The organism is Azospirillum sp. B510 (genome assembly GCF_000010725.1).
Classification (GTDB): domain Bacteria; phylum Pseudomonadota; class Alphaproteobacteria; order Azospirillales; family Azospirillaceae; genus Azospirillum; species Azospirillum lipoferum_B.
In genome coordinates, this window is record NC_013858.1 from 111502 (window position 1) to 167931 (window position 56430).

Here is a 56430-nt window from a genome sequence, read left to right on the forward strand (position 1 = left end):
GACATAGGCCAGTGTGCCCGATTTGGCATGGACGCCCGGCGGCAGCGCCTTGCCGTCCTCCTCCCCCGGCAGCAGATCCCACAGGGCGGGGCCGCCGGCGCGCAGCAGCGCCGCCATCTGCCGCGGCGTGGCGCGCGAGCCGGTGCCCAGCCCCGAATGGTTGACCAGCCTGAGACCGCTCCAGCCCCCCCCGGCCAACTGCGAATCGACCGGCTGGCGGGTCAGCCAGTGTTGCAGCAGCGCCGCCGAGCGTTCCAGCGTCGCGGCGCCAGGCTCCAGCCGTCGTGACGCCGCCAGCCCGATCATCTCCGCCGACAGGTTGTTGGAATGGCGCAGCAGTCCGCGCGCCAGCTCGGTCAGAGGCGGGCTGTCCAGCGCCGCCAGCGGCACCGCCCCGGCCGGCGCGCGTCCGGGCTGCGGCGGCGGCAGGGCGATGCCGGCCTCGGCGGCCAGCCGGCGGACCAGCGTGGCGGCGGCCAGTCCGGGCCGCGCCACCGGCACCCAGGCGGTCCCGGCTTCCCCCGTGGCCGGCGGCGCCATCCGCCAGCGGTCCACCCCGTCGGGCAGCAGCGGGAAGCCGCCGCCGTCGGCCATCGCGCGGACGGCGACACTGTCCAGTGGCAGCCGCCCGGCGTCGGCGACGGTCAGCGCCTCCGGCCCGGCCCCGGCGGGTCCGGCACCGCCGCGCCGCCAGTTCAGCAGGGCGCGGTTGTAGTTCAGCGCCAGCGCCCCGACCCCGGTGTTGTAGGGCGCCGCCCAGGGCTGGCCGGCGTCGATCTCCGCCAGTTCGGGCAACAGCGAGGTGTCGTGGAGGAAGCGGCCGTCGACCCGCCGCAACCCTGCCGTGGCCAGCCCGTCCAGCAGCCGGAGCAGCCCTTCCGTCGCCAGCGCCGGGTCGCCGCCGCCCTGGAGGATCAGGTCGCCGCGCAGCACCCCGTCGGCCAGCCTCCCGCTCGCCAGCAGGCGGGTGGTGAAGCGGTGGTCCGGCCCCAGCAGCGCCAGCGCCGCCGCCACCGTCGGCAGCTTCGCCACCGAGGCCGGGATGACGGGGGTGTCGGCCGCCAGCGCGTCCAGCACCCGGCCATCGTCCGGATCGAACAGGATATGGCCGATCGCGGCCGAGTCCGGCTCGCGCGCGGCGGCGGCGGCCGGCAGGGCGCCGAGCAGGGCGAGGAAGGAGCGGCGGCCCAGCCGCAACCGGCGCGTGCCGCAATCGTTTCGGGAGCTATTCGCGGTCAAGGGTAGGGTCTTTCCGCTTCTGATCGCCGATTTCATAAAGTATTTTGGAGAAAAATCGCCGGAAATCGCGAACGGGGACGTAACCGGCGGCTGGCCAAGGGGGGCGGGCCGCCGGGGTCGGGTGCCTATTGGGGCAAGGGGGTGCGGAATGGCGATGTCCAAGCGGCGCGAAGCGCGCTTCGAGGTGGTGGTCGAACAGGGCGGCAAGCCCAACATCGATGGCGTCTTCGACGAGGAGAAGGCGGCGACGGAGCGCGCCAACTTCCTGCTGCGCCTCGCCAAGTTCCCGGTGGTGCGGGTGGTGAAGGTCACCGGCACCGGCCGGGAGGAGACGATCTTCCAGAAATCCTCCTCCGGCGGCGCCAAGCTCACCACCATCTCGCCGATCGAGACCGCCAATCTCTGCACCGATGTGTTGCAGGTCTTTTCGTTCGAAAGCCGGATGACCCTGCTGCGGTTGCTGCGCGGCTATTGGGACGATCAGGGCGTGGTTCCGTCGGAACAGCTCCACCGCTATTACCCGTTGCGTTATTTCGAACGCGAGGCCCTGCTGTTCAACCCGGCGATCAGCCGTCTCGCCACCCTCCAGGCGCCGATGCTGGGGCTGAAGCCGCATGAGCGCTACGACCAGATCACCCGCCTGTTCACCGCGTTGAAGGAGCTGGCCCAGAAATCCGACGCGCTGGCGCCCTTCGACCAGGCGCTGATGCGGGGCGGAATCGCCGGCCTGCTGCTGGCCGCCGTCGACCGGCCGGTGGAGGAGCGCGACCGCATCGTCACCCACGCCTTCGGCACGTTGCTGGAGCCGCATCGCGAATGGGGCGCCAAGCTGACCGCCGTCCTGCGCCTGCATCAGGAGGAGGATGGCGAGAACACCCGGCTGGTCGACGAGTTCGCGGCGGAGATCGTCGATGGACGCGAGCCGATCCGCGCCCTGATCGGCTATTCGCCCGACCTCGCCTCCGCCATCCTGGCGTTGCTGGCGGCCCTGCGCGGCGATCTGGACGACCGGCTGCCCCACACCGAGCCGCTGCTGGCCCTGTCCAACGCGCTGGCGTCGGACGGGACGGGATTCGGCTTCGCCCGGACGCGCGAGGCGCTGCTGCACCGGATTCGCGGCGGACTGGACGGGCTGACCCCGCTGACCCGCACCGGGGCGGCCAGCGACGCCCGCGCCTTTTCCGTCATCGCCGACGGCATGATCGCCTTCGACGGCTTCATGGGCGGTCCGGCCATGGCGGAATCGCTGACCCGCCGGGGCAAGACGGTGTGGGCGACCGGCGGCATCGACCTGTCCTTCGAGGAGACGATGACGCGGCTCGCCGGCCGCTTCAACACGGCGGCGGGTCGGCTGGGCTATCTGCTCGACCTCGGCGCCAGCCCCTATGGCCACAAGAAGATCAGCGTCGTCATCCAGCGCGTCGCCGACGAGTTCAACCGGGTGAAGTCGGCGGCGGAGCTGGCGGCCCCCGGCGCCTCCATCAAGGAGGTGCGCGAGGGGCTGGGCCGCCGCCTGCGCGCCGCCGGCATCCCGCGCGCGCTGGCCGACGGGCTGATCGCCAAGATCGCCGCCATCCCCGACGACCAGCGGGTTTCGGTGACCGGCACCGGCGTGCTGGCCGGGCGGCGCGGTGGCGCCTTGTCCGTGGCCGGTACGCTGGATGTGACGGTCGACATCCAGGCGGTGCTCGCCCCGGCCCCCCGGCTGACGCTGAGCTACCAGGGGCGGATCGTGGCGCTGCCCGACGCCGGGGAGGATGTGGTGATCGGCCGCGCCGCCGAATGCGGCATCGTGCTCGACCATGCCTCCGCCTCGCGCCGGCATGCGCTGGTGCGGCTGCGCGACGGCGTCTTCACGCTGGAGGATCTCAGCCGCAACGGCACCCGTCTGGTGCCGCAGGGCGGTGAACAGCGCCTGCTGAAGATGGGCGACGTCGCACCGCTGTCCGGCCGGGGGGAGATCATCATCGGATCCCTCGACCTCGGCGAACATCCGGCGCGCATCGCCTGGGACCTGTCGGGACGCTGAGCCCGCCCGCCGCTCGGGGGCAGGCCCGCAGGATCAATCCCGCATGATCAATCCCCGGCGCAGGCCTCGGCCAGCCGTGCCTGGGCCAGCCGGGCCTGGGCGGCGGCGGTCGCGCGGTCGTCGAGCAGCGCCACCGCCCACACCGCCAGACCGGCCAGCGCCAGCGCGGCGCCGACCCAGCCGGTGGAGGTCCAGCCCCAGCCGGCCGCGATCGCCATGCCGCCCAGCCAGGGGCCAAGCGCGTTGGCGGCGTTGAAGGCGCTGTGGTTCAGCGCGGCGGCCAGTGTCTGCGCATCCTCCGCCACATCCATCAGCCGGGCCTGGAGCGGCGTGCCCAGCCCGCCGCCGCAACCGATCATGAAGACGACGGCCGAGACCAGCCAGACATCGCCGGCGGCGAAGGGGTAGAGCGCCAGCGAGCCGGCGCTCCACAGCAGCACGAAGGCGACGGTCGGCATCAGGGCGCGGTCTGCGGCCCAGGCGCTGACCAGCGTGCCGACGGTCATGCCCGCGCCGAACACCGCCAGCACGACCGGCACCATCGCCGGCGACACCCGCGTCACCTCCATCAGGGTCGAAGCGACATAGGTGTAGACGGCGAACATGCCGCCGAAGCCGATGGCGCCGATGCCCAGGGTCAGCCAGACCTGCCGCCGCTTCAGCGCGCCAAGCTCGCGCAGCGGGCTGGACTCCGGATGCGGACGGTCCTTGGGCGCGAAGATCCAGACCAGGACCACGGTCAGCAGCGCCAGCAGCCCGACGACGCCGAAGCCCCAGCGCCAGCCCAGCGCCTGGCCGATCCAGTTCGCCATCGGCACGCCGATGATGGTCGCCACCGTCAGCCCCAGCATGGTGCGCGCCACCGCCTGCGCCCGGCGCCGCGGCGGCACCAGCGAGGCGGCGACCAGGGCGGCCACGCCGAAATAGGCGCCGTGCGGCAGCCCGCTCATGAAGCGGAAGGCCAGCATCCAGCCGTAGGAAGGGGAAAAGGCGCTGGCGACATTGGCGAGGGCGAAGACCGCCATCAGCCCGATCAGCAGGGTCCGCCGCGCCAGCCGCGCCGCCAGCACCGCGATCACCGGCGCGCCGACCACCACGCCCAGCGCATAGGCGCTGATGACATGGCCGGCGGTCGGCTCGTCGATGCCCAGCCCGCGGGCGAAATAGGGCAGCAGGCTCATCGTCGCGAACTCGGTCGTTCCGATGGCGAAACCGCCCATGGCGAGCGCCAGCAGCACCAGCCCGGGATGGGCAGAGGCCAGCGGGGTCTCCGCAGGCATGTCGCCGTGATGGCCGGCCGAAGCCATGGTCGTTTCTCCGCTGTCGCCGCTGGGTGAGGACTGCAACCCGGCGGCAAGGGGACGGAAAGCGACCGGGAGGGGGTCAGGATATTTGTCCCGCCCCCGCTGAGGCAATCCGCCGCAGCCCGTCAATCGCGCAGGTGCGAAATGAGCGGCGGGCATGGCTCGGCCTGGCCGGCGTGGTTGGCTGGCGCGTCAATGGAAATGGGGACCGCATCCCCCCGGAATTTCCAGTCCGGGGGATGCGGTCCGAGTCGGGGATGGAACCGTCCGCCGGCACCTCAATCCATCGGCAGGCCGACGTAATTCTCGGCGAGCGCCGTCATGGCGGCGCGGGAATTGACGACATAGTCCAGCTCGGCCAGATGCACGCGCTGCTCGAAGGGCGATTCCCGCTCGTTCCGGTGCAGCATGGTGGTCATGTACCAGGAGAAGCGCTCCGCCTTCCAGATGCGGCGCAGGCAGGTGGCGCTGTAGCGTTCCAGCCCGTCGGTGCTGCCGGATTTGTAATAGGCGGTCATGGCGCGCGACAGCACCAGCACGTCGGCCACCGCCAGATTCAGCCCCTTGGCGCCGGTCGGCGGCACGATGTGGGCGGCGTCGCCGGCGATGAACAGGCGGCCATGCTGCATCGGATCGCAGACGAAGCTGCGCATGGCGATGATGCCCTTCTGGAAGATCGGCCCCTCCTTCAGGGTCCAGCCGCTCTCGTCCTCCAGCCGGCGGTGCAGTTCCGACCAGATGCGGTCGTCGGACCAGTTGGCGATGTCGTCCTTGGGATCGACCTGGATGTAGAGCCGCTGCACCTCCGGCGAGCGGGTGCTGAGCAGGGCGAAGCCGCGCTCGTGGTTGGCGTAGATCAGTTCGGGGTGCGAGGGCGGCGCCTCGGTCAGGATGCCGAGCCAGCCGAAGGGATAGACGATCTGGTATTCGCTGCGCCCGGCGGCGGGGATCGCCTGCCGGCTCGGCCCGTGGAAGCCGTCGCAGCCGGCGACAAAGTCGCAGCGCAGCTCCTCCACCGGCTCCTCCGGGCCGCGGTGGAACCGCACGCGCGGCGCCTTGCCGTCGAGGTCGTGGAACTGCACGTCGGACACGCCGAACAGGATGGTGCCGCCATCCTCCAGCCGGGCGGAGACGAGGTCGCGGATGACCTCATGCTGGGCATAGACGGTGACGCGCTTGCCGCCGGTCAGCTCGGCCATGTCGATGTGGTGGCTCCGGCGGTCGAAGCGCAGGGTGATGCCGGAATGGAAATGGCCCTCGCGCATCATGCGCTCGCCCAGCCCCATCCCGTTCATCAGGTCGACCACCCACTGTTCCAGCACGCCGGCGCGGATGGTGCCCTCGATCTCCTCGCGGCTGCGGCTTTCCAGGATCACCGACTCGATGCCCTGGCGGTGCAGCAGATGGGACAGGAACAGGCCGGCCGGGCCGGCGCCGACGATGGCGACCTGGGTGCGGGTCGATTTGGTGGTCTGCATGTCTCTCTCGCCCTGTTGGGATAAGCCGCGGCGCCGCTCCAGTCGGATTTCTTCGTGCGCCAAATGTTATGAAAGATGCTAGTTCACCAAGCGGATTGATGGACATAGACGAACCGGTGAAAGGCTTGTACTTTTCATCGCCATCCCGCCGGAGCCCGTGCGATGTCCGCCCATTCCATCCATCCCGGCCATAATGCCGAACCCATTCCCCGCTATTGGCTATATGGCGAGCCACCGGCGGTTCCGGAATTGCGCTTCGTCCATATCGAGACGATCCCGGAGCGGATGCGCTTGTACAATTGGGAGGTCCAGCCCCACCGCCACGACGGGCTGATCCACGCGCTGCTGGTCACCGGCGGCGGCGGGCGGCTGACCGCGGACGGGGCGGAGGTGGCGTTCCGCGCGCCGGCCCTGATCATCGTGCCGGCGCAGGTGGTGCATGGCTTCCGTTTCGAGCCCGCCACCGACGGGCATGTGCTGACCATGTCGGAAGGCTTCCTGGCCGGTGTGCTGGCGGCGGCGCCGGAGGCGGAGCTGCGCGAGGCCCCGGCCCTGCCGCTGGCCTGGGATCTGGAGGCGGGGTCGGATGCGGCGGCGGCGCTGGACCGCGGCTTCGCCGACATCCGGCGGGAGTTCCGCGCCCACCATATCGGCCGGGCCAGCGCCATCTCGGCGCAGGTGATGCTGCTGCTGGTCGCCACCGCGCGGTTGGCGGCGGAACGGCGGCGCGCTGGGGCGGGGCCGGACGGGCAGGGGGTGTCGCCGGATGTGCGGCTGCTCGCCCGGCTGCGGCCGATGATCGACGAGCGGTTCGGCCAGCATTGGCCGGTCGAGCGTTATGCCGCCGCGCTGGGCGTCACCCCCGGCCGGCTGAACGCCGCCTGCCGCCGGGTGACCGGCCTGTCGACCCTGCAACTGGTCCATGCCCGGCTGATGCTGGAGGCCCGGCGGTCGCTGATCTACACCAGCCATGGCATGGCGGAGATCGGCTATGCCCTGGGCTTCGAGGATCCGGCCTATTTCTCCCGTTTCTTCACCAAGCGCGAAGGGCGGTCGCCGCAGGCCTTCCGCCGGGCGCATGCCCTGGGGGGTGGCGGGGAGCGGTCCGACGGGAGGCAGCCTTGATGGGAACGGTCTTGACCGGAGCGGGCAAGGCTCACCACAGTAGCAGCCTCGCGTCCGGCGGTGCCGCCGTGGCGCGAAACGGTTTCCGGGAAAGGGTGATGGCGATGGACAGCCTGGACGTCACGATGCGGGAGGCGGCCGAGACGGTCGAACAGTCGCTGTGGCGCCGCCTGCGCGCCGACGCCGCCCGCGTGGCGGAGGAGGAAAGCGGCCTCGCCCCCTTCCTGTATGACGCGGTGCTGGCGCGCGCCGGTTTCGGCCCGGCGCTGGCGGCGCTGCTGGTGCGCAAGCTGGCCGACCGCGCCATGCCGGAGGACCGGCTGGCCGCCGTGGTGCGCGACGCCATGGAGTCCGATCCGGCGATCGTCGACTCCGCCGCCGCCGACCTCGCCGCCATCCTGGCGCGTGACCCGGCGGCCGATGGCTGCCTGACGCCCTTCCTCTATTTCAAGGGCTTCCACGCCCTGCAATGGCACCGCGTCGCCAACTGGCTGTGGAAGCGGCAGCGCCACGACCTCGCCCATTTCCTGCAAAGCCGGGTGTCGGAAGCCTTCGCCGTCGACATCCATCCGGCGGTGCCGGTCGGGCGCGGCGTCTTCATCGACCATGGCACCGGCGTGGTGATCGGCGAGACGGCCGTGATCGGCAACGACGTGTCGATCCTGCAGAACGTCACGCTGGGCGGCACCGGCAAGGAGCATGGCGACCGCCACCCGAAGGTGCGCGACGGCGTGCTGCTGTCGGCCGGGGCCAAGGTGCTGGGCAACATCACCATCGGCGCCCGTGCCAAGGTCGGCGCCGGCAGCGTCGTGCTGAAGGACGTCCCCGGCTGCGCCACCGTCGCCGGCGTGCCGGCCAAGGTGGTCGGCTGGTGCCGCGACGAGCCGGCCCCGGCGCTCACCATGGACCAGAGCCTGCAACAGGGCGATTACAGCATCTGAGCGGGCCCCGGCCCAGGCCGGTCCATGGGGCAAGCCGCAAGTCCCATGCGGCAATGGCGGAACCGGCGAAATTGCGAAGGTCAAGGTAAAAGAGCGCATTTTTCTTTATTTATAGGCCTATAGTCCTTTCGATTGGGGTGCGCCGGGTCGGTGGCATTGACGTGTCGTACGACCTCCATCCGGCCGCATCCATGGCGAAGGTCCCCTTGTCGGGTGGCTTTCTCATTCCCGGAAGGAGGCGTTCCATGGCCGTAGCACTCCCCCTGATCACCGCTCTCACTCCCGTCATCGCCGAGCTGCTCGACAGGATTCCCGACCCCGACGACAAGGCGAAGGCCGCCGCGAGCGCCAACGCGCGGATCGTCGCCATGCTCCAGGCCGGCGACACGGCACAGCTTGGTGTGAATGCGGCCGAGGCGGCGAATCCGTCGCTGTTCGTCAGCGGCTGGCGTCCGGCCGTCGGTTGGGTCTGCGTGTTGGGGCTGCTGGTTCAGACCGTAGGCTATCCGCTGATGGGATGGGGCCTGTCGATCTGGTCGCCCGGCACGGCGATGCCGCGGATCGATACCGACACGCTGATGGGGCTGCTGGTGCCGATGCTGGGGCTGGGCGCCTATCGGACCTTCGAGAAGGTGAAGGGGGTGGCGCGGTGACGCGGGCCAGAAGGCGCGGGGCATGCCCCGTCAGCCGAACAGATCCAGTTCCGGATCCGGCGCGGTTTCCGGATGGGTCAGGTCGGTGCAGCCGATGCCGATCAGGCGGAAGGCGCGGCCGTCCACCTCGCGCTCCAACAGCGCGATGCCGGCCGCCAGGATCGCCTCGGCCGCGCGGGTCGGCTCCACCCGGCGCGAGCGGGTCAGCTGCTGGAAATCCTTGGTCTTCAGCTTCAGAACCACGCTGCGGCCCAGCAGCCCCTCGCGCTCCAGCCGGCGGGCCACCTTGTCGGCCAGCGGGCGCAGCTCCTGCGCCAGGGCGGGCAGGGTGGTGACGTCCCAGTCGAAGGTCTCCTCCGACGAGATGCTCTTGCTCGGCGACTCGGGATGGACCCGGCGCGAATCCTCGCCGCGGGCATAGTTGAACAGCACGCGGCCCATGGCGCCATAGCGCTTGACCAGCCAATGCTCGTCCTTGTCCTGGAGATCGCCGACGCGGGTGATGCCGTCGGCGAACAGCTTGCGCTCCAGCGCCGGGCCGACGCCCCACAGGATGGTGACCCGCTTGGGCGCCAGGAAGCCCGCCGCCTCCGCCCGGCCGAGCGCGGAGAAGCCGCGCGGCTTGTCGAGGTCCGATGCGATCTTCGCCAACAGCTTGTTGTAACTGAGGCCGATCGAGGCGGTGATGCGCAGCTCCCGCTCGAAGCGGCGGACGATCTCCACCAGCGCCTGGGCCGGGCTGATGCTGAGCCGCTCCTCGACCCCGGTCAGGTCGAGATAGGCCTCGTCGATGCTGATCGGCTCGACCAGGGGGGTGAAGGCCTCCATGATCGCGCGGGCCTGATGGCCGACCTCTTTGTATTTGGCGATGTTGGGGCGGATGATGGTGGCGTCGGGGCAGCGGTCCAGCGCCTCGCGGATCGTCATGGCGGAACGCACGCCCGACATCCGCGCGACATAGCAGCAGGCGGCGACCACCCCGCGATGGTCGTCGCCGCCGACGATCACCGGGCGGCTGACCAGCTCCGGCCGGTCGCGCTTCTCCACGGTGGCATAGAAACTGTCGCAGTCGATGTGGCCGATGGGCAGGCTGTGCAGCTCGGCATGGCGGAACAGCCGTCGGCTGCCGCATTTCGGGCAACGCGTCCTCTCCCCCGGTCCCGGACCGGACAGGGCGGCGGCGCAGTCGCGGCAGACGCCGGGCGGCGCGCTGTCTTGGGAGCCGGTCATGATCGCGTCAGTCTAGCAAATGGGCGGGCGAACCGCCAGCTTGTGCGTACAAACAAAGAACATCGACGGCGTCGACTGGTGGGGGCAAATGGCGAGCCCGTCGGTTTACTGTGGGGCGAGCGCTGGGAAAGCGTCGCGCACGGCCCAATCTGTGGCAAGATGGGTCATCGCAGGAGAGACCGGCCCCCGTCGCCGGCCCCGCTGCGCGGCCTGAAACGGAAGACGGACGCCCAAGAGAATGCTGATCGACGCCTATTTGGGGTTCCGGGTCGGGGACGTGGTCCTGGACCGTGCGGAGCTTGCGGCCGGCACCGCCACCATCAAGGAAATCCATGTCGTTCCCTGCGACTGGGCGCATGGCCTGACCGGCATCGCCGTCATGGAGAACGGCGCCGAACGCTTCATCGTGCAGTTGAAGAAGGTGCGCCCGACCGACGAGGCCGAGACCAAGACCGAAAGCAACGTCCGGCCGCTGCGGCACCGCGCGCGCTGAACGTCGCGCCCCCGCCCCGCTTGCGGGAGATGGCGCTGGAAACGGCAAGGCCCGCCGCCCCGGATCGGGGGCGGCGGGCCTTTGTCTTTCAGCCTTATAGCGTTGTGCGTTTAATATGAAACGCACAACGCTATAGCTTTATGTCTGACGATCGGATTCACGCTTCAAATCGATTCCGATTTTACGCGATCCGATCTAATAAGGCGGCGGGGGCCCCCGCCGTCCCGTCAGTGACGAAGCTGGACGCGCCCGCCGCCGAGCCGCGCGTCGTCGACGCGGGTGATGACGGGGAGGCCGCGCAGGAAGGCCGCACCGGTGTCGGTCGCCTCGAACAGGACATGACCCTGGCGGTCCTGGCCGCGGAAGCGGGCCTCGGTCGCCATGCCGGCATTGCGGACGGCGGCCGACAGCTCGGACACGGCCTTCCAGATGCGGGCGCGATGTTCGGCGGCGCTGGCGCAGCCGGTCGCGTCGGCGGCGGCCAGGGTGACGGTGAAGGAATGAAGCTCGATCGCCATGGTGGCACCACGGAACTTGGAGTGCGGGATTGGAGAAACCCGGAACGCTCCGGCCATCAGCCGGATACGGCGCCGGCCTTTGGGATCGAGAAACTCAGTCGTAACGGGGAAGTTTCGACAGGACGATGTCGCTGATGAGACCGCGGAGCTGGCTGACCGGGAGCTCGCCAACCGGAATGTTGACGGCGCGCGCGTAGGTCTCGCAAACATGCCAGGCATGGTCGGGTTCGACCAGGATGTGCCGGGCGAGATCATGGTCATCGGCGTTCGCCCGACCGGGGAGCGCCTTTTCACAGGCCAGAGCGGTTTGCACCATGTCGCTGGCCAGACTGTGCAGATTCATGGATGGCACCTTCCCATGTTCGGGAATTGATTGGGGACACGAACAAACTAGACCTTCGGGCCGGATTCGACAACGGTGACTATGACGTTCGTCCGTGACATTTCGACGAGGCTCCTCGTCGATCGCGTGCCACGGCGAAGGTTCCGGCATGTTGCCGCGACCGGCCCTTGGCGAAGAGAACATAAGTCCGGGCGTTTTATTCCGGCTGTGACCGTTTCGCGGGTCTGCTGCGGCATTTTCCGGCCCGGTCCCACCGCACTCTCCACTTGCGCCGGGCATGCCTTCGCATAAGGGGGGTGAAGGCAGCCGTTCAGGTGCGGATCAGCCCGTCCGGCTTCGCCGGAGCGGGCGGAGCCGGCGGTGCCGGGTTCGGCGCCAGCGAGGGCGGCGTCAGTTGCCAGCCGTCCAGCGCCCGCTTCAAGGCGTCCAGCCCGGCCCCGGCCGAGGATTTCGCCTCGTCGGCGGCGCGGGTGATGGCGGCGCACAGCGCGGCGCGGCGCCTGGGATCGTCGCGGCTTGCCTCCAGCGCGCGGCCGACATCGTCGGTGGTGGCGCCGCCCTTGGCGTCGGGCTGCACCGTCTTCGGGTCGATGCCCAGCAGCGGCAGCAGGTAATCCCGGCCCTTCTCGCGCGCCAGCGCCACCGCCTTGTCACCGAAGCGTTCCGCCGCCGCCAGACCGGTGTCCCAGGCGCTGAGCGCCGCCGAGACGGTCGGGCTGCACCGCCCGGCCGGATCCTCCGGCGCCATGGAGGGCGGCGCCATGGTCGGCGGGGCCGTCTGGGCGTGCAGGGGGGCCGCGCTCAGGAGCAGGGCGGCCAGGGCGGGTGGTGCCAGGCGGCGGAGGAGGGCGGGCGGGCACGTCATGCGGGAAACCCCGTGGTCGTCGGTTGGCCTTCCGGTCATTTGGGGAGGCGGCCGGAGTCTTTCCATGCCGGCCATTAAGCCGGCCAAGCCATGCCGGCCATGATGCCCGCCAAAACGGCCGCGGTCCAACCGGTTCGACGGGGAGATGGCGGCATCCCGCCGCGACCTGTGGCGATTTTGCTACCAGATGACTGTTTCATGACTTTTCCATGACATGCCGGCGCTGCACCGCACCGCGAAGCGTGCTAAGAGCAGCGCCAAACCATACCGGCCTTTCATCCTAATCCAGGCGAGTTACCGTCCCATGCTGCTGCGCGCTTTCCGTTCGCTGATGCCGAAGGAGGAACGCTTCGTCGACCAGTTCGTCGAGCAGGCCCGCCACATCGCCGCCGCGGCGGCGGCCCTGGAGGCGGTGATGGACTCGGGACCGGACGACCGCGCACGGAAGATCGCCGCGCTGAAGCGGGTGGAAAAGGACGCCGACCGCATCGCCCAGGACGCCGGGCGCGACCTGCACCGCGCCTTCATCACCCCGTTCGACCGGTCGGACATCCTGTCGCTGATCAACGCGCTGGACGACGCCATCGACCTGATGGACGAAGTGCCGCGCCATGCCGGGCTCTATGGCATCGAGACCTTCGACGAGTCGATGCGCCGGTCCGTCGCCCTGATCCGCCAGCAGGCCGACGTCCTGCTGGAGCTGATGCCGCTGCTGGGCGCCATCGCCCGCAACGCCGAGCGGATCGACCATCTCTGCGGCCGGCTGTCCGACCTGGAGGATGAGGCCGACGACGTGCTGCGCGATGCGCTGAAGGGGCTGATCGGGGAAAAGCCGGACATGATCGCCTTCCTCGGCCGGCGCGAACTCTACGAGATGCTGGAGGCGGTGACAGACCGCTGCGACGATGTCGGCGACCTCGTCGCCGGCATCACCCTCGACCAGGTCTGAGGCGGCCGCGGTCATGGAGGCCCTGCAACTCGGCCTGCCGGCGATCGTCGTCATCATCCTGGTGGCGCTCGCCTTCGACTTCATCAACGGCCTGCACGACGCGGCGAACTCCATCGCCACCGTCGTGTCCACCCGCGTGCTGTCGCCCAAGCTGGCCGTCCTCTGGGCGGCCTTTTTCAATTTCATCGCCTTCCTGTTCTTCGGCCTGCATGTCGCCACCACCGTCGGCACCGGACTGGTCGATCCGCTGGTGATGGACCCGGCGGTGATCCTGGCGGCGCTGATCGGCGCCATCGGCTGGAACCTGATCACCTGGTGGCTCGGGCTGCCCTCCTCCTCCTCGCACGCGCTGGTCGGCGGCATCGCCGGGGCCGGCATCGCCAAGGCGGGGTTCGGCGCCATCATCGCCAGCGGATTCACCAAGACGGCGGTCGCCATCGTGCTGTCGCCGGGCATCGGCCTGCTGCTGGCGCTTCTGCTGATGCTGGTGGCGTCCTGGGCGCTGCGCCGGACCACCCCCTTCGTGGTCGACCGCCAGTTCCGCCATCTCCAACTGGTCTCGGCGGCGCTCTACAGCCTGGGCCATGGCGGCAACGACGCCCAGAAGACGATGGGCATCATCGCCGTCCTGCTGTTCAGCCAGGGCATGCTGGGCGACAGCTTCCATGTTCCCTTCTGGGTGATCATCGCCTGTCAGGCGGCGATGGGGCTGGGCACCATGATGGGTGGCTGGCGCATCGTCCGCACCATGGGGTCGCGCATCACCGACCTGAAGCCCTATCAGGGCTTCTGCGCCGAGACGGCGGGCGCCATCACGCTGTTCGGCGCGACCTGGCTCGGCATCCCCGTCTCGACCACCCACACCATCACCGGCGCCATCGTCGGCGTCGGGTCGGCCCGCCGCACCTCGGCGGTGCGCTGGGGGCTGGCGGGGCGGATCGTCTGGGCCTGGGTGCTGACGATTCCCGCCTCCGGCATCGTCGCCTGGCTGTCCTACCTGCTGGTCGCCGGGCTGCTGCGCCCCTAAGGGGATCGCCGCCCGCCGGAGTGTGCGGGCGGAGGAGGAACGCCGGGCGAACGGATAAGCCCCTCTGGATGCAGCACGGCCTTGACCGGCAAGGGCGGGAACGGCAGGATCGCTTCTGTGGAGACAGGAAACCGGTCATGCCGCATATCGAACGCACCGACCAAGGCGAGCAGTATGTGTTTCCCGGCACCGAACGCCGGACGGTCCCCGGCTTGCCCTATGCGGCGGAAGCCGACGGCCAGCTGACGCTGCATTTCTACGCTCCCCCCGAGAAGTCCGAGCGCCGCCCCCGGCCGACCTCGGCGCGCGCGCTCGCCTCCACGCCCCTGCCCGCCGCTCCGCTGAACAGCGCGGCTCTGAACGCCGCGTCCCTGAACGCCGCGCCGCTCAACACGGCACCGCTGAACGCCGTGCCGTTGCCGGCCAATCCGGTGATGGACGCGGCGCAGGCGGTTCCGGCGATGTCGGCTCCGGCGGTGACCGACTCCACGCCGCAGGGCCTGTTCGGCCGCCGCCTCGCCCATTTCCCGCGGGTGTTCGAGCAGCCTTGACGGAAGGGGCCCCGACAAGGGGGGGCCTGGCAAGGGGGCACCGACGGGCGGTCAGTCGGTGCCGGTCCGGTCGCGTCCGATGGCGGCCAGCAGGTCGGCGATCTGGCCCAGCAGGATGTCCCGCTGATAGGGTTTGCCGATATGCCCGGTCATCCCGGCGTCGCGGCATTCCCGCCGTTCCGCTTCGCTCGCTGCGGCGGTGAGCGCCATGATCGGCAGGTCGCCACGCGGCGGCGGCATCGCGCGGATGGCGCGGCAGGCCGCCAGCCCATCCATCCCCGGCATCTGGACATCCATCAGGACAAGGTCGTAATCGCCGGCCTCCACAGCCTTCACCGCCGCCGCGCCGTCGGCCACCAGATCGATGCTGTAGCCGCTGTCGCGGAACAGGGCGGTCAGCAGCTCGCGGTTGACCGCCAGATCCTCGGCGATCAGCAGGCGTGGCGGTCCGGGAGGACGGACGGAGGAAGACGGGAGGGCGGCTGTCTGACTGGCCGGTGCCGCCTTCTCCCCCCGCCGTCCGGCGATCCGGGCGAGCTGCCGGCGCAACTCGTCGATCGAGAAGGGCTTGGCGATCATCGCCACGTCGAATCCGGGGCCGAGGGCGGCCGGGGTGCCGGCGGCATGGGCGGCGAAGCCGGAGGCCAGCAGCACCGGCAGGCCGGGGCGCATGCGGGCGGCGTGCCGCGCCAGTTCCATGCCGTCCATCCCCGGCGGCATGACGACGTCGCTCAGCAGCAGGTCCAGCCTTTCCGGCCCGTCCAGCACCACCAGCGCCTCGTTGGCGTTGGCCGCGGCGATCACGCGATGGCCCCAGCCGCGCAGCAGACCGGCCAGCATGTCGCGCACCGTCGGATCATCGTCCACCAGCAGGATCGACAGCGGGCTGGTGGGCGCGGGCGGCGGCGGCGGTGCCGGGGCGGGCTCGGCCGGCAGCAGGCGGCCGGCGGGCAGCCGCACCGTCACCGTGGTGCCGACGCCCAGCGTGCTGCGCAGGGTCAGGACGCCGCCATGCAGCTCGACCAGCCTCCTGGTCAGCGGCAGGCCCAGCCCCGCGCCCTCCACTGCGCGGTTGGCGGCGCTTTCGACCCGGGCGAAGGGCTCCAGCACGCGGTCGACATCCCCGGCCGGGATGCCCAGCCCGGTGTCGGTGACGCGGATCACCGGCACGCCCTCCTCCAGCAGGACCGAGAGGGTGACCGAGCCGCCCGACGGCGTGTATTTCACCCCGTTGCCGATCAGATTCAGCAGGATCTGCCGGATGCGGCGGTCGTCGCCGCGCAGCATCCGCGCCGCCGGCATCACCGCCGCCGTCAGCAGGACGCCGGCGCGCTCGGCCCGCGGGGTCAGCATGCGGACGGCGAAATCGGCGGCCGCCTCCAGGTCGCAGCGCCCCTCCTCGATGGTCAGCGCTCCGGCCTCCGCCCGCGCATGGTCGAGAATCTCGTTGATCAGCTCCAGGACATGCTGGCCGCTGTCGCGGACATTGGCGGCATACTGCCGGTAGGATGGCGTGCCGACCGGCCCCTCCGCCTCGCGGGCGATCAGGTCGGCGAAGCCGATCACGGCGTTGAGCGGGGTGCGCAGCTCATGGCTCAGCCCGGCCAGGAACTCGCCCTTGGCGTGGTTGGCGGCCTCGGCGGCTTGCCGCGCCGTCTCCGCCATGTCGCGGGCATGGTCGAGGGCGGTGGCGAGCCTGGCGCTCTCGTCGCGTTCGGCGCTGGTCCGTTCCACGGTGTTGCGCGCCTCGGCCAGCGCCAGCTGGGCCCGGCGTTCGCGGTCGATATAGCGCAGGCCCCAGGCCAGCGCCGCCAGGATCGCCAGCAGCCCGACCAGGCTTTCCAGCACCGTGTGCAGGGTGCGGGTCCGCCATTGCGCCATCGCCTCGTCCCAGCCGATGCCGGTGGTCACCACCAGCCCATAATCCTGGACCGTCCGGTAGGCGGAGATGCGCTCCACCCCGTCCAGCACCGAGGTCGACAGATATTGTCCCTCCGGCGCCTCGCGCAGCTTGGCCTGGAACAGGGGGCCGGCGGCGAGCGAACGGCCGGCCGACGCTTCGGTCGCCGGCCTGCGGGCGACGACCTCGCCGGTCGAGCGGAAGACGCCGATCAGCGGATCGAACTCGAACCCCAGAAGGTTGTAGAAGTCCGTAAGATGATCCACCCGAATCGACACCGAGGCCACCCCGACGAAGCGCCCCTCGTCGTCATGCAGGGGGCGGGAGACCGGGAAGACCAGCGACTGGCTGGCGCCGCGGACCGGCGAGGCCGCGCCGACATGGAGGCGCGTCCCGCCCCGCAACGCCTCCAGCCCGGCCGGATCGGCGAAGCTGGCGATGCGGTTGGGGAAGCTGGCGGAGTCCAGCACGGCCCGCCCGTCGGCGTCGTATATCCAGATCGCCTCCGCGCCCTCGATCTGGGCGGCATATTCACGCAGCCTGGACCAGTGCTTCAGATCGCGCGCCTTCTGGGGGCCGCCGCCGTCCACCACCATGGCCGCGGTCTGGTCGAGCGCGATTTCGGCCGTGTGCACGGTGCGGTGGACGTGATCATCGACCAGCCGGGCCATATCGCGCACCAGGGCGAAGCGGCGCTGCCGGGTGTCCTGGTAATCGTGATGGATCCTGTGGCCCGCGTTGCCCGCCAACGCGGCCAGCACGACGACGACGACCAGCGCGCCCCGTACGAAGCGTCCCACAAATCCCCCCGACCCGTGCCGATGCGCGATGCCGCCCCATCAACGCTTCGGGGCCAAATTATCATGAATCATCGGGAGCCGGTGCGGCAATCGGCGGGGCTGACCCCAGGGGCATGGTGATTCACCTCATCATATGGCGAGAGCGCTTGGAGTGGGCTTGGGGGGTGAAGCAGGGGCGAGCCGGTGGTCCGGCGGAGTCCGGCGCGGGCGCGGGTCAGGTTTTGGACCTGTTCCGTACCTGGGTCGATCACGCCGTCTTGGCCGCCGCCCCGGTCGCCGTCTTGACCGGCTTTCTTCCGGCCGGCCCTGGCGGGGGCATCAGACCCTGTCGTCGAGCAGCGATCCCTGTTTGGACGAGGCGCGATGGGCCTGGTCGATCTGCGCTTCGAGCCCTTTCGCCCAGGGCTGGCTCTTGAGGCTTTCCAGACTGTCGACACGGCCTTCGCTTCGCGCGCGGGCGGGGTCGCCCTTTGCCGCACTGAGCGCGGCCTTGATGACCTTCACCAGCGGATTGTCGCTGTCCAGGTTTTCGGCCGGCTGCCCGTCCCGTGCCGAGAGCATTTCATGGCTGTGCTGCATCGAGGCGCGGGACATGGCCCATGACACCGATTGCTTTTCCTCGTCGCTGACCGTGTCGAGGAATTTGGCTCCGGCCTTCATCGCGTTCGCCATGTTTCCCTGAAAGGCGGCGATGCTGGCGGGATTGGCGGAATCGATGCCCTGGGCCCGCTCCACCTGCTGTCCCATCAGGAAGTCGGCCGCGCCCTGCTCGTCCTTGCTGAACTGGCCGCCGGCGTTGCTGGCGACGGCATAGAGCGCGCGACGATCCATGCCTTGGAAGGCGGCCTCCCAGTCCTTGCCGGAGCTGTGCATGTCCATCGCCTTGCCGCGTTGCTGGTAAACGGCATCGAGCGCGGCGCGGGCGTCCTTGGCGACCGTGGCGAAGTTCGTCCCGGCCGCACCTCCCCCGGCGGATGTGGCGGCGGATGTGGCGGCGCCGGTTCCGCCGGCCGACGGTCCGGTCGCGCGTGCGTCCGAGGTGGGTTTCGCAGTCTTGACCGCAACGGTGGTGCTTGCCGCGCTCTGGCCGGAGATCATCATCGCAACATCCCTCCTTGGAAAAGAGGGGCGTTCGGGCGCCCCGTTTGTCGGCCTCTTCGGTCCGGAGCGTCCGGCCGCCACGCGATGCTTGCGGCCGGACGCTCGGGCTGTGATCAGTTCACGTTGAGCGTCACGGCCCAATCACCGTTCGAGCTGATGCTGGTGATGGTGTAGGTGCAGGTGATGCCGGTGCCGCTGGACGTCGTGTTGACCGTCGGATAATTCCACGGGCCGGTCAGCGAGCTGCGGATCCGCGTGGCGACGAAGCGACAGGACCGGCCGTTGTCGGTCCGCTTATAGGTGACGTTGCACCCGTTCGACGTCAACGCGCTGGTGGCCGTCCGAGTCGCGGCCGAACCCGTCGGGATCGTGGACGGCCACGACTGATCGAGGCTGCCGATACAGCTGCTGGTCTGATAGGTCAGCGACACGCTGGTGTTATCCTTCAGCGTGATCGTCGCCGCGGACCGAGCCGAGGCCCGCGCCGGCCCCCAGCGATACCAACGACGCGACGGCGACTCCGATGGCACCCTTGAGAACGGCGTTCATTATCCTCAGTTCCTTTCGTCGTTATCGCGGCCTGTCCGACAGATCATTCCTTCGGCAGGCATGTCTCATGATTGTATTGAGGCGGTCATCGCACCGATGACCGCCCACGGGTCGGCTCAAGCGGTGAAATGCTTCGTCATCCAGGCAGATCCTCATCACCAGCGTGTCCGCGGAGCGTCGTTTCACCTGGGAAGGCGTCATGACCATCATCCCCAGGACCGCCAAACCACGTTGTCATTGGGCGCCTCATGGGGTGCGCTTCTTGTCATCGCAAGACGCATCATGAAGCCGCGATGGTGGTGACGTTTATAATTTATCCCTATAAAATTGCATATCTCATTTTTTATTAAACCTACTTCGGTTCCAAAGCTTTTTGCGCTCTTTCATGCGGAAGAATGAAGTATTTAGAGAGATATGCATGATTTTCTTAGATGGATAATGGTATGATTTCTAATTTATTTTGAGTATGCATCGAGTCATAAATCGATTCTATCCGGACCATAAGATTTTGAAGTTCTGATAACGAGCGGACCGAAAGGAATGTGACCGAACGGCATGTCAACCTGGGAGCGGGAAATGGCCTGATCATCGATCATATCGGGCGTCCCCCCTTGTCGGTGTCTTCGGCAGGTGGAAGGCGGCTGGCCGCTGACGCCCGGCGGGAAAATGGCCCTTCTCCCCATCTTGCACGCCCCTCCCCATGGGCCCAAATGGGCTGGTGTCTGAACCATTGGGGAGATCGAACGATGGGTCTGTTCGATATGTTCAAGGGCAACGCGCCGCTGGAACTGAACCCGCGTCGCGCGCTGGTGGTGTCGCTGATCTATTGCATGGGGGCGGATGGCGAGATCGATCCCGAGGAGATCGGCCACCTCGTCTCGGTCCTCGGGCGTGGCTCCTCGCGCGAGGAGTTGGATGGCTGTCTGAAATACGCCCGCGGCACCACCCCGGACCGCTTCCTGGGCGAGGTCACGCCCAGGCTGAACCAGCAGCAGCGGCTGTGCATCCTGCTGAACATGATCGACAGCGCCATGGCCGATGGCGAGGCGGAGCAGGGCGAGCGCGACCTGATCATCCGCTTCCAGCAGACCTTCGGCTTCGACGACGCCACGCTGCGGCCCTATTTCGAGGCGCTGACGGCGAAGAACGGCCGTTTCGTCCTGGATGCCTGACGACCCGCCCCCCTCCCATCTTTGCGATGGGAGGGGGCGATGGGACGGGGCGTCGGCCGTTTCAGGCGCCGCCGGTCACAGCCAGTCGGGCACGCGCTCGGCCGCCAGCATCTCCTCCACCGTCGGGCGCGGTCGGATGACGGCGAAGCGGTCGCCGTTGACCAGAACCTCCGGCACCAGCGGCCGGCTGTTGTAGGTCGAGGCCATCACCGCGCCATAGGCGCCGGCCGACAGGAAGGCGACCAGCTCGTCGTCGGCCAGCGGCGGCAGCGGGCGCTGCACGGCGAAGGTGTCGCCGCTCTCGCACACCGGGCCGACGACGTCATAGGGTTCCTGCACGGCGTCGGCCGCCGGCTCCGCCACCGGGACGATGCCGTGATAGGCGTCGTAGAGCGATGGGCGGATCAGGTCGTTCATCGCCGCGTCGACGATGGCGAAGCGGCGGTGCAGCCCCTGCTTCACATAGATGACGCGGCTGACCAGGATGCCGGCGTTGCCGACCAGCGAGCGGCCCGGCTCCAGCGTGATGGAACAGCCGAGATTGCCGGTGATCGACCGCACCATCGCGGCGTAATCGGCCAGATCGGGCGGCGCCTCGTTCTTGTAGGTGATGCCGAGACCGCCGCCGAGATCGAGGCGGTTGATGTCGAGCCCGTCCTCGCGCAGCTGGTGCAGCAGGGCCGCCACCCGCTCGTAGGCGGCGCGGAAGGGGGCGAGGTCGGTCAGCTGCGAGCCGATATGGACGGCGATGGCGACCGGCTTGACGCCCGGCATGGCCGCGGCGCGGCGGTAGATCTCGCGCGCGTGGTCATAGTCGATGCCGAACTTGTTCTCCTTCTTGCCGGTGGCGATCTTCGCATGCGTCTTGGCGTCGACGTCCGGGTTGACGCGCAACGCGATGGGGGCTTCCACCCTCATGGACGAGGCCACCTCGCTCAGCGCCTCCAGCTCCGGCACCGATTCGACGTTGATCTGGTGGATGCCGGCCTCAAGGGCGATGCGCAGATCCTCCCGCGTCTTGCCGACGCCGGAGAAGACGATGCGCCCGGCCGGGATGCCGCCGGCCAGCGCCCGCTTCATCTCGCCCACCGACACCACGTCGCCGCCGGCCCCCAGATTGGCCAGGGTGCGGATGACGGCGAGGTTGGAATTGGCCTTCAGCGCATAGCACACACCGGCGTCCTGGCCGGCGAAGGCGCCGGCATAGGCGTTGTAGTGGGTTTCCAGCGCCGCGGTGGAATAGAGGTAGAAGGGGGTTCCCACCTCGCGCGCCACATCCTCCAGCGAGACGGATTCGGCATGCAGCACGCCGTTGCGGTAGGCGAAGACGCTCATTGGAGAACCATTGGGGGGGGCAGCATCGCGGCCGGTCATGGGAACTGGACTCCGGAACCGGCCGGCTTGCCGGGCTTCGGGTCCAGCGAGGGGTTGGGATAGGGGCGGGGGAAGGGATCGGCCTGCCCCTCCGGAACCGGGCTGTCGACGAATTTCGGCTTCTTGCCGCAGCCGGCCAGTGCCAGCGCGCCGGCCAGGGCGATGACGGTCATCGTGACGCTACGGTTCACAGGAAACGCTCCCGGGCGGCCTTGACCGCCTCCTGCACGCGGATGGGGGCCGGGCCGCCGAAGCTGGTGCGGCTGTTCAGCGACGCCTCGATGCTCAGCGCCGGATAGACGGCCTGGGTGATGCGCGGCTCGATGGCCTGGAGTTCCTCCAGCGTCAGGTCGGTCAGGCCAACGCGGCGGTCCTCCGCCGCCTTCACGGCGCGGCCGGTGACGTGGTGCGCCTCGCGGAACGGCATGTTCAGCTCGCGCACCAGCCAGTCGGCGAGGTCGGTGGCGTTCAGGAAGCCGCGGTCGGCCGCCTCGCGCATCGCCGGGACATTGGGCTGCATGTCGCGCACCATGCCCTCCATGGCGGCGATGCACAGCGCCAGCGTGTCGTCGGCCTCGAACACCGGCTCCTTGTCCTCCTGCATGTCCTTGGAATAGGCCAGCGGCAGCCCCTTCATGGCGATCAGCAGGCTGTTCAGGCTGCCGATCACCCGGCCGGCCTTGGCGCGCACCAGTTCCGCCGCGTCGGGGTTCTTCTTCTGCGGCATGATCGAGGAGCCGGTGGTGAAGGCGTCCGACAGCCTGATGAAGCGGAACTGCGCCGAGCACCAGATCACGATCTCCTCGGCGAAGCGCGACAGGTGCATGGCGCAGATCGACGCCGCCGACAGATATTCCAGCGCGAAGTCGCGGTCGGACACCGCGTCCAGCGAATTGGCGGTCGGCCGGTTGAAGCCCAGCGCCTCCGCCGTCATGAAGCGGTCGATGGGGTAGGGGGTGCCGGCCAGCGCCGCCGAGCCGAGCGGGCATTCGTTCAGCCGGCAACGGGCATCGCGGAAGCGGCCGCGGTCGCGCCCGAACATCTCGACATAGGCCAGCAGATGATGGGCGAAGCTGATCGGCTGCGCCGCCTGGAGATGGGTGAAGCCGGGCATCACCGTGCCGGTGTGCTGCTCCGCCAGATCGATCAGCGCGGTCTGCAACGCGGTCAGGCCGGCGATGCTCCGGTCGATGGCGTCGCGCACCCACAGCTTGAAGTCGGTCGCCACCTGGTCGTTGCGCGAGCGGCCGGTGTGCAGCCGCTTGGCCGGCTCACCGATCAGCTCGGCCAGCCGGGCCTCCACATTCATGTGGATGTCCTCCAGCTCCACCTTGAAGGTGAAGCCGCCGGCGTCAATCTCTGCCTTGACGCGGTCGAGTCCGGCGATGATGGCGTCGGCGTCGGCCTGGGTTATGATGCCCTGCTTGGCCAGCATCGCGGCATGGGCCTTCGACCCGGCGATGTCCTGGTCGGCGAGCCGCTTGTCGAAGCCGATGGAGGCGTTGATCTTCTCCATGATGGCGGCGGGACCGCGCGCGAAGCGCCCGCCCCACATCTGGCTGGCGGCGGGGGCTGCTGCGGTGGTGGCGGCGCCGGCGGTGGCGGCGTTCGGCGGGGTCTGATCGGCGCTCATGGGGGCGGTTTTCGCGGCATTCGTGTGAAGGGAGCGAGGAAGCGTGAGTATGCGGACTTTGGCGGCTGTCGCAACGGTTTGTGTGTGCATGGCCGGGGCCGGCCTGTGGTGGAGCGCCGGTGCGGCGCCCAACCCCGGCGCCGCGGCGCCGGAGCTGGTGCGGCTGGGTACGCCGGACGCGCCGTCGGGAGCCGTTCCCGTCGCCTCAACCGGCATCGACAAGCTGGAGAGGTTCAGGGGGGCGGAGCCCAAGCCGATGCCGCCGCTGTCCTTCGTCGATGCCGAGGGGCGGCGGGTCGATCTGGCCGATTTCAAGGACCGGGTGATCCTGCTGAACCTGTGGGCGACCTGGTGCGGGCCTTGCGTGAAGGAGATGCCGTCGCTCGACCGGTTGCAGGCCCAGCTGGGCGGCGACGCCTTCCAGGTGGTGGCGCTGTCGCTCGACCGTGGCGGGCGTGCGGCGGTGGAGCCCTTCTATAGGAAGACGGGGGTCGAGCATCTGACGGTCTTCCTCGACCCCGCGTCGGAGTCGATGAAGGCGCTGTCGCTGCGCGGCCTGCCCACCACGGTGCTGGTCGATCCCGAGGGCCGCGAGCTTGGCCGCGTCGAGGGGGCGGTGGAGTGGGACGCGCCGGAGGCCGTCGCCTTCCTGCGCCAGTATCTTGGGCGTGGCGGCGGGCCGGCGCGCGACCGGGGCGTGATGAAGACGGGCGGCTGACGCTGCCGCCGCCATGGGGTAGAGTGGTGCTATGACCTTCCGCCTGACCCGAGCCGCCCAATGACGCAAGCCGCCGCCTCCGGTCCCAAGCGCTACACCATCGGTCCCGGCATCGTGATGATGCGGCAGGGCGAACGCGCCGACCGGGCGTGGCTGATCGAATCGGGGGAGCTGGAGGTGCTGCTGACCGGCGCCGACGGCGGCACCCGGCGGCTGAGCGTGGTCGGCAAGGGGGCGGTGGTCGGCGAGATGGCGCTGATCGACGATGGCGAGCGCAGCGCCACCGTGCGCTCGCTGACCGAGGTCTCGTGCGTCGAGGTGACGCGCGACGCCTTCCGCGCCCTGCTGAAGCGCAGCCCGCCGCTGGCCTCCTATCTGTTGCAGAGCCTGATCGCCGCCATCCGCCGCGACTATGGCCTGCCGCCGACCGAGCGGATCGGCAACCCGGTGGATTTCCGCTCCACCAACTCGTTCCAGAAGGTGGTCGACCGCCGGATGATCCGCGAGGGGCATGTCTTCTTCAGCCCCAACGAGCCGGTCAACGCCGCCTACCTGATCCAGTCCGGCCGCGTGGCGCTCCGCCCCGGCCGCGGCACGTTGGGCGAGGAGATCGCGACGCTTGGTCCCGGCAGCCTGTTCGGCGAGATCTACCTGCTGACCGGCCGCCTGCCCGACGTCACCGCGATGGCGGTCGCCGGCGGCGTCTGCGAGGTGATCGACAAGCGCAGCTTCGACGATGCGGTGATGGCGATGCCGGCGATTTTGAAGTCGCTGGCGCGGATCTACATCACGCAGCTGATGAGGAAGGCGGCGGATCCCCTCTCCCCCGCCTCTGGCGGGAGAGGAGGCTGAGGGGAGGCCCACGGCCGCGTTCCGGTCAAAATGGCGGTGACGGCGTTATATGCGGTCTTCGGTCCCTGACCTATTGGTTGTGGCGATCCGTCCAGTGATCGACAGAGTCATGACCGGAAGTGGAGTATAATAAGCGCTCTGGACGCTTTTGGAGCGAGGCTCGCGCTCAGATCCATATCATGGGTCGATTTCTGGTAATGAGCACTTCCAAATACTGTGTGCTGGTCAAGGGTATGCGCGGTAAAGATCAAGGAAAATTCAATTTCATTTGAAATTAACCAATGTAGTTCTTGATGTTACGTCGAATTTATGAAAATTGTCGATATTTTATTGGAGATTTCAGAACATCATATTCATTAAAATCGCGAGAATGATATAAATTCTGAAATATGGTTGTTGATGAAACATCTTTTGGTTACAAAAAACTTCTTGAAAGTGCCTTTGTTGATTGCATGATCAATTGACCGGGGGCGGCGATACGTCAGAGGGGGTGGCAATGAAAATTCTCGATAATTTTTCGATCTCGACGAAGATCATGGGTCTGCTGCTGTTTTTATCGGCATTGACGGTTGGAACGAACTTGTTCTCGGCCTCACGCCTGATGCGGGTCGATACCCTCTATTCCAACATGATCGACAATGAGGTGAAGGGGGCGGTTGCCGCGCTCCGTGCCAGCCGTGCCATAAACGCCATCGGGGGGTTGGCCTATGCGCTTATCGTCGACCGCGATCCACAGCATCTGAAAAACACGACGAAGGAACTCGACATCCGGCTGCCGCGCGTTCGGCAGTTCCTGGCCGACGCCAGGGAGGCGATGCCCGGCACCGCTTCCAAAGTCGATGAGTTTCTCAAGGATTTCAGCGTCTTGGAGGGGAAACTCCAGGATGTCAAGGCGGCGGTTCTGGCCAATGAGCATGACAAGGCGCTTGTCATCATGAAGCGGGATCTGGATCCCGGCCTGGTCAAACTGCGCGACGCCATGAACAAATACAGCGAAGCGGCGACCGCGATCGTCGACGAGGCCTCCCGCAACGCCACCGAGAGCAGCATCCATTCCTTCATCGTGGCCTTGTCGATCGCTGGAGGCGGTTGCGCGTTCTGTCTCCTCATCGCCTACGGCATGTCGCGGCACGGCATCAGCCTGCCGATCCGCCGCATCGTCGCGGTGCTGGAGCGCTTGGCGGCCGGCGAGACCGCGGTCGAGGTGACGGGGGACGGGAGGCGGGACGAGGTCGGCATCATCGCCCGCACGGCGAAGATCTTCAAAGAGAACGCCATCGCCAAGCAGGCGTTGGAGGCCGAGCAGGCCGCGCGGAAGGTGCTGGCCGAAACGGAGCGGCGGGCGGTGATGAACCATATGGCCGAACGGTTCGAGAGCTCGGTCAAGAACGTCGTGAGCCGGGTTTCCGGAGCGGTGGCGCAGATGCAAGGCAACGCGGAGCAGCTTTCCGCGATGGCCGGACAGAGCAAGGCCCAGGCGTCGGCCGTCTCGGGAGCGACCCGCGAGGCGTCGGCCAATGTTCAGACCGTCGCGGCCGCCACCGAGGAGATCTCCGGCTCCATCGCCGAGATCGGCCGTCAGGTCGCGCGGTCGTCCGAGGTCGCCCAGCTTGCCGTCGGCACGGCCGAGGGGGCCAGCGCCTCGATCCAGACGCTGGCCAACCAAGCCAGCAGCGTGGGGGAGGTGGTCAAGCTCATCACCAACATCGCCAGCCAGACCAACCTCCTGGCGCTCAACGCGACCATCGAGGCCGCTCGTGCGGGAGAAGCCGGCAAGGGCTTCGCCGTCGTCGCCAACGAGGTGAAGAATCTCGCGACCCAGACGGCGAAGGCGACGGAAGAGATCGCCGGACAGATCGGCGGCATGCAGCAGGCCACCGGCCAAGCGGTGACCGCGATCCGCGAGGTCGCCGGCATCATCGGCGAATTGAGCGAGATCGCGACCAGCGTGGCGGCGGCCATGGAAGAGCAGGATGCCGCCACCAAGGAGATCGCCCGCAACGTGCAGGCGGCGGCGCAGGGGACCCAGAATGTGTCGACCAACATCGCCGGGGTCGAGCAGGCGGCCGGCGTGACGGGGCAGGCGGCGGCGGATTTGCTCGGTGCCGCCCGGGCCTTGACCGGGCAGGCGGACGCCCTGTCGCACGAGGTCGAACGCTTCCTTTCCGAGGTGCGGGCGGCCTGACCTTGGATCGCGGAACCGGGCGCCGTCGGTGGACGGCGCCCCAGCCCCTCACTTCGCCCCGACCTCGTGACCGGCCAGCAGTTCCAGCGCGCGGAGCATGCCGGAATGGTCCCAGGCGGCCCCGCCCTGGGCGGCGCAGGCGTTGAACAGCTGCTGGCAACTGGCGGTGTGCGGCAGCGACAGGTTCAGCGCCTTCGCCCCGCTCAGCGCCAGGTTGAGATCCTTCTGGTGCAGCTCGATGCGGAAGCCGGGGGTGAAGTTGCGGTTGATCATCCGCTCGCCATGGACCTCCAGGATGCGCGAGGAGGCGAAGCCGCCCATCAGCGCCTGACGGACCTTGGCCGGATCGGCGCCGGCCTTGGAGGCGAACAGCAGGGCCTCGGCCACCGCCTCGATCGTCAAAGCGACGATGATCTGGTTGGCGACCTTGGTGGTCTGGCCGTCGCCGTTGCCGCCGACCAGCGTGACGTTCTTGCCCATCTTCTCGAACAGCGGCTTGACCGTGTCGAAGGCTTCCTGCGGGCCGCCGACCATGATGGTCAGCGAGGCGGCCTTGGCTCCGACCTCGCCGCCCGAGACGGGGGCGTCGAGATAGGCGCAGCCGAGATCGTTGATGCGCTTGGCGTAGTCCTTGGTCTCGATCGGCGAGATCGAGGACATGTCGACGACGATCTTGCCCGCCGACAGGCCGGCGGCGACCCCCTTGTCGCCGAACAGGGCGGCGCCGACATGGGGGGTGTCCGGCACCATGGTGATGATGACCTCGGCCGCCGCCGCGACCTCCTGGCCCGACGGGCAGGGAATGGCGCCCTTGGACGTCAGCTCGGCCGGGACCGGCTTGAGGTCGTGGACGTAGAGGGTGTGACCGGCGTCCAGCAGGTGCCCCGCCATCGGGGTGCCCATGATGCCGAGACCGATGAAACCGACCTTCATGACTATGGTCCTTCTCTTTGAATTTGGGGGGCGTCTCAGGCCTGCGCCGGTTCGGTCCTGTAGGGGGCGAGCCAGCCGAGCCCCTCGGTCGTCGTCGTCTTCGGCTTGTATTCGCAGCCGACCCAGCCGCCGTAGCCGATGGCGTCCAGATGCTTGAACAGGAAGGGATAATTGATCTCGCCGGTGCCGGGCTCGAAACGGCCGGGATTGTCGGCCAGCTGGACATGGGCGATGCGGGCGAGGTTGGCCTCGATGGTGCGGGCCAGATCGCCTTCCATGATCTGCATGTGGTAGATGTCGTATTGCAGGAACAGGTTGCCGGAGCCGACCTGATCGATCAGGTCGAGCGCCTGTTTCGTCCGGTTCAGGTGGAAGCCGGGGATGTCGCGGGTGTTGATCGGCTCGACCAGCAGCTTGATCCCGGCCCCGGCCAGCGCGTCGGCGGCATAGGCGAGGTTGCCGACCAGCGTGCTCTGCGCCGTGGCGGCGTCGGCGCCTTGCGGCAGGATGCCGACCAGGCAGTTGACCTGTTTGCATCCCAGCGTGCCGGCATAGTCGATGGCGCGGGCGACGCCGTCGCGGAATTCCTGCACACGGTCGGGCAGGATGGCGATGCCGCGTTCGCCGCCGCCCCAATTGCCGGCGGGCAGATTGTGCAGGACCTGGGTCAGGCCATGCCGGCGCAGCTTCTCGGCCAGCGCATCGGCGGCGAAATCATAGGGGAACAGGTACTCGACCCCACGGAAGCCGGCATCGGCCGCCGCGGCGAATCGGTCGAGGAAGGGATGCTCGTTGTAGAGCATCGTCAGGTTGGCGGCGAATTGCACCATGACCGAACTCCGGGTTACGCGACTTGGCCGCCGGGAATGGCGGGGCGGCCCTTGGGGTGGGAGCTTGACCGCCGCGCAGGCCCTTGAGCCAGTTCGCCGAACGGCTTTTCCACCCAGCGGAAAGCGGGAAGCGCGAACGGTTTGGCGCCGCCGGGCGGTCGCGGAATGGAGTTGACGCATACGTCACCCTGGACTAGGCTTCGCGGCACGGATCATCCGTATCCCCAGCGCCGCCAGAAGCGCAGCCGTCACGCCCGGAGGAGACTTCCGTTGAGCCTGCCCGCCTCCCAGCCCTATCCGCATCTGCTGGCCCCCCTCGACCTCGGCTTCACGGTGCTGAGGAACCGGGTGCTGATGGGATCGATGCACACCGGGCTGGAGGACCGGCGGCGCCACTTCCCGCGGCTGGCCGCCTATTTCGCCGAGCGGGCGCGCGGCGGGGTCGGGCTGATGGTGACCGGCGGATTCTCGCCGAATGTCGAGGGGTGGCTGTCGCCCTTCGGCTCCACCCTGGCGCGGCATGGCGCGGCGCGGGCGCACCGGGTCGTCACCGACGCGGTGCATGCCGAGGACGGCAAGATCGCGCTGCAAATCCTGCATGCCGGCCGCTATGCCTACAGCCCGCTGTCGGTGGCGCCGTCGCGCATCAAGTCGCCGATCACCCCCTTCACCCCGCGCGCCCTGACCGCGCGGGGGGTGGAGCGCCAGATCCGCGCCTATGTCCGCTGCGCCGAGCTGGCGCGCGAGGCCGGCTATGACGGGGTGGAGGTGATGGGGTCGGAAGGCTACCTGATCAACCAGTTCCTGGTGACCCACACCAACCAGCGCACCGATCAATGGGGCGGATCCTATGAGAACCGCATGCGTTTCCCGGTGGAGATCGTGTCGCGCATGCGCGAGGCGGTCGGGCGCGACTTCATCATCATCTACCGCCTGTCGATGCTGGACCTGATTCCCGATGGCAGTACATGGGAAGAGGTCGTGCAACTGGCCCAGGCGATCGAGAAGGCCGGGGCCACCATCATCAACACCGGCATCGGCTGGCACGAGGCGCGGGTGCCGACCATCGCCACCAGCGTGCCGCGCGCCAATTTCGCCTGGGTGACGGGGAAGCTGAAGGGGGCGGTGTCGATCCCGCTCTGCACCACCAACCGCATCAACACGCCCGAAGTCGGTGACGCGGTGATCGGTGGCGGGCTGGCCGACATGGTGTCGATGGCGCGGCCCCTCCTGGCCGACCCGGACTTCGTCGCCAAGGCGGCGGCGGGCAGGCCGGAGGCGATCAACAGCTGCATCGCCTGCAACCAGGCCTGCCTGGACCATATCTTCTCCGGCAAGACGGCGAGCTGTCTGGTCAACCCGCGCGCCTGCCACGAGACGGAGCTGGTGATCGCCCCCGCCACGCGGCGCAAGCGGGTCGCCGTGGTCGGCGCCGGCCCGGCCGGGCTCGCCTGCGCCACCACCGCGGCGGAGCGCGGCCACGAGGTGCATCTGTTCGACGCGGCCGACGAGATCGGCGGCCAGTTCAACATGGCCAAGCTGATCCCCGGCAAGGAGGAGTTCCACGAGACCTTGCGTTATTTCCGCCACCGTCTGGCCGAGACCGGGGTGGCGCTGCATCTCGGGCGGCGGGTGACGGCGGATGAGCTGACGGGGGCCGGATACGATGCGGTGGTGCTGGCGACCGGGGTGGTGCCGCGCGACCCGCGGATTCCCGGCCAGGACCACCCGAAGGTGCTGACCTACATCGACCTGCTGCGCGGCGCCAAGCCGGTCGGCCGCCGCGTCGCCGTGGTCGGGGCGGGCGGCATCGGTTTCGACGTCAGCGAGTTCCTGGTGCATGAGGGGACGTCGCCCAGCCTGGATCCGGCGCTGTGGCGGGCCGAATGGGGTGTCGCCGATCCGGCCGAGGCGCGTGGCGGCGTCGCCGGCGTCCGCCCGCACCTGACCCCGCCGGCCCGCGAGGTCGTGCTGCTCCAGCGCAAGGCGAGCAAGCCGGGTGCCGGGCTGGGGAAGACCACCGGCTGGATCCACCGGGCGCAGCTGAAGATGAAGAACATCGAGGCGCTGTCCGGGGTGAATTACGAGCGCATCGACGATGAGGGGCTGACCATCAGCTTCGGCGAGAAGCGCGAGCGGGTGCGGACGCTGGCGGTCGACAGCATCGTGCTGTGCACCGGACAGGAGCCGCTGCGCGTGTTGCAGGCCCCGCTGGAGGCCGCCGGCATCGCCGTCCACCTGATCGGCGGCGCCGATGTCGCGGCCGAACTGGACGCCAAGCGCGCCATCGCCCAGGGCACCCGGCTGGCGGCGGGGCTGTAGGGACTTTCCGAGTCAGGCGGACTGTCCGGCCTCTGTTTCGGCCCGCTCCGGTAGACTCACCGGCCGAACAGCGGGACACGGGCGAGATGGCGCTCGATGGTCTCGCGCGCCTGCGCGTCATAGCCGAAATCGCCCTTGTTCACCCGCCAAGCGTCAAGAATGGTGGTCCGGGCTTGGTCCACCCACGAGGCCATCAGGCTTTCCTCGACCCCGACCTTCCGGGCCATGCTCCGGAAGGTGGCGTCGGTCACATCCTCCCACCGCTTCGATCCGCCGAGATTCAGGGCCAGCTTGTCTTCAGGGTGATACTGGATGGTGGAGACCAGATCATAGGCAGGGGAAAGAGTGGCGTTGATGCCATCTGGATAGATCAGGGTCCAATTCTTATGGTGCATGTCGCCATTGCCGGAGGCGATCATGAACATGACGCGGCGGACATATTGTGGAAGGTCTTTGTTTTTTCCTAGGGCATTGATCAGTCTTGCCAAGGTCTCGTAATTGTATTTCGAGTATTTCTGATCCGGGTACAAATCCAGAATTTGGGCGAAATCCTCCATATGGACCCGCGAGCCTGGGGCCGGGCGGTCGAAACGGCGGATCGCCAGGGCGAAGGGTTCGGCGAAATCGCGATAGGACGACGGCAGACCCGTTATGTCGGCAATCGGAACGAGGTCGATTTCGGGGATGGCGATTCCGCTGGCCTCGGCCCATCGCATGGTCGCGTATTCGGTCTGCGGAACAGTGCGGAAGCGGCTGTCCGGCAGCTTGACGATCCAATCGCCGCCGCGACCGGTAACCGGGATCGTCAATCCGCGTTCGGAACGGCGGGCGGAAAACTTCAATTGCACTCCGGCCAGAGAGAAATGCCAAGTCTCGCCGCTTTCCGTCCCTTCCTGCTCCATCGGATTCCCATCGTCCGACCATGCGCCTTCGCTGCCGTCAGGGACGATGCGCACCGCACCTGGCAAATCCTCACCGAGATGACGCAGCAGCGGAAACTGCCGTGTGGCGGGCACACCCGCCTGTTTCGCGATCAAATCGCGCAGAACGCCTTCGGGAAGCAGGTTGGAGAACCAGGGAGGTACCCGGGCGCGGGTGCTCCAGACCTTGTCGGGGTCGTCCAGGAAGATCTGGCCCAGCACCGGCCGGGGATAGGCCTGCTTGTAGGTCTCCAGCAGGCGGAACTCGCTGCCGTCGGTGGCGCCGAGTGTGAGCCGGCCGACCGGCAGGTCGCCGAGCAGAACACTGAGAGACCTGACCATCACGCGTCCTCGTCTTCCGCCACCAGCGCCGCGATGGATGGCCGGTCGCTCTCTTCCCAGCGGGCGTGCCGGGCGAAGAACAGGTCGCAATGGCGTTGCAGGAAGGCGGTCCTCGTCCTCAGGAAGCCGTCGCTGTCGCCGTCGCGCAATGCCCGAGCGGCAGCTTCCGGGACGCCATGGGAAGCCAGCACGTCCGGATCCCGCATCTCGGTCAACCGTTGACGCAGCCTGGGGCGATGGGGATGAATCAGGCGATTGGCGAGGGATTGGAAGGCTTGGTTTGCCGCACCATTCCGCAAGAAAATCGGAGGCATGGAGAAGTCCACTTCCTCCGCCCCGGCCTCCTGATCAATACTGATGAGTTGGCCGTTGTCCAAATCCCGTGGCCTCAAGTCCAGCATGGCGAGCGCCAGCAGCTTGCCGGCGGCGAAGCGGAAATTGAAAGAGCCATCGACATTCGGTAAAGCGTCGGGGCGGCCCGTCATCAACTCCAGCAGCCTCTGCACGGAGGCCTCTTCGTTCCCTTCCATGATCAGGTCCAAGGTCGCTCTGGTGGACACGGTGTCCCCGCGGTGGGTGCCGGTCAGGGCTCCGCGCCATACCCAGCGTTCAAGCAGCTGCCTGGATCGGGTTCCGGGATCCGGGTAGAGATGGAAGAACTTGCCCAGCAATACGAAGGGCTGCTTGTAAGGCATGAGGTCGTAGCGTGGAATTCCAACATCATTCTTCAGGAACTGGATGACCCGTCGCGCAACGTCAGCCGTGGTCCGGTAGGCCCGTTCCGCATCGGCATCGTCCAAGCGGATCGGTCCCTCGCCCTTGCCCTCGATCACGTCCCTGCCTTGCAGCACGCGCAACAAGCGGTACAGCAACTTTTCCTCGACCAACCCGAACCCCATGGGAGCCAATTCCAAAACGATCTGCCGGAGAGAGGCGGGACGACCTTGGCTGCGCGCTCCATTCAGGGCGTCGAACACCTGTTCCTGTCCGAGCGGATGGCCGCTGGAGTTGGTACGGCCGAAGATTTCCCGCAGGGTTTGCTCTTGGTTGGTGCGCACCAGATAGGCTGGGATTTCATAGTCGCGAATCCGCCTGCCCACGGTAATGGCTCTCTCGCGCCGTTCGGGCTGATCGGATGTGTGTTGGAACAGCCACTGCATCAACCGTTCCGGGTCGAGCACCTCGGTCATCGGAAGGTAGCGGGAGGGATCCGCCGCACGATCCTTAGGGGGGGCTAAAAACGTCCGCTCATCCAGATCGAAATACAGAGCGAAATCATCCCGGTCCGGTTCCGGAGCCAGCAGCACCCGGGCCAGGGACATCAATCGCTGTTGTCCGTCCACGACCCACAGGGCGTCGCTGCGCGCCCCTCCCCCGACGCGAACCGTCCCGAAGGTCACCTCGCCCGCTTCGGCACTGGTCTCCCAGAACAGCAGGTTGCCGATGGGGTAGCCACGCCAAAGGCTGTCCAACAGTTTGGCCGCGTCGCTCCGGTCCCAGCGGAGGCCGCGCTGAAACGAGGGAATGCGCATCCGGCCCCGCCGCAACTCCCCTAGAAGATCCTCCACCTTGAATGCCCGCGCCTCGGGGCGGCGATCAAGGGATTCGATGTCATCTCCGGCCATGGAGTTGCGATTGTCGACCATGCGGACCTCGATCTTCAAACCGGTGCGCCTGTCGATGTCCGCGGCTGTCCCGCATGATGGTGGCTGCGGAGCCGACAGGCGCAGAGTTTACCTTTTTCCGATGTCGGGCGGAGCACCCGGAGCGCGGGGAGTCTATATCATCCAAATGGAAGACGGAATTTCCCTGCTATTGGGGCTTCCTCTTTCCCTTCCTCTCCCGTCGGGCGTCCCACAGCCCCCACGGGAGTGCGGGCGCCTTTGTCACACCCGCGCCGGAGGGGCAGGGAGCGAAACCGCTTGCCGCTTAAGCTGATATATTAGTATTCTAAGGCATTCGCTTCTGAGGAGGCTGGACGCCATGCCATCGGGCACCCCGCCGGCCAAAACCGGTTCCATCGCCGTCCCCTCGACACCGACCTCCCCCCAGGTGTCGGCCAGGACCGCTCCGCTCCAGGTCCGTCCGCCGGCACGGCGGGACATGCGACGCGGCCCGACCGCCGCCGATGCCATCCATCGCGATCTTCGGGCGGAGATCGTGTCGCTGAAACGCAAGCCGGGCGAGCCCATCGTCGAAAAGCAGATCGCCGAGGCCTATGGCGTCAGCCGCACCCCGGTGCGCGAGGCGGTGCTGCGGCTGGCCGACGAGGGGTTGATCGAGATCTTCCCGCAATCCGGCACCTTCGTCTCGCGCATTCCGCTGGAGGCGCTGCCGGAGGCCGGGGTGATCCGCAAGGTGCTGGAGCGGGCGACGGTGCGCTTCGCCGCCGAGCGCGCCACCCGCAGCCAGATCGCGGCGTTGCGCGCCTGCCTGGAACGCCAGCGCGAGGTCGATGGCGCCGGCGACGCCGACGGCTTCCATCAGGCCGACGAGGCCTTTCATGCCCAGATCACCGAGATGGCGGGCTATCCCGGCTTCTGGACGGTCATCCAGCAGGCCAAGGTTCAGCTCGACCGCTGCCGCCGGCTGACTCTGCCGGTGCCCGGCCGCATGCGCACCGTCATCGCCGAGCATGAGGCGATCGTCGACGCCATCGCCAGCCATGATCCGGATCGGGCCGAACAAAGCCTGGTCAGCCATCTCGACAATCTTCAGATCACGGTGGACGACGTGCGCAACGCCGCCCCGCTCTATTTCTCCGGCAGCTTGGCCGACGATAGGGCTGTCGGGGCCGGCCCCCTGTGACGGAAAGGCTTCATCCGCGGCCATCCCCGCTCACCGTTCCGCCAGGCCGGCAGCGCGGCCTTGCGGAATCCGTCACTTTGGCGTAAAGCGCCAGGACCAGGCCGGGCCCCTCTGGCAACCCTCACCGGTTGCGATGTCGGACTGGGAACATGAAGGAGCGGCCCGCGCCTCGTGCCCCTGACCGGGGGCTTCCGTCCGACGCCTTCGGCGCCACCCGACCGGTCAGCACACCGCCGCGCGGTTCCTCCTCCCACATTCATCGTGACGTGAGGACTCGTGCCCAAATGACCGAACTCTTTACCACCGAGGCGCTTGTCGCCCTGCTTCAGGTCATCATGATCGATCTGGTGCTGGCCGGCGACAACGCCATCGTCATCGGCCTCGCCGCCGCCGGGCTGCCGCGTGAACAGCGCGGCAAGGCGATCCTGATCGGCATCCTGGCCGCCACCGTGCTGCGCATCGCCTTCGCCGCCGTCACCGCCCAGCTGCTCCAGATCATCGGGCTGCTGCTGGCCGGCGGCGTGCTGCTGCTGTGGGTCTGCTGGAAGATGTGGCGCGAGCTGCGCCAGTCCCAGGACGAGGACGAGGCGGTCGCGGCGCTGGAGGAGGGGGGGGCCGACCAGGCCGGTTCGCGCAAGACGCTGGGGCAGGCGGTCTGGCAGATCGTCGTCGCCGACGTGTCGATGTCGCTCGACAATGTGCTGGCCGTCGCGGGTGCCGCGCGCGAGCATCTGGGGGTGCTGGTCATCGGCCTGACCCTGTCCATCGCCCTGATGGGGCTGGCCGCCAGCCTGATCGCCCGCATCCTGCACAGGCACCGCTGGCTGGCCTATGTCGGCCTCGCCATCATCCTCTATGTCGCCCTGCACATGATCTACCGCGGCGCCCTGGAAGTGTGGCCGCTGGTGAACGGCCACGCCTGAACCGCCGGCGGGACGATGCCGGCGCCAGGTTCGCGCTTCCTCGGCGACAGCTCTTCCGACTGGGCCATCGGGACGGGTCCCGATGGCCTATTCTTTATGCGCCGCGCGGTTCGCGGCGATCTCCGAATTGGAGGTAACCAACGCCGATCCTTCCCAATTGGGGAAAAAGAGTGGCAAGCCGGCCCAATGTAGCGGGACAGCCGGATGGCGTCTGAATCGAAAGAAACCGTACCCCTTTCGATGATCCGGAGAAAACAGGTCGCCCGGCCGGAGCGGAGGCGTCCCAAGGAATGATGGGCTTATTGGATGTTGTTTGGTGGATATGATCCCGTACATGACGGAAAGCGGAAACGACTTCCAACAACTCCCCAGAAAGGGGCTTTTTCATGCACGGGATCATTCTTGCTGACGCCGGTCTCGCCGACATCGACGCGCTGATCGGCCGGCAGGCGCCGGATGTGACGGTGGTCCGGGTCGCCGCCGACGAGGACGCCCTCGGTCTGCTCGCCGACGCCCTGGAGATGGCCGGCAAGATGGCCGGCGAGACCGGGGACGGGGCGGGAGGGGCCTGCGCCGTCCATCTGGTCGCCCATGGCGCGCCGGGCGTGGTGAAGCTTGGGGCGATGCCGCTCGACGCCGGCGCCCTGTTGGACCGCCGCTGGCCCGACGCGACCGGCTGCGAGATCCTGATCCACGCCTGCGACGTCGGCGCCGGCGACAGGGGCCGCCATTTCGTCGAGCGTCTGGCCGCGGTCACCGGCGCGCGCGTCGCCGCCGCCAGCCATCCGGTCGGCCATGCCGGGCAGGGCGGTTCCTGGGATCTCGATGTCGTGACCGGCCCGATCCGGGCGTCGCGTCCCTTCGCCGGGGCGGAAGCCTGGCCGCACCGTCTGGCCTACCGCGGGACGGCGACCAGCGGCAACGACACGCTGATCGGCGACAATGGCGGCAACACCATCAACGGGCTGGCCGGCAATGACAGCATCGTCGGCGGCACCGGGAACGACAGCCTGATCGGCGGGCTGGGCGACGACACGCTGGTCGGCGGCGGCAACAGCGGCCAGTCGGCCGGCGACACGCTGAATGGCGGGTTGGGCGCCGACCATTATATCGGCGGCAACGGCTTCACCATCGTCACCTACGAGAACGCCACCACCGGCATCACGCTGGATTTGACCAACGGCGCCAACAACACCGGCGAGGCGGCCGGCGATAGCTTCGTCGACATCCAGCGCTGGGTCGGTTCCGAACATGCCGACAGCCTGACCGCCGGAGACACCGCCGTGTGGTTCTGGGGGCATGGCGGCGACGATGTCGAGCATGGCGGGGCCGGCAACGACACGCTGGAAGCCGGCGACGGCAACGACAGCGTCTTCGGCGGCGGCGGCAACGACCTGATCTATGGCCGCGCCGACAATGACCAGCTGCACGGGCAGACCGGCAACGACACGGTGGCCGGCGGCGGCGGCGCCGACCTGATCTATGGCGATGCCGGCAACGACCTGCTGAAGGGCGATTGGGAGCGCGACACCGTTCATGGCGGCGACGGCGACGACACCATCCTGGCCGGCATCGTCACCTCCGGCAGCTATGCCCAGACCCAGAATGATCTGGTCTATGGCGATGCCGGCAACGACCGCTACATCGTGGTCAGCCAGTATGACGCCGGCACCGTCAGCTTCGATGGCGGCACCGGGGCCGATACGCTGGAACTGCGGTCGGACGATCTGACCAGCTACAACGGCTACAATCTCGAATATTACACCGACGTCGCCTCGCCGAAGATCGATATCAGCGGCATGACGCTGACCAGCGTCGAGACGCTGGCCCTGACCGGCAGCCGGCGCCACAGCGTGACGATGACGGCGGCCCAGGCCAACGGTTTCGATAGCATCACCGGGGCCGCCACCGGCGACGCCTTCGCCATCGTCGGGGCGTCGCTCTCCGGGACGGTCGGCAGTGGCGGCGGCGGCGCGTTGCAGGCCGGTCAGGTCCAGGCGGAGACGGTGAACGGCGTCACCCTGGTCCATGTCGGGCTCGACGCGGCCGCCGGGGCGGACATGACCCTGCGCATCGCCGGCAGCTTCGCCGCGTCGGACATCCACCTGTCCGGCAACACCATCACGCTGGGCCAACCCGGCACCGGCGGCCCGGGGGATGGCGGCGGCGGCGGTCCGGGAGGCACGGCCGGCCAGATCCTGACCGGCACCGACGGCCAGGATTATCTGGCCGGCGGCAGCGGCAACGACACCATCATCAGCGGTGCCGGCAACGATTACATGACCGGCGGCGGCGGCAGCGACGTCTTCGTCTTCAAGCCGGGCGACGGCTGGGATTACGTCGGCGATTTCCAGGCGGGCAACGGCGGCGACGTGCTGAACGTCGCCGGCTGGAGCGGGTTGAAGGACTTCGCGTCGGTGATGGCGGTCACCGTTCAGGACGGCGCCAACACCGTCGTCAATTTCGACAACGGCAACAGCGCCATTCTGGCCAACACCAGCCGCGGCAGCCTGACCGCCGCCAACTTCTCCTTCACGGCGATCGCGGGGACGGCTGGATCCGGGGGGGCCGGGGGAACGGGGGGAGGCGGCACCAGCCCGGGCCGGACCGTCACCGGCACCTCGGCCGGCGACTATCTGGCCGGCGGCGGCGGCGACGACACCATCATCGGCGGCGCCGGCAACGACTACATGGTCGGCGGGGCCGGGCGGGACATTTTCGTCCAGCATGCCGGCGATGGCTGGGACTGCATTGGCGACTTCCAGGCCGGCACCGGCGGCGATGTGATCGACATCCGCGGCATCGCCGGCTTCACCAGCCTGAACGACGTGCTGACCCACTCGGCCCAGGAGGGCGCCGACCTGTCCATCGATTTCGGCGGCACCAGCACGATCAAGCTGATGAGCGTCGACCGCAACAGCCTGACGGCGGAGAACTTCCTGTTCGCCAGCCTGGTGGGGTGATCGGGAGGGGTAAAGCTCCCTCTCCCATTCCGGGAGAGGGAGGGAGAAGGGATTGGATTTCCTACCGCTCCACCGCCGTCGGGATGTTCAGGGCGTTGCGCTTCGTCACCGCCTCGTAGACCGGCGGGAAGGCGGGGCGGTTGACGTAGCGGCCGGCGCCGCGCACCGCGCGGCTCTCGCCCAGCGCATGGACGATACGGCCCCGGCTCAGCGTGTAGGCCGGCGTGCCGGTGACGGTCATGCCCTCGAAGATGTTCAGGCCGACCTTCTGCATCTGGGTCTTGGCCGAGATGGTCTTCGTCGCCTTCGGATCCCATACCACCAGATCGGCGTCGGCCCCGACGCCGACCGAGCCCTTGCGCGGGTAGAGGTTGAAGATCTTCGCCGCATTGGCGGAGGTGACGGCGACGAACTCGTTCATCGTCAGCCGGCCTGTGTTGACGCCATGCGTCCACAGCGCGGTCATGCGGTCCTCGATGCCGGCGGTGCCGTTGGGGATTTTGGTGAAGTCGTCGCGGCCCATCGCCTTCTGCTCGGCGCAGAAACAGCAATGGTCGGTGGCGGTGGTGTGCAGATGCCCGGCCTGGAGCCCGCGCCACAGCGCCTCCTGATGCTCCTTCGGGCGGAAGGGCGGGCTCATGACATGGCCGGCGGCGAAGTCCCAGTCGGGGTTGCGGTAGACCCCGTCGTCGACCAGCAGATGGCCGGCGAGAACCTCGCCGAACACGCGCTGGCCGTCGTTCCGGCCGCGCTCGATGGCGGCCAGCGCCTCCTTGGCCGAGACATGGACGATGTAGACCGGCACGCCGAACACCTTCGCCACCTGGATGGCGCGGTTGGCCGCCTCGCCCTCCACCTCCGGCGGGCGGGAGAGGGGATGGGCCTCCGGCCCGGTCAGGCCCTGGGCCAGCAGCTTCTTCTGGAGCTGGAAGACCAGCTCGCCATTCTCGGCATGGACGGTGGGGATGGCGCCCAGCTCCAGGCAGCGCTGGAAGCTGTTCACCAGGGTCTCGTCATCGGCCATGATGGCGTTCTTGTAGGCCATGAAATGCTTGAAGCTGTTCACGCCATGGTCGGCGACCAGCGTTCCCATGTCGCGCCGGACGCTCTCGTCCCACCAGGTCACGGCGACGTGGAAGCTGTAGTCGCCGGCCGCCTTCTCCGCCCAGCCGCGCCAGGTGTGGTAGGCCTCCATCAGGCTCTGCCTGGGGTTGGGGATGACGAAGTCGATGATCGTCGTCGTTCCCCCGGCAAAGCCGGCGGCGGTGCCGCTGAAGAAATCCTCCGTCGTCACCGTGCCCATGAAGGGCAATTCCATGTGGGTGTGCGGGTCGATGCCGCCGGGCATGACGTAGCAGCCGCCGGCATCCACCATTTCGGCCCCCGCCGGCACGTCGAGTTTGTCGCCCACCGCGGTGATGAGGCCGTCCTGGCAGAGGACATCGGCGCGCTGGGTGTGCTCGGCGGTGACGACGGTGCCGCCGCGGATCAGGATGGTGGACATGCTCGGGCGCTCCCTCAGGACATGGATGGGACGGAGTCGGTGGGCGGTTCGGAGTCTTGTGTTTCGAAGTCTTGCGGTCCGGGCGTCCCCGGTTCCGGCGTCCGCGGTTCCGGCAGGCCGGCGGCGCGCAGGACCATGCGCAGGACTTCGGCCGTCATGGCGGCGAAGTCCTGGCGGGTCAGGCTGCGGCGGCCCAGCACCTTGCGGATCTGGACGTCGAAGTCGGCGTAATGCTGGGTCACCGCCCAGATCAGGAACAGGAACTGGCGGGCGTCGACCGGGGCCATGCGGCCGGCGGCGACCCAGCCGTCGATCACCGCCGCCTTGGCGTCGACCAGCGCCCTCAGGTCTTCGGCGAGGAAACGCTCGACCTGGGTGCCGCCATGCAGGATCTCGTTGGCGAAGACCTTGGAGGCGTGCGGGCGGCTGCGCGACACCTCCATCTTGGCGGTGACATAGGCGGTCAGGGTCGCCGCCGGATCGGCGTCGGGGGTGAAGGAGGCGATCGGCGCCAGCCACATCCGCAGGATGTTGTCGAGCACCGCGCGGTAGAGATCCTCCTTGGTGCCGAAATAATAATGCAGGTTGGCCTTGGGCAGGCCGGCGCGCTCGGCGATGTCGGCCATGGTGGCGCCGGCGCAACCGGCCTCGGCGAAGACGCGCTCGGCCGCCTTCAGGATGCGCTCGACATTCTCACGCCGGATGCGGCCCTGGGGCAGGGCCTGGGGCTGTGTGGTGTCCGCTGTGTCGGCAGCCGTTCGCGCCATCGCTTTCGCCATCGCTGTTGCTGTGCCCTCTCCCGCCTCTCGCACAAACTTCGTTTGTGCTGACGGCGTCAGGCGGATCGAAGATCCGCTGAGAGCCCCGGGAGAGGGAGAGTATCACGCAGATGTTTTCACCTGCTCCGCCATCGCGTCGGCGCGGTCGAGCACGGCGTGCAGCAGCACCTCGCAGCCGGCGGTCGACCATTCCGGGGTCGTCTCCTCGATCTCATTGTGGCTGATGCCGTCGATGCAGGGGATGAAGACCATGCCCGTGGGCGCGACCTTCGACAGGTAGCAGGCGTCGTGCCCGGCCCCCGACACGATGTCGCGGAAGCTGTGGCCGGTGCGCTCCACCCCCTTGCGGACGGCGGCGACGCAGGCGGCGTCGAAGGCGATCGGGGCGTAGTACCAGATCTGCTTGAAATCGCTCTCCAACCCGATCTCCCCGGCGATGCGTTCCACCTCGGTCCGCAGTTCGCCGTCCATGGCGGCGAGGATGCTGTCGTCGGGATGGCGGAAATCGACGGTGAAGAAGACCCGGCCGGGGATGACGTTGCGGCTGTTGGGATGGATCTGCATCAGCCCCACCGTGGCGCAGGCCAGCGGGCCGTATTTCAGGCCGATGCGGTTCACCGCATCCACCACGCGGGCGGCGCCCAGCAGGGCGTCCTTGCGGCGCACCATCGGGGTCGGGCCGGCATGGGCCTCCTGGCCGGTGAAGGTGATCTCGTACCAGCGCTGGCCCTGGCAATCGGTGACGACGCCGATGGTCTTGCCCTCGGCCTCCAGGATCGGACCCTGTTCGATATGGGCCTCGAAATAGGCGCCGACCTTGCGCCCGCCGACCTCCCGATCGCCGGCATAGCCGATGCGGGCCAGCTCGTCGCCCATCGTCTTGCCGTCGAGGTCGGCGCGCGACAGGCCGTAGTCCAGATCGAACACCCCGGCGAAGACGCCGGACGCCACCATGGCCGGGGCGAAGCGCGACCCCTCCTCGTTGGTCCAGACCGCGACCTCCACCGGCGCCTCGGTGACATAGTTCATGTCGTTCAGGCTGCGCACCACCTCCAGCCCGGCCAGCACGCCATAGACGCCGTCATATTTGCCGCCGGTCGGCTGGCTGTCGAGATGGCTGCCCATGATCACCGGGGGCAGACTGTCGTCGCGGCCGGGGCGGCGGGCGAAGATGTTGCCCATCTTGTCGACGGAGACCGTGCAGCCGGCCTCCTCGCACCAGCGCACGAACAGGTCGCGGCCCTGTTTGTCGAGGTCGGTCAGCGCCAGCCGGCACACGCCGCCCTTGGGCGTGGCGCCGATCCGCGCCATGTCCATCAGGCTCTGCCACAGGCGCGAGCCGTTCACGGCGACATTCTGCGGGGTGGACATGTTGCTCTCTCCTGAACGTCGTTCTTGTTCGGCGGCTGACTATTCAGCGGCTTCCGGGACGCGCATCGGGTTGCGGGCGTCGTTGGGCCAGGTGACGTAGGGCAGGCCGGTCTGTTCCGGCACCATGGTGATGCAGTCCGGCACCGGGCAGACATGGCTGCACAGGTTGCAGCCGACGCACTCCTCGTCGACCACGGTGAAGACGCGGCGCCCTTCCCCTTGGTCGATGCGGATCGCCTGGTGCGAGGTGTCCTCGCAGACGACGTGGCAGCGGCCGCAATCGATGCACAAGGCGGGGTCGATCACCGCCTTGGTCGAGAAGTTCATGTTCAGGTCGTTCCAGTTGACGACGTTGCGCACCGCCCGGCCGCTCAGCTCGTCCAGCGTCCGGTATCCCTTCCCGTCCATCCAGTTTGACAGGCCGCCGATCATGTCCTCGACGATCTTGAAGCCGTAGGTCATCGCCGCGGTGCAGACCTGGACATTGGTGGCGCCAAGCGCCAGGAACTCCGCCGCGTCGCGCCAGGTGGTGATGCCGCCGATGCCGCTGACCGGCAGGCCGCTCGTGTCGGGATTGCGGGCGATCTCCGCCACCATGTTGAGCGCGATCGGCTTCACCGCCGGGCCGCAATAGCCGCCATGGCTGCCCTTGCCGTCGACCACCGGGGTCGGCGCCATGGCGTCGAGATCGACCGCGACGATGGAGTTCACCGTGTTGATCAGCGAGATGGCGTCGGCGCCGCCGCGCTTCGCCGCTTCCGCCGACCACAGGATGTTGGTGATGTTGGGGGTCAGCTTGACGATCACCGGCAGGTTGACGGCGTTCTTCACCCAGCGGGTGACCTGCTCCACCATCTCCGGCACCTGCCCGATGGCGGAGCCCATGCCGCGCTCGCACATGCCGTGCGGGCAGCCGAGGTTCAGTTCCAGCCCGTCCGCCGCCCCCGTCTCGGCGACGCGGCGGGCCAGCCCGGCCCAGGCCGCCTCCGTCATGGTCGCCATCAGCGAGACGACCATGGCGCGGTCGGGCCAGTCGCGCTTGACCTCGATGATCTCGCGCAGATTGACCTCCAGCGGCCGGTCGGAGATCAGCTCGATGTTGTTGAAGCCGATCATCCGGCGGTCGGTGTCGAGATGCGCGCCATAGCGGCTGGAGACGTTGACCACCGGCGGGTCCTCGCCCAGCGTCTTCCAGACGACGCCGCCCCAGCCGGCCTTGAAGGCGCGGACGACGTTGTAGGCCTTGTCGGTCGGCGGGGCCGAGGCCAGCCAGAAGGGGTTGGGGGAGCGGATGCCGGCGATGGTGCTGCGAAGATCGGCCATGATGTGGCTCCCTTTCCTCAGGCGGTCAGGTGGCTGTGGATGGCGAGGGCGGCGCGCTTGCCGTCCTGCACGGACTGGACCGTCAGATCCTCGCCCGTGGCGACGCAGTCGCCGCCGGCCCAGACCTTGGGCAGGGTGGTGCGATAGGAATCGTCGATGGCGATCTTGCCGCCGGTGACCTCCAGCCCGTCGAGCGCCTCGGCCGACAGCGTCTGCCCGACCGCCTTCAGCACCATGTCGGCCTGGAGGGTGAAGGTCTCGCCGGTGGCGGCGAGCTTGCCGTCGCTCAGGCGGGTGCGCTCGAAGGTGATGGTGGTCTCGCCGATCTCCTTCGGGGCGGCGAAGGTCTTGAGGACCACGCCTTCGGTCTGGGCCAGCTTCTGCTCCCAGGCGGTGGCGCCCATCTGGGCCCGGCCGCGGCGGTAGACCAGGGTGACGTCCTCGGCACCCAGGCGCTTGGCCTGGATGGCGGCGTCCACCCCGGTGTTGCCGCCGCCGATCACCACGACCTTGCTGCCGACGGCCGGCGGCTGGCCGGGGGGAGCCTGACGCACCCGCTCGATGAAGGCGGTGGCGTCCTCCACGCCCGCGCGCTCCTCGCCGGGGATGCCCAGGCGGTTGTTGGACCCGAGGCCGAGCCCAAGGAACACCGCGTCATAATCGGCGCGCAGCTTCTCCAGCGACAGGTGGGCGCCCAGCTTGCGGCCATGCTCCACGGTGATGCCGCCGACGCCGAGGATGAAGGCGACCTCGCGCTGGGCGAAATCATCGGCCATCTTGTAGGGGGCGAGGCCGTATTCGTTGAGGCCGCCGGACTTGGCCTTGGCCTCGAACACCGTCACCTCATGGCCGAGCGTGGCGAGGCGGTGGGCGCAGGACAGGCCGGCCGGGCCGGATCCCACCACGGCGACGCGCTTGCCGGTGGCGGCGGCGCGGGCGAAGGGGTGGGCGGGTTCGCCATCGATGAGGCGGTCGGTGGCGTGGCGTTGCAGCCGGCCGATGGCGACGGGGCGATCCTCCGCCCGGTTGCGGACGCAAGCCTGCTCGCACAGGGTCTCGGTCGGGCAGACGCGGCCGCAGGTGCCGCCCATGATGTTCTCCGACAGGATCGTCGTCGCCGCGCCCTTCAGGTTGCCGGTGGCGATCGAGCGGATGAAGGCCGGGATGTCGATCCCGGTCGGGCAGGCCCTGATGCAGGGGGCGTCATAGCAGAACAGGCAGCGGTTCGATTCGGCCAGCGCCTGGACCGGCGTCATCGCCGGGGTCAGGTCGGCGTAGGGGGAGGCCGGCTGGTCCGCGTCGGGGGTCGGGCTGTTGGCAAGCGTAGCGATCAGGGTCATGGCGGATGGCTTCCCTTCGGTCGCAAAGCGGCGTATCCACGCAAGGCGTCAGCAACCCGCGTGCCAAGAGAAGCAAGCGGTCCCGCCCCGGCTTCGCCAAGGGCGGAGGGCGGCGGAAAAGCTGACTGTTCGGTCAAGAACTGACGGTATGGACAGGCATGGCGCCATCATGCCAGCCATGCGGATTGCACGCAACACGGCCTTTTGGTGCCTCTTTTATCGGCGATACGCAAGAAACACATGGAAAATGGCGAAGGTGGAGACGGGAGATTGCGCCGGATCAAGGACTTGCCTGATGGTGGCGTTGCCTTCAGTTTCGGCAGGTCGCCTATGCGACAGGGTTAGGGAGCCTGTCATGACCGGTCCGTCCAGCCTGCTGATCGACCGCACCGCCACGCCCATCGGCGAGCTGATCGTCGTCGCCGATGGCGACGGCGCCCTGCGCGCGGTGGACTGGACCGACCATGAGGACCGGCTCCACCGGCTTTTGCGCCTGCATCATCCCGCCGGCTACGCGTTGCGGGCGGTGCCGGATCCGGGTGGGCTGACGCGGGCGATGGACGCCTATTTCGCCGGCGATCTCGCCATCATCGACCGGCTGCCGGTGAAGACCGGCGGCACGCCGTTCCAGCGCGCGGTGTGGGCGGCGCTGCGCGGCATCCCCTGTGGCGCCACCGTCACCTATCGCGCGCTTGCGGCGCTGGCCGGACGGCCGGCGGCGGTGCGGGCGGCGGGCCATGCCAACGGCGCCAACCCGGTCGGCATCGTCGTGCCCTGTCACCGGGTGATCGGGTCGGACGGAACGCTGACCGGCTATGGCGGCGGGGTGGAGCGCAAGCGCTGGCTGCTGGCGCATGAGGGGGCGCGTCAACCATGACGCCCCCCTTGGTTCCGTCGATCGGCCGTCAGGCGCCGAAGCCGCCGTCGATGGTCTGGAACGAACCGGTGATCATCGCCGCATGCGGACCGGCGACATAGGCGGTCAGTTCGGCGACCTCGTCGGCATGGACGTGGCGCTTGATCGCCATGAAGCCATGCATGGTGGCCGCCATCGGCCCATCGGCCGGGTTCATGTCGCTGTCGGTCGGCCCCGGCTGGATGGCGTTCACGGTGATGCCGCGATGGCCGAAATCGCGGGCGAGACCGCGCACCATGCCCTGGACCGCCGCCTTGGTCAGGGCGTAGGCGGCCCCGCCGGCAAACGGCATGCGGTCGCCGTTGACCGACCCGATGACGATGATGCGGCCGCCGTCGCTCATGCGCCGGGCCGCCTCCACCGCCGCGTGGTAGGGCGCCCGGACATTGACGTCGATCATCCGGTCAACCGCATCGGGATCGAGCGTGAGCGGATCGCCCAGCACCAGCGTGCCGGCATTGACGACCAGCACGTCCAGCGCGCCGCGGTCCGCCACCGTGGCGATCAGGGCGTCGCGGTCGGCGCTGTCGGTGCGGAAGGCTTGCGCGCCGGTCTCGGCGGCGAGAGCCTCGGCGGCGTCCTTCGACCCGGCATAGGTGAAGGCGACGGTGCCGCCGGCCTTGGCGAAGCGGCGGACGATGGCCTTGCCGATGCCGCGGCTGCCGCCGAGGACCAGGATCTTGCGGCCGGTGAACTCGCTCATGATGGGCTCCTTGAAGAAATGTAGTGACCGCTATATAAATCCAGGCAAGGGATTTGCGCAAGGAGAAAGTATAGTGACCGCTACAGAAATGTCGGGATCACGGGGACGGCGGCGGTCCTTCGATGTGGACGAGGCCGTCGAAACCGCGATGAGGCTGTTCCATGCGCGCGGCTACGACGCGGTGGGCGTCGCCGAGCTGGGAGCCGAACTGGGGATCAAGCCGCCGAGCTTCTATGCCGCCTTCGGCAGCAAGGCCGGGCTGTTCGAGCGGGCGCTGCACCGCTATGCGGCGGGAGAGGCGAACATCTTCGCCCGCGCGCAGGCCGAGGGCGGCGGTGTGGCCGAGGTGATCGGGCGCACGCTGCTGCTGGCGGCGCGGCTCTATCCGCGGCGGAACGGGGTGGCGGGCTGCCTCGTGCTCGACGGCGCGCGCAACAGCGCCGATCCGGAAGCGGCCGCGCTGGCGGAGGCGATGAGGAAGGCCGGCGCGGCGGCGATCCGCGACTTCATCGCCACGCGGGAGCCCGAGCGGGCCGCCGCGCTGGCGGATTTCGTGATGATCACGATGCGGGGAATGTCGGCGGCGGCGCGCGACGGCGCCGACGAGGCGGCGCTGACCGCCTTCGCCGAAATGGCGGGCCGCGCCTTCCGCCGCGAACTGGCGGCGGAAGGCTGACGCAGGAGTGGCTAACGGGCTCGGACCGGCGGTCAGGCCGGCATGGCGTCGCGCGGGATGATGGCGCCACGGTGCTGGATGACGGCGGCGGCCAGCTTGTGGGCGGCGCGGGCGGCGTCGGCCACACCCTCGCCGCGCAGGCGGGATGCCAGATAGCCGGCGCTGAAGCTGTCGCCGGCCGCCGTGGTGTCGACCACCGAGGCGACCTTCTGCGCCGGCACCTCGACCGCCTCGCCATTCTCGATCACGACGCAGCCGGGCTGTTCCAGCTTCAGGACGATCTCGCCCACCCCGGCGGCGCGCACGCGGGCGAGCACGGCGTCGGCATCGGCGTCGCCATAGAGGTCGCGCAGGTCGGTGACGCCGGGCAGGGCGATGTCGGTCAGCCGCAGCATGCGGTCGAAGGCGGCTCGCGCGGTCGCGAGGTCCGGCCACAGGCGCGGGCGCCAGTTGGTGTCGAAGGCGACCTTGCCGCCGCGCGCCCGTACCCGCTCCAGCAGCGCGAACAGCCGCTCGCGGCCTTCCTCGCCGAGGATGGCGATGCTGATGCCGGACAGATAGACGATGCCGTAGCCTTCCAGCGCCGCGCACAGGTCGGGCGTCTGCGGCAGGGCGAACAGCTCGCGCGCCGGGGCCTTGTCGCGCCAATAGAGGAAGCGGCGCTCGCCGCTGGCGTCGGTTTCGATCAGGTACAGGCCGGGCAGGCGGTTCGGCACGCGCAGGACATGGCCGGTGCCCACCCCTTCGGCCGCCCAGGCCGTCACCATGTCCTCGCTGATGCCGTCGTCGCCCAGCGCCGTGACGTAATCGACCGGCGTGCCCAGCCGCGCCAGATAGACCGCGGTGTTCAGCGTGTCGCCGCCGAACCCCATGGTCAGCGATCCGTCGGGCCGCCGGAACATCTCGATCATGCATTCGCCGATGGCGGCGATGCGGTTGGGCCTGTCGGTCATGCTTCATTCTCCCCAAGCCGGGGGACGCCCCGGCGAAAGCTTTCTCATGCCGCCAGCCGGCGTTGCCGCGCCCGCATCCGTTCGCGGTGCGCGGTGTAGAGGCCGCTGGCGATGATCACGCCGGTGCCGGCGAAGGTCCACTGGTCGGGCACCGCGCCGAAGACGAGGAAGCCCAGCGCCGTGGACCAGATCAGCTGGACATAGGTGAAGGGCGCCAGCACCGACGCCTCGCCCTGGCGGTAGGCCAGGATCAACAGCCATTGCGCCGCCGTGTAGACCAGCCCGATGAAGGCCCCCAGCAGCATCTCCCACGGCGTCGGCCACACCGCGTGCAGCGGCAGCAGCGCCGTCAGCGCGATCAGGCCGGTGAGCGCGCTCCACACCATGGTGGTCAGCGGGCTTTCCCGCACCGTCATCTTGCGCGTCGCCACCAGCCCCAGAGCCCAGCTGAAGGCGGTGAGCACCGGCAGCAGCACGGCGGGCTGGAAGCCGTCGGCGCCCGGCCGGATGACGATGACGACGCCGGCCAGCCCGACCAGCAGCGCCACCCAGCGGCGGAAGCCGACCTTCTCGTTCAGCAGCAGGATCGACAGCACGGTGACGAAGACGGGCGAGACGAAGCTGATCGCCGCGGCCTCCGCCAGCGGCAGATGCCGCATCGCCATGATGAAGAACAGCGCCGAGCCCAGCATGCCCAGGCCGCGCAGGATTTGCAGCCCCGGCCGCATCGTCCGCAGCACCCGCAGCGGGCCGCCGCGCAGCGCCAGCGGCATCACCAGTGCTGTGAAGACGACATAGCGCATCCAGGCGATCTCGGCCGGCGGCAGGGTGCGGGCGAGATATTTCGCCGTGGCGTCGGAGCAGGACAGGCAAGCCACCGCCAGCACCACCAGCAGGATCGCCCGCATCGGCTCCATGCCCTTGGCGGCAGGTCCCTTGGGCGCCGGACCTGTCAAGGCTCCGGCAACCGGCTTGAAGGGCGGCCTGAAGGGCGGCTGGATCGGGGGCTGCGGGGCGTTCACCGGCTCGGGGTCGGTTTCGGCACCGGAGCGCGGTATGGAGCTGTCTGGCATGGCGCCGGCTCGTCATCGGTCATGGGAAGGGGGCGGACCCTTCACATGACCGCTCCCATCTGCCAAGGCGCGAATTCATCGGCGCCGACGCCGAGTTCCTCGCTCTTGGTCTTGCGGCCCGACGCGGTGTCGAGCACCAGCTGGAAGATGGCGCGGCCGACCTCCTCGATCGAGGCGTCGCCGGTGGCGATGGCGCCGCAATCGATGTCCATGTCGTCCGGCATCCGGCGGAACAGCGTGCTGTTGGTCGCCAGCTTCAGGCTGGGCGTCGGCTTGCAGCCGAAGACCGAGCCGCGGCCGGTGGTGAAGCACAGCACGTTGGCGCCGCCCGCCACCTGCCCCGTCGCCGACACCGGGTCGTAGCCGGGGGTGTCCATGAAGACGAAGCCCTTGTCGGCGATCGGCTCGGCATAGCGGTAGACGGCGGTCAGCGGGGTGGTGCCGCCCTTGGCGACCGCGCCCAGCGACTTCTCCAGGATGGTGGTCAGGCCGCCCTTCTTGTTGCCGGGCGACGGGTTGTTGTTCATCTCCCCGCCGGTGCGGCTGGTGTAGTCCTCCCACCAGCCGATGCGCTCGACCAGCGCCTCGCCGACCTCGCGGCGGACGGCGCGGCGGGTCAGCAGATGCTCGGCGCCATAGACCTCCGGCGTCTCGCTCAGCACCGCGGTGCCGCCGTTGCGCACCAGCAGGTCGACGGCGTAGCCCAGCGCCGGGTTGGCGGTGATGCCCGAATAGCCGTCGGAGCCGCCGCATTGCAGCGCCAGCGTCAAATGGCTGGCCGGCAGGGGCTGGCGGGTGACGTCGTTGATCTCCGGCAGCAGCGCCTCGATCCGGCGGATGCCCTCGCGGGCCGCCGCCGCGGTGCCGCCCATATCCTGGATGCCGATGGGGATGACGCGGGCGCCCGCCTCGAGCCTGGTGGCCTCCATCAGCTTGTCGATCTGGTTCACCTCGCAGCCGAGGCCGAGCAGGATCACCGCGGCGAAGTTCGGATGGCGGGCGTAGCCGGCGATGGTGCGGCGCAGCGTGTCCATCACCTCGCCGCTGCCGGCCATGCCGCAGCCATAGCCGTGGGTCAGGGCGACGACGCCGTCGATGTTGGGGTAGGCGGCCAGCGCGGAGCCGCGGAAATGGTCGGCGATCATCCGCGCCGCGGTGGCGGAGCAGTTCACCGAGGTCAGCACGCCGATGTAGTTGCGGGTGGCGACGCGGCCGTCGGCGCGCAGGATGCCCTGGAAGGTGGCGCGCTCGGCCTCCGGGATCGGCTCGACCGGGTGGACGTCGGCGCCGAAGGCGTAATCGCGCTCGAAATCGTCGCCCATGCCCATGTTGTGGACATGGACATGCTCGCCGGGCTGGATCGCCGTGGTGGCGAAGCCGATGACCTGATTGTATTTGCGCACCGGCTCGCCGGGCGCGATGGCGCGCACCGCGACCTTGTGCCCGGCAGGCACCGGTCCGGCGGTCGCCAGGTCAGTACCGGGCAGGGCGGTGCCGGGCTCCAGATCGGCGCCGGTGACGACGACATTGTCGGCGGGGTGCAGGCGGATGGTCAGCGATGCCATGGGCAGATGTCCTTGAGACCAGATGTTCCCTCTCCCGTCCCGGGAGAGGGAGGGGACCCGCCGAAGGCGGGGAGGGTGAGGGGTAGGGCAAAAATCCAGAACCGCATGGTTCCTTGGATCACCCCTCACCCTTCCCATACTGCGCATGGGCCCCTTCCCTCTCCCGGGGCGGGAGAGGGGGGATTCAACCAATCAAAGCTTGTAGGCGGTCTTGGCGAGGCGGTAGGCGAGGTCGACCGCCAGTTCCGCCGCCTCGTCCTCCTCCAGCCGGTGTTCGGCGACCAGACGGGCGAGGAAGCCGCAATCGACGCGGCGCGACACGTCGTGGCGGGCCGGGATCGAGCAGAAGGCGCGGGTGTCGTCGTTGAAGCCCACCGTGTTGTAGAAGCCGGCGGTCTCGGTGATCATCTCGCGGTAGCGGCGCATGCCCTCGGGGCTGTCGTGGAACCACCAGGCCGGGCCGACGCGCAACGCCGGGTAATGGCCGGCCAGCGGCGCCAGCTCGCGGGAATAGCTGTCCTCGTCCAGCGTGAACAGGATGATGGTCAGGTCGCGTTCGTTGCCGAAACGGTCGAGCAGCGGCTTCAGCGCCCGCACATATTCGGTGCCGCTCGGGATGTCGGCGCCCTTGTCGCGGCCGAAGCGCTCGAACACCAGGCTGTTGTGGTTGCGGAAGCTGCCGGGATGGATCTGCATGACCAGACCGTCCTCCAGGCTCATCCGCGCCATTTCGGTCAGCATCTGGGCGCGGAACAGCTCCGCCTCCTCGGCGGTGGCGCCGCCGCGACGGACGATGTCGAACAGCGTCCCGGCCTCGGCGCGGGCCAGGTCGGCGGTCGCCGCCGTCGGGTGGCCATGGTCGGTCGAGGTGGCGCCGTGGCTCTTGAAATACAGGCGGCGGTCGGCGAGCGCCGCGAGATAGCCGTCCCAGGTCGCGGTGTCCTGTCCGGTGATGCGGCCCAGCTCGGCGAGGTTGTCGCGGAAGCCCTCGAACTCCGGATCGACGACCGGATCGGGACGGAAGGCGGTGATGACCCGGCCCTTCCAGCTGCTCTCGCGGATCGCCTTGTGGTGGACCAGCGGGTCGAGCGGCGATTCGGTGGTCGCCAGCACTTCCAGGTTGAAGCGCTCGAACAGGGCGCGCGGGCGGAATTCCGGCTTGCCCAGGCACGCCTCGATCTGGTCATAGATGCGGTCGGCGCTGGCCGCACTCAGCCGCTCGGTGACGCCGAACACCGTCTCGAAGGCATGGGTCAGCCACATCGAGGTCGGCGTGCCGCGGAACAGGTGCCAGTTGGAGGCCAGCAGGCGCCAGATGGCGCGCGAATCGGTCGAGGTCTCCCCGCCATCCTTGCGCGGAACGCCGAGCTGCTCCAGCGGAATTCCCTGGCTGTACAGCATGCGGAAGGCATAATGATCGGGCTTGACGAACAGGCTCGCCGGGTCGGGGAACGCCTCGTCCTTCGCGAACCAGGACGGATCGGTGTGGCCGTGCGGGCTGATGATCGGCAGGGCGCTGACCTCGCCATACAGGCGCCGCGCGATGGCGCGCTGGGTCGGGTCGCTCGGGAACAGACGGTCGGGGTGAAGCATCGGAAGCCTCTACGCTGCAAAAAGGGGTCAAGCAGGGTGGGGAAAAGGCGGGGTCCGTGCGGGGGACCGTCCCTACCGGCTGGCTGTATAATATTAATATATTAGATTCGATTGCAAGCCCAATCCCTCTCCCGGAGCGGCTCCGGCACCCGGAAAGGCTGCGCCCAGTCGCCGCACCCGGTTCCCGCGGCGGGCCGGGGATGGATTTGACCTTGATGAAGGGTGACGATTAGATTGCGGGGTATGACGAACATCACCGGGATGACGGAGCGCCGTCTCCCGACCCGCCTGCCGGAATGGAGCCATCGGTGAAGAAGGTCGCGACGAGTGTGGATGAGGGCGGCCTGGACGCCGAGCCCGTGCGCCGCGCCGTGGTTCCGGCGGCGACGGTCCGTCCGCCGCGCCGCGCCGCCACCGTGGCCGCGCGCATCTACCGCGATTTGCGGGCGGAGATCGTGTCGCTGAAGCGCAAGCCCGGCGACGCCATCGCCGAGAAGCAGATCGCCGAATCCTATGGCGTCAGCCGCACCCCGGTGCGCGAGGCGGTGCTGAAGCTGGCGGATGAGGGGCTGATCGAGATCTTCCCGCAATCCGGCACCTTCGTCGCCCGCATCCCGCTCGACGCCCTGCCGGAGGCCTTCGCCATCCGCAAGGCGCTGGAGGAGGCGACGGTGCGCTATGCCGCGACGCGGGCGACGCGCAGTCAGATCGCGGCACTGCGGGCCAATCTGGAATTGCAGCGGGAGATGCAGGAGGCCGCCGATTTCGCCGGCTTCCACCAGGCCGACGAGGCGTTCCACGCGTTGGTGGCGGAGATCGCCGGCTATCCCGGATTCTGGACGCTGATCCAGCAGACCAAGGTCCAGATCGACCGCTACCGCCTGCTGACCCTGCCGGTCCTGGGCCGCGTCGCCGAGGTGATCGCCGAGCATACCGCCATCGTCGATGCGATCGCGGCCAAGGATCCGGCGGCGGCGATCGGGGCGCTGGACGAACATCTGGACGATCTCCAGATCTCGGTCCCCGACATCCGCCGCGACTATCCGCGCTATTTCACCGCGCCGGGCGACCCGGTTTAAGGGAGGATCGCTCCACCGCGGCCTTCGAGGCCCGCGTTCGCCGGGAACCGCCGCTCAGGTGCCGAGGGTTTTCCGGTACTCCGCGACGGGAAGACCGCCAACCCCCCAACCCCCCAATCCTCCATATCCACCTCGTCGATGACGACGAAGGTGGTCGCGGGGGTCTTGTCCAGCACCTCCACCAGAAGACCGGTCACGCCCCTGATGAGTTCGGCCTTCTGGTCCGGCGTCGCGCCTTCGCGGGTGATCTTGATGTTCACATACGGCATATCGATCGCAACCTAAGGTTGGCGTTCGATGATCTGAAAAACCTTGGCGATGATCCGCCACCGGCCATCCGTGCGCACCAGGGTGAGGAAATCGACGAAATCGCGCTGGCCGATCGAACAGCGCACGCGGGCGGCCGCGGTGTTTTCGCCGGCCAGATCGATGGCGTCGATATGGTCGCGTCGAGCCTCGTTGCGCGAGGCCGGCGACTGGCGGGCGGCGATGACCTGCACATAGTCTTCCATGGTGCGATAAAGCAGCGGTGTCTCGTCGGCGGTCGCGTAGATCGCCTTCGGGTGAAAGACGGCCTGAAGCTTGTCGACGTCGCAGAAATGAAGCGCGTCGAAATAGTCGCGGAGGACGTCGGCGATGTCGTTCAGGATCCGGGTCATTCCGCCGCCTCTTCCGCGATCTTGTCGGTGATCAGCCCTTCCCGACGCATGGCGTCGCGAACGGATGGCCGGGTGGCGATGCGCGTCACATAGGCCGCGACATGCGGCCAGCGGGCAAGATCGAGCCCGATGAAACCCGACCAGTTCAGGACGACGAACAGATACGCGTCCGCCACGGTGAAGCCGCCGCCGAGGATGAAGTCCCGGCCATCGGCAAGGCCACGCTCCACATCTCCCACGCGCCGGGCCAAGCGCCCTTCGACCTGTTCCTTTTCCGCCTCTCCGAGCGGATATCCCCTGAAATAGGGGCTGAATGACTTGTGCAGCTCGGACGAGGTGAAGTTGAGCCATTCCTGCAGGCGCGCACGCTCCACAGTGCCATAGGCAGGTGCCAGAGCCGCCTGGGGATGGCCGTCGGCGAGAAATTGAAGGATCGCCGGGTTCTCGGTCAGAACGGAGCCATCATCCAGTTCGAGGGCCGGCACATAGCCCTTGGGATTGACGGCGTGATAGGCGTCCCCGGTTTCGGTCAGGCCGGTTTCGGTGTCGACCCGGATGGCATCATGAGCCAGTCCGATCTCGATAAGCGCGATCCGCGACGACAGCGAGCAGGAGCCGGGTTTGAAGTAGAGCCGCACGGAAGCCTCCTTGATTGTGGGGATGGCCGGACTCTATGGAGCGGAGTTACCCTTGCCAATCAAGTTTCCATCGGTTACTTCGTATTCAGGTTTCCCCGCAGTAACCTGATCGCGCCCATGAGCTTGAAAGTCCGGAAGAACCGAAGCGCGCCTCCGCCGCAGACCTGCGCTTTGACCGAGTGCATGGCGGTCATCGCCGGAGCCTGGGCGCCGAACGTCATCTGGCACCTGCGTGCCGGTCCAAGGCGATTCAGCGAGTTGCGCCTCGACATCCCGCCGATTTCGGCCAAGGTGCTGTCGCAGCGGCTGCGTGAACTGGAAAGCCGCGGCGTCATCACCCGCAGCGTCCAACCAACGACGCCGCCTTCGGTGGAATATACCCTTACGCCCCTCGGCCAGGAACTGGTGCCGGCCCTCGATGCCATCGTCGAGGTTGGCCACAAGCTCAAGGCCATTGCACGGCAACAGGGGGCGAGCGGCGGTTGAACGATCGGCCACCGGGACAAAGAGCACCCTCGGGGTGCTCGCGACAATCGCAAGGCGGCGATTTCCAGGACGCGGTCCGCTTTGGACGAGCGGAGCGTGCGGGGGCACTCATTCAGAAGGGCGGCGTCAGGCCGAGGGGGCGTCGGCCGCCGGCTCGCCGAGGAAATCCTCGCGGATCGGCGTGAAGATGTCGAGCAGCACGCCCGGTTCCAGCGCCACCACCCCATGCAGGACATTGGACGGCACCATATAGCCGTCGCCCTCGTTCAGGCGCCGGGTGCGGCCGTCGATGGTGACGTCGAAGGACCCCTTCTCCACCACGGCGGACTGGACATGGGGATGGCGGTGCTGCGCGCCGATGGCGCCGGCCTCGAACTCCACCCGCACCATCATCATCATGTCGTTGTGGCCGAGGATCCTGCGGCGCACCCCGCCGCCCAGATCCTGCCACGGGATCTCGCCGGCGGTCACGAACATGCCCGTGGCCATCTCTGCCCCCCTCCCTGTCGACCCCCCTTCCCCAAGAAGGGGGTGTTGTTTCGGATCAGCGCGCCAGCCAGCCGCCATCGACCGGCAGGATGGTGCCGTGGACATAGTCCGAGGCGTCGGAGGCCAGGAACACCGCCGGGCCGGCCAGGTCCGCCGGCAGGCTCCAGCGCCCGGCCGGGATGCGGGCCAGGATCTCGGCGCTGCGCTTCTCGT

Annotated in this window: 52 protein-coding genes (2 of these 52 cut by a window edge); 20 read left to right on the plus strand and 32 right to left on the minus strand. The window is 68.4% G+C overall.

What is annotated here, in order from left to right:
• Positions 1-1239: the 5' portion of a D-alanyl-D-alanine carboxypeptidase/D-alanyl-D-alanine-endopeptidase gene (locus AZL_RS27820; protein ID WP_305729358.1), read on the minus strand. Its footprint begins 204 nt before the window's first position; only the first 1239 of its 1443 coding nucleotides appear in the window; its start codon is at positions 1237-1239; its stop codon lies off the left edge, out of view.
• Positions 1240-1387: 148 nt separating this feature from the next.
• Between AZL_RS27820 and AZL_RS27825 the strand changes: the two genes are divergently transcribed.
• Positions 1388-3268: an FHA domain-containing protein gene (locus AZL_RS27825; RefSeq protein WP_012977733.1), complete on the plus strand. Its 1881-nt coding sequence runs from the start codon at positions 1388-1390 to the stop codon at positions 3266-3268.
• A gap of 47 nt (positions 3269-3315) precedes the next feature.
• Here AZL_RS27825 and AZL_RS27830 read toward each other — a convergent pair whose 3' ends face one another.
• Positions 3316-4575 (minus strand): MFS transporter, encoded by a 1260-nt coding sequence (locus tag AZL_RS27830; RefSeq protein ID WP_148219696.1) that lies wholly within the window; start codon positions 4573-4575, stop codon positions 3316-3318.
• Between the two features lie 275 nt (positions 4576-4850).
• A complete protein-coding gene (gene pobA / locus AZL_RS27835) occupies positions 4851-6050 on the minus strand; it encodes a 4-hydroxybenzoate 3-monooxygenase (protein ID WP_012977735.1) in 1200 nt (399 codons plus the stop codon).
• A 162-nt stretch (positions 6051-6212) separates the two neighbouring features.
• Here pobA and AZL_RS27840 point away from each other — a divergent pair, with 162 nt between their 5' ends.
• The 3 genes from AZL_RS27840 (at position 6213) to AZL_RS27850 (ending at position 8769) form a co-directional block, all read left to right on the plus strand.
• Positions 6213-7175 (plus strand): helix-turn-helix domain-containing protein, encoded by a 963-nt coding sequence (locus AZL_RS27840; protein WP_012977736.1) that lies wholly within the window; start codon positions 6213-6215, stop codon positions 7173-7175.
• A gap of 98 nt (positions 7176-7273) precedes the next feature.
• Positions 7274-8116: a serine O-acetyltransferase gene (gene cysE, locus AZL_RS27845; protein WP_086935493.1), complete on the plus strand. Its 843-nt coding sequence runs from the start codon at positions 7274-7276 to the stop codon at positions 8114-8116.
• A gap of 245 nt (positions 8117-8361) precedes the next feature.
• Positions 8362-8769, plus strand: coding sequence for a 3TM-type holin (locus AZL_RS27850; RefSeq protein WP_042445999.1), 408 nt, complete (start codon positions 8362-8364; stop codon positions 8767-8769).
• A gap of 30 nt (positions 8770-8799) precedes the next feature.
• Here AZL_RS27850 and AZL_RS27855 read toward each other — a convergent pair whose 3' ends face one another.
• Positions 8800-9999 (minus strand): DNA polymerase IV, encoded by a 1200-nt coding sequence (locus tag AZL_RS27855; RefSeq protein WP_012977739.1) that lies wholly within the window; start codon positions 9997-9999, stop codon positions 8800-8802.
• Positions 10000-10237: 238 nt separating this feature from the next.
• Between AZL_RS27855 and AZL_RS27860 the strand changes: the two genes are divergently transcribed.
• On the plus strand, positions 10238-10492 hold the full coding sequence (locus AZL_RS27860; RefSeq protein WP_042446002.1) for a hypothetical protein: 255 nt from the start codon (positions 10238-10240) through the stop codon (positions 10490-10492).
• A gap of 227 nt (positions 10493-10719) precedes the next feature.
• Here the strand turns inward: AZL_RS27860 and AZL_RS35905 are convergent, their stop codons facing one another.
• The 3 genes from AZL_RS35905 to AZL_RS27875 all read right to left on the minus strand — a co-directional run bounded on the left by AZL_RS35905 (position 10720) and on the right by AZL_RS27875 (position 12218).
• A complete protein-coding gene (locus AZL_RS35905) occupies positions 10720-11010 on the minus strand; it encodes a hypothetical protein (protein WP_042446005.1) in 291 nt (96 codons plus the stop codon).
• A gap of 94 nt (positions 11011-11104) precedes the next feature.
• Complete coding sequence (locus tag AZL_RS35910) at positions 11105-11353, minus strand: hypothetical protein (RefSeq protein ID WP_042446008.1); 249 nt, start codon at positions 11351-11353, stop codon at positions 11105-11107.
• A 310-nt stretch (positions 11354-11663) separates the two neighbouring features.
• Entirely contained in the window at positions 11664-12218 is a 555-nt protein-coding gene (locus tag AZL_RS27875) for a hypothetical protein (protein ID WP_148219697.1), read from the minus strand.
• Between the two features lie 304 nt (positions 12219-12522).
• On the opposite strand from AZL_RS27875, the gene AZL_RS27880 reads away from it, so the two are divergent.
• From AZL_RS27880 to AZL_RS37220, 3 genes are all read left to right on the plus strand, one after another.
• Entirely contained in the window at positions 12523-13167 is a 645-nt protein-coding gene (locus AZL_RS27880; protein ID WP_012977742.1) for a DUF47 domain-containing protein, read from the plus strand.
• Positions 13168-13180: 13 nt separating this feature from the next.
• A complete protein-coding gene (locus AZL_RS27885; protein WP_012977743.1) occupies positions 13181-14194 on the plus strand; it encodes an inorganic phosphate transporter in 1014 nt (337 codons plus the stop codon).
• Positions 14195-14331: 137 nt separating this feature from the next.
• On the plus strand, positions 14332-14745 hold the full coding sequence (locus AZL_RS37220) for a hypothetical protein (protein ID WP_042446014.1): 414 nt from the start codon (positions 14332-14334) through the stop codon (positions 14743-14745).
• A gap of 51 nt (positions 14746-14796) precedes the next feature.
• Here AZL_RS37220 and AZL_RS27895 read toward each other — a convergent pair whose 3' ends face one another.
• From AZL_RS27895 to AZL_RS27905, 3 genes are all read right to left on the minus strand, one after another.
• On the minus strand, positions 14797-17445 hold the full coding sequence (locus tag AZL_RS27895) for a response regulator (RefSeq protein WP_012977744.1): 2649 nt from the start codon (positions 17443-17445) through the stop codon (positions 14797-14799).
• Between the two features lie 318 nt (positions 17446-17763).
• On the minus strand, positions 17764-18546 hold the full coding sequence (locus AZL_RS27900) for a hypothetical protein (RefSeq protein WP_052293793.1): 783 nt from the start codon (positions 18544-18546) through the stop codon (positions 17764-17766).
• Positions 18547-18659: 113 nt separating this feature from the next.
• Entirely contained in the window at positions 18660-18977 is a 318-nt protein-coding gene (locus AZL_RS27905; RefSeq protein ID WP_042446017.1) for a hypothetical protein, read from the minus strand.
• Positions 18978-19841: 864 nt separating this feature from the next.
• Between AZL_RS27905 and AZL_RS27910 the strand changes: the two genes are divergently transcribed.
• Positions 19842-20267, plus strand: a complete 426-nt coding sequence (locus AZL_RS27910; RefSeq protein WP_012977747.1) for a TerB family tellurite resistance protein — start codon at positions 19842-19844, stop codon at positions 20265-20267.
• A gap of 75 nt (positions 20268-20342) precedes the next feature.
• Here the strand turns inward: AZL_RS27910 and lysA are convergent, their stop codons facing one another.
• Genes lysA through argH form a run of 3 tightly spaced genes read right to left on the minus strand, consistent with a single transcriptional unit; the run spans position 20343 to position 23274 of the window.
• Positions 20343-21602 carry a diaminopimelate decarboxylase gene (gene lysA / locus AZL_RS27915; protein ID WP_012977748.1) on the minus strand — a complete coding sequence of 420 codons (1260 nt, stop codon included), beginning with the start codon at positions 21600-21602 and terminating at the stop codon, positions 20343-20345.
• Positions 21603-21637: 35 nt separating this feature from the next.
• On the minus strand, positions 21638-21832 hold the full coding sequence (locus AZL_RS27920) for a hypothetical protein (protein ID WP_042446020.1): 195 nt from the start codon (positions 21830-21832) through the stop codon (positions 21638-21640).
• Positions 21829-23274 (minus strand): argininosuccinate lyase, encoded by a 1446-nt coding sequence (argH, locus tag AZL_RS27925; RefSeq protein WP_012977749.1) that lies wholly within the window; start codon positions 23272-23274, stop codon positions 21829-21831. Before argH ends, AZL_RS27920 begins: the two co-directional genes overlap by 4 nt.
• Positions 23275-23362: 88 nt before the next feature.
• Between argH and AZL_RS27930 the strand changes: the two genes are divergently transcribed.
• The 3 genes from AZL_RS27930 (at position 23363) to AZL_RS27940 (ending at position 27029) form a co-directional block, all read left to right on the plus strand.
• Positions 23363-23992, plus strand: coding sequence for a TlpA family protein disulfide reductase (locus tag AZL_RS27930; RefSeq protein ID WP_247894528.1), 630 nt, complete (start codon positions 23363-23365; stop codon positions 23990-23992).
• A gap of 60 nt (positions 23993-24052) precedes the next feature.
• A complete protein-coding gene (locus AZL_RS33680; protein ID WP_012977751.1) occupies positions 24053-24844 on the plus strand; it encodes a cyclic nucleotide-binding domain-containing protein in 792 nt (263 codons plus the stop codon).
• A gap of 580 nt (positions 24845-25424) precedes the next feature.
• The gene (locus AZL_RS27940; protein WP_247894529.1) at positions 25425-27029 is read left to right on the plus strand and encodes a methyl-accepting chemotaxis protein; all 1605 of its coding nucleotides are present in this window, start codon (positions 25425-25427) and stop codon (positions 27027-27029) included.
• A 48-nt stretch (positions 27030-27077) separates the two neighbouring features.
• Here AZL_RS27940 and glxR read toward each other — a convergent pair whose 3' ends face one another.
• Together glxR and hyi are read right to left on the minus strand one after the other, a co-directional pair.
• Positions 27078-27962, minus strand: a complete 885-nt coding sequence (gene glxR, locus AZL_RS27945; protein ID WP_012977753.1) for a 2-hydroxy-3-oxopropionate reductase — start codon at positions 27960-27962, stop codon at positions 27078-27080.
• Between the two features lie 35 nt (positions 27963-27997).
• The gene (hyi, locus tag AZL_RS27950; protein WP_012977754.1) at positions 27998-28792 is read right to left on the minus strand and encodes a hydroxypyruvate isomerase; all 795 of its coding nucleotides are present in this window, start codon (positions 28790-28792) and stop codon (positions 27998-28000) included.
• 165 nt (positions 28793-28957) lie between these two features.
• Here hyi and AZL_RS27955 point away from each other — a divergent pair, with 165 nt between their 5' ends.
• Positions 28958-31114, plus strand: a complete 2157-nt coding sequence (locus AZL_RS27955; protein ID WP_012977755.1) for an NADPH-dependent 2,4-dienoyl-CoA reductase — start codon at positions 28958-28960, stop codon at positions 31112-31114.
• Between the two features lie 56 nt (positions 31115-31170).
• Here AZL_RS27955 and AZL_RS27960 read toward each other — a convergent pair whose 3' ends face one another.
• The gene (locus tag AZL_RS27960; RefSeq protein WP_042446031.1) at positions 31171-32376 is read right to left on the minus strand and encodes a type II toxin-antitoxin system HipA family toxin; all 1206 of its coding nucleotides are present in this window, start codon (positions 32374-32376) and stop codon (positions 31171-31173) included.
• Positions 32376-34040: a DUF262 domain-containing protein gene (locus AZL_RS27965; protein ID WP_247894530.1), complete on the minus strand. Its 1665-nt coding sequence runs from the start codon at positions 34038-34040 to the stop codon at positions 32376-32378. Before AZL_RS27965 ends, AZL_RS27960 begins: the two co-directional genes overlap by 1 nt.
• Before the next feature lie 319 nt (positions 34041-34359).
• On the opposite strand from AZL_RS27965, the gene AZL_RS27970 reads away from it, so the two are divergent.
• The 3 genes from AZL_RS27970 to AZL_RS27980 all read left to right on the plus strand — a co-directional run bounded on the left by AZL_RS27970 (position 34360) and on the right by AZL_RS27980 (position 39070).
• Complete coding sequence (locus AZL_RS27970; RefSeq protein ID WP_012977758.1) at positions 34360-35184, plus strand: GntR family transcriptional regulator; 825 nt, start codon at positions 34360-34362, stop codon at positions 35182-35184.
• A gap of 284 nt (positions 35185-35468) precedes the next feature.
• A complete protein-coding gene (locus AZL_RS27975) occupies positions 35469-36107 on the plus strand; it encodes a TerC family protein (protein ID WP_012977759.1) in 639 nt (212 codons plus the stop codon).
• A gap of 386 nt (positions 36108-36493) precedes the next feature.
• Entirely contained in the window at positions 36494-39070 is a 2577-nt protein-coding gene (locus tag AZL_RS27980; protein WP_012977760.1) for a DUF4347 domain-containing protein, read from the plus strand.
• Between the two features lie 61 nt (positions 39071-39131).
• Here the strand turns inward: AZL_RS27980 and hydA are convergent, their stop codons facing one another.
• The 5 genes from hydA to AZL_RS28005 all read right to left on the minus strand — a co-directional run bounded on the left by hydA (position 39132) and on the right by AZL_RS28005 (position 45387).
• Complete coding sequence (gene hydA, locus AZL_RS27985) at positions 39132-40574, minus strand: dihydropyrimidinase (protein WP_012977761.1); 1443 nt, start codon at positions 40572-40574, stop codon at positions 39132-39134.
• A 14-nt stretch (positions 40575-40588) separates the two neighbouring features.
• The gene (locus AZL_RS27990) at positions 40589-41341 is read right to left on the minus strand and encodes a TetR/AcrR family transcriptional regulator (RefSeq protein ID WP_247894531.1); all 753 of its coding nucleotides are present in this window, start codon (positions 41339-41341) and stop codon (positions 40589-40591) included.
• A gap of 114 nt (positions 41342-41455) precedes the next feature.
• The gene (locus tag AZL_RS27995; protein WP_012977763.1) at positions 41456-42724 is read right to left on the minus strand and encodes a Zn-dependent hydrolase; all 1269 of its coding nucleotides are present in this window, start codon (positions 42722-42724) and stop codon (positions 41456-41458) included.
• Between the two features lie 39 nt (positions 42725-42763).
• Complete coding sequence (preA, locus tag AZL_RS28000; RefSeq protein WP_012977764.1) at positions 42764-44047, minus strand: NAD-dependent dihydropyrimidine dehydrogenase subunit PreA; 1284 nt, start codon at positions 44045-44047, stop codon at positions 42764-42766.
• A 17-nt stretch (positions 44048-44064) separates the two neighbouring features.
• Positions 44065-45387: an NAD(P)-dependent oxidoreductase gene (locus AZL_RS28005; RefSeq protein WP_012977765.1), complete on the minus strand. Its 1323-nt coding sequence runs from the start codon at positions 45385-45387 to the stop codon at positions 44065-44067.
• Between the two features lie 355 nt (positions 45388-45742).
• Between AZL_RS28005 and ogt the strand changes: the two genes are divergently transcribed.
• Positions 45743-46264, plus strand: coding sequence for a methylated-DNA--[protein]-cysteine S-methyltransferase (gene ogt, locus AZL_RS28010; RefSeq protein WP_012977766.1), 522 nt, complete (start codon positions 45743-45745; stop codon positions 46262-46264).
• Between the two features lie 28 nt (positions 46265-46292).
• Here ogt and bdcA read toward each other — a convergent pair whose 3' ends face one another.
• A complete protein-coding gene (gene bdcA / locus AZL_RS28015) occupies positions 46293-47006 on the minus strand; it encodes an SDR family oxidoreductase (RefSeq protein WP_012977767.1) in 714 nt (237 codons plus the stop codon).
• Between the two features lie 73 nt (positions 47007-47079).
• On the opposite strand from bdcA, the gene AZL_RS28020 reads away from it, so the two are divergent.
• Complete coding sequence (locus AZL_RS28020) at positions 47080-47682, plus strand: TetR/AcrR family transcriptional regulator (RefSeq protein ID WP_012977768.1); 603 nt, start codon at positions 47080-47082, stop codon at positions 47680-47682.
• Between the two features lie 32 nt (positions 47683-47714).
• On the opposite strand, the gene AZL_RS28025 is transcribed toward AZL_RS28020, so the two are convergent.
• From AZL_RS28025 to uxaC, 4 genes are all read right to left on the minus strand, one after another.
• A complete protein-coding gene (locus AZL_RS28025) occupies positions 47715-48635 on the minus strand; it encodes a sugar kinase (RefSeq protein ID WP_012977769.1) in 921 nt (306 codons plus the stop codon).
• 44 nt (positions 48636-48679) lie between these two features.
• Complete coding sequence (locus AZL_RS28030) at positions 48680-49708, minus strand: DMT family transporter (RefSeq protein WP_012977770.1); 1029 nt, start codon at positions 49706-49708, stop codon at positions 48680-48682.
• 41 nt (positions 49709-49749) lie between these two features.
• Positions 49750-51273, minus strand: coding sequence for a UxaA family hydrolase (locus AZL_RS28035; RefSeq protein ID WP_012977771.1), 1524 nt, complete (start codon positions 51271-51273; stop codon positions 49750-49752).
• Between the two features lie 192 nt (positions 51274-51465).
• Positions 51466-52866: a glucuronate isomerase gene (uxaC, locus tag AZL_RS28040; RefSeq protein ID WP_012977772.1), complete on the minus strand. Its 1401-nt coding sequence runs from the start codon at positions 52864-52866 to the stop codon at positions 51466-51468.
• Positions 52867-53162: 296 nt separating this feature from the next.
• Between uxaC and AZL_RS28045 the strand changes: the two genes are divergently transcribed.
• Positions 53163-53945, plus strand: coding sequence for a GntR family transcriptional regulator (locus tag AZL_RS28045; protein ID WP_012977773.1), 783 nt, complete (start codon positions 53163-53165; stop codon positions 53943-53945).
• On the opposite strand, the gene AZL_RS28050 is transcribed toward AZL_RS28045, so the two are convergent.
• The 3 genes from AZL_RS28050 to gstA are packed head-to-tail and all read right to left on the minus strand — an operon-like array spanning position 53942 to position 55242.
• Positions 53942-54214, minus strand: coding sequence for a tautomerase family protein (locus AZL_RS28050; protein WP_012977774.1), 273 nt, complete (start codon positions 54212-54214; stop codon positions 53942-53944). The genes AZL_RS28045 and AZL_RS28050 overlap by 4 nt on opposite strands.
• Before the next feature lie 12 nt (positions 54215-54226).
• A complete protein-coding gene (locus tag AZL_RS28055; protein ID WP_012977775.1) occupies positions 54227-54604 on the minus strand; it encodes a nuclear transport factor 2 family protein in 378 nt (125 codons plus the stop codon).
• Positions 54601-55242 (minus strand): glutathione transferase GstA, encoded by a 642-nt coding sequence (gstA, locus tag AZL_RS28060; RefSeq protein ID WP_012977776.1) that lies wholly within the window; start codon positions 55240-55242, stop codon positions 54601-54603. Before gstA ends, AZL_RS28055 begins: the two co-directional genes overlap by 4 nt.
• Positions 55243-55359: 117 nt before the next feature.
• Here gstA and AZL_RS28065 point away from each other — a divergent pair, with 117 nt between their 5' ends.
• Entirely contained in the window at positions 55360-55728 is a 369-nt protein-coding gene (locus AZL_RS28065; protein WP_012977777.1) for a winged helix-turn-helix transcriptional regulator, read from the plus strand.
• Positions 55729-55854: 126 nt separating this feature from the next.
• Here AZL_RS28065 and AZL_RS28070 read toward each other — a convergent pair whose 3' ends face one another.
• Positions 55855-56217 carry a cupin domain-containing protein gene (locus AZL_RS28070; RefSeq protein ID WP_012977778.1) on the minus strand — a complete coding sequence of 121 codons (363 nt, stop codon included), beginning with the start codon at positions 56215-56217 and terminating at the stop codon, positions 55855-55857.
• Between the two features lie 55 nt (positions 56218-56272).
• Positions 56273-56430, minus strand: the 3' portion of a protein-coding gene (gene kduD / locus AZL_RS28075) for a 2-dehydro-3-deoxy-D-gluconate 5-dehydrogenase KduD (RefSeq protein ID WP_042446038.1). Its footprint extends 640 nt past the window's final position; 158 of the gene's 798 nt are visible here — the last part of the coding sequence; its start codon lies beyond the right edge, outside the window; its stop codon occupies positions 56273-56275.

Coding starts and splice junctions, on each gene's coding strand:
- AZL_RS27825 (WP_012977733.1), top strand. CDS start 1,388: ATGGCGATGTCCAAGCGGCGCGAAGCGCGCTTCGAGGTGGTGGTCGAA.
- AZL_RS27830 (WP_148219696.1), bottom strand. CDS start 4,575: ATGGCTTCGGCCGGCCATCACGGCGACATGCCTGCGGAGACCCCGCTG.
- pobA (WP_012977735.1), bottom strand. CDS start 6,050: ATGCAGACCACCAAATCGACCCGCACCCAGGTCGCCATCGTCGGCGCC.
- AZL_RS27840 (WP_012977736.1), top strand. CDS start 6,213: ATGTCCGCCCATTCCATCCATCCCGGCCATAATGCCGAACCCATTCCC.
- cysE (WP_086935493.1), top strand. CDS start 7,274: ATGGCGATGGACAGCCTGGACGTCACGATGCGGGAGGCGGCCGAGACG.
- AZL_RS27850 (WP_042445999.1), top strand. CDS start 8,362: ATGGCCGTAGCACTCCCCCTGATCACCGCTCTCACTCCCGTCATCGCC.
- AZL_RS27855 (WP_012977739.1), bottom strand. CDS start 9,999: ATGACCGGCTCCCAAGACAGCGCGCCGCCCGGCGTCTGCCGCGACTGC.
- AZL_RS27860 (WP_042446002.1), top strand. CDS start 10,238: ATGCTGATCGACGCCTATTTGGGGTTCCGGGTCGGGGACGTGGTCCTG.
- AZL_RS35905 (WP_042446005.1), bottom strand. CDS start 11,010: ATGGCGATCGAGCTTCATTCCTTCACCGTCACCCTGGCCGCCGCCGAC.
- AZL_RS35910 (WP_042446008.1), bottom strand. CDS start 11,353: ATGAATCTGCACAGTCTGGCCAGCGACATGGTGCAAACCGCTCTGGCC.
- AZL_RS27875 (WP_148219697.1), bottom strand. CDS start 12,218: ATGACGTGCCCGCCCGCCCTCCTCCGCCGCCTGGCACCACCCGCCCTG.
- AZL_RS27880 (WP_012977742.1), top strand. CDS start 12,523: ATGCTGCTGCGCGCTTTCCGTTCGCTGATGCCGAAGGAGGAACGCTTC.
- AZL_RS27885 (WP_012977743.1), top strand. CDS start 13,181: ATGGAGGCCCTGCAACTCGGCCTGCCGGCGATCGTCGTCATCATCCTG.
- AZL_RS37220 (WP_042446014.1), top strand. CDS start 14,332: ATGCCGCATATCGAACGCACCGACCAAGGCGAGCAGTATGTGTTTCCC.
- AZL_RS27900 (WP_052293793.1), bottom strand. CDS start 18,546: ATGATGATCTCCGGCCAGAGCGCGGCAAGCACCACCGTTGCGGTCAAG.
- AZL_RS27910 (WP_012977747.1), top strand. CDS start 19,842: ATGGGTCTGTTCGATATGTTCAAGGGCAACGCGCCGCTGGAACTGAAC.
- lysA (WP_012977748.1), bottom strand. CDS start 21,602: ATGAGCGTCTTCGCCTACCGCAACGGCGTGCTGCATGCCGAATCCGTC.
- argH (WP_012977749.1), bottom strand. CDS start 23,274: ATGAGCGCCGATCAGACCCCGCCGAACGCCGCCACCGCCGGCGCCGCC.
- AZL_RS27930 (WP_247894528.1), top strand. CDS start 23,363: ATGGCCGGGGCCGGCCTGTGGTGGAGCGCCGGTGCGGCGCCCAACCCC.
- AZL_RS33680 (WP_012977751.1), top strand. CDS start 24,053: ATGACGCAAGCCGCCGCCTCCGGTCCCAAGCGCTACACCATCGGTCCC.
- glxR (WP_012977753.1), bottom strand. CDS start 27,962: ATGAAGGTCGGTTTCATCGGTCTCGGCATCATGGGCACCCCGATGGCG.
- hyi (WP_012977754.1), bottom strand. CDS start 28,792: ATGGTGCAATTCGCCGCCAACCTGACGATGCTCTACAACGAGCATCCC.
- AZL_RS27955 (WP_012977755.1), top strand. CDS start 28,958: ATGGAGTTGACGCATACGTCACCCTGGACTAGGCTTCGCGGCACGGAT.
- AZL_RS27960 (WP_042446031.1), bottom strand. CDS start 32,376: ATGGTCAGGTCTCTCAGTGTTCTGCTCGGCGACCTGCCGGTCGGCCGG.
- AZL_RS27970 (WP_012977758.1), top strand. CDS start 34,360: ATGCCATCGGGCACCCCGCCGGCCAAAACCGGTTCCATCGCCGTCCCC.
- AZL_RS27975 (WP_012977759.1), top strand. CDS start 35,469: ATGACCGAACTCTTTACCACCGAGGCGCTTGTCGCCCTGCTTCAGGTC.
- AZL_RS27980 (WP_012977760.1), top strand. CDS start 36,494: ATGCACGGGATCATTCTTGCTGACGCCGGTCTCGCCGACATCGACGCG.
- hydA (WP_012977761.1), bottom strand. CDS start 40,574: ATGTCCACCATCCTGATCCGCGGCGGCACCGTCGTCACCGCCGAGCAC.
- AZL_RS27990 (WP_247894531.1), bottom strand. CDS start 41,341: ATGGCGCGAACGGCTGCCGACACAGCGGACACCACACAGCCCCAGGCC.
- AZL_RS27995 (WP_012977763.1), bottom strand. CDS start 42,724: ATGTCCACCCCGCAGAATGTCGCCGTGAACGGCTCGCGCCTGTGGCAG.
- preA (WP_012977764.1), bottom strand. CDS start 44,047: ATGGCCGATCTTCGCAGCACCATCGCCGGCATCCGCTCCCCCAACCCC.
- AZL_RS28005 (WP_012977765.1), bottom strand. CDS start 45,387: ATGACCCTGATCGCTACGCTTGCCAACAGCCCGACCCCCGACGCGGAC.
- ogt (WP_012977766.1), top strand. CDS start 45,743: ATGACCGGTCCGTCCAGCCTGCTGATCGACCGCACCGCCACGCCCATC.
- bdcA (WP_012977767.1), bottom strand. CDS start 47,006: ATGAGCGAGTTCACCGGCCGCAAGATCCTGGTCCTCGGCGGCAGCCGC.
- AZL_RS28025 (WP_012977769.1), bottom strand. CDS start 48,635: ATGACCGACAGGCCCAACCGCATCGCCGCCATCGGCGAATGCATGATC.
- AZL_RS28030 (WP_012977770.1), bottom strand. CDS start 49,708: ATGCCAGACAGCTCCATACCGCGCTCCGGTGCCGAAACCGACCCCGAG.
- AZL_RS28035 (WP_012977771.1), bottom strand. CDS start 51,273: ATGGCATCGCTGACCATCCGCCTGCACCCCGCCGACAATGTCGTCGTC.
- uxaC (WP_012977772.1), bottom strand. CDS start 52,866: ATGCTTCACCCCGACCGTCTGTTCCCGAGCGACCCGACCCAGCGCGCC.
- AZL_RS28045 (WP_012977773.1), top strand. CDS start 53,163: ATGGAGCCATCGGTGAAGAAGGTCGCGACGAGTGTGGATGAGGGCGGC.
- AZL_RS28050 (WP_012977774.1), bottom strand. CDS start 54,214: ATGCCGTATGTGAACATCAAGATCACCCGCGAAGGCGCGACGCCGGAC.
- AZL_RS28055 (WP_012977775.1), bottom strand. CDS start 54,604: ATGACCCGGATCCTGAACGACATCGCCGACGTCCTCCGCGACTATTTC.
- AZL_RS28065 (WP_012977777.1), top strand. CDS start 55,360: ATGAGCTTGAAAGTCCGGAAGAACCGAAGCGCGCCTCCGCCGCAGACC.
- AZL_RS28070 (WP_012977778.1), bottom strand. CDS start 56,217: ATGGCCACGGGCATGTTCGTGACCGCCGGCGAGATCCCGTGGCAGGAT.